The following is a 57,671-nucleotide window of genomic DNA, read 5'->3' as shown; positions in this document are numbered from 1 at the left end:
CGATCAAGGCGATCTGGTCGGCGATGGCCAACGGGTTCAGCATCGACACCGGCATCGCGGACATCGACCGGCTGCTCTCCCGCGGCGGGATGGACTCGATGCTGCTGACCATCTGGCTGATCCTGGGGGCGGTGACCTTCGGCGCGATGCTCGAGGAGTTCGGGCTGATCAACCGACTGGTCGACCCGATGATCGCCGCAGCGTCCAGCACCGGACGGCTCTACGTCACGGTGTTCGCCTGCGGCTTCGGGCTCAACGTGGTCGCCGGTGACCAGTACATCGCGCTCGTCCTGCCCAGCCGGATCTTCCGGGCCGAGTTCGCCCGCCGCGGCCTGGCGCCGACCAACCTGTCCCGGCTCGCCGCCGACTCCGGCACCGTGACCTCGCCGCTGGTGCCGTGGAACTCGTGCGGTGCCTTCATGGGCGCCACCCTCGGCGTCTCGACGCTGCTCTACCTGCCGTACGCCGTGTTCTGCTACGCCAGCCCGGCGCTGAGCGTGCTGTACGGCATCACCGGCTTCAAGATCGAGAAGGTCGAGCCCACTGCCTTGGACGAGCCCCCTGAAGGGCCTCAGCGGAACGCGGCGTGACCGGTCATCGCCTGCCCGATCACCAGCGTGTGCATCTCCACGGTTCCCTCGTAGGTGAGCACCGACTCCAGGTTGTTCATGTGCCGGATGACCGGGTACTCCAGCGAGATCCCGTTCGCCCCGAGGATGGTGCGGGCGGTCCGGCAGATCTCGATCGCCTCGCGGACGTTGTTGAGCTTGCCGAGGCTGACCTGGTCGGGGGTGATCAGCCCGGCGTCCTTGCGACGGCCCAGGTGCAGGGCGAGCAGCATGCCCTTGGTGTACTCGAGATTCATGTCCGCGAGCTTCTGCTGGGTCAGCTGGAAGGCAGCGATCGGCTTGCCGAACTGGGTCCGCTCCCCGGCGTACTCCAGGGCCGCGCGCAGGGAGGAGCGGGCGGCTCCCAGGGCACCCCAGACGATCCCGTACCGGGCCTCGGACAGGCAGCTGAGCGGTCCCTTGATGCCGAGGGCCTCCGGGAGCATCGCTGACTCGGGGAGCCTCACCCCGTCGAGCACCAGCTCGCTGGTGACCGAGGCGCGCAGGGAGAGCTTGTGCTTGATCTCCGGGGCGCTGAAGCCGGGGGTGTCGGTCGGGACCACGAACCCGCGGATGCCGTCCTCGGTCTGGGCCCACACCACCGCCACGTCGGCGATGGAACCGTTGCTGATCCACATCTTGCGGCCGTCGAGCACCCAGTCGGTGCCGTCCCGACGCGCTCGGGTGCGCATGTTCGCCGGGTCCGAGCCGACGTCGGGCTCGGTCAGCCCGAAGCAGCCGATCGCCTCGCCCTCCGCCATCCGCGCGAGCCACTCGTTCTTCTGCTCCTCGCTCCCCCACCGCCAGATCGCGAACATCGCCAGCGAGCCCTGCACGGAGACGAGCGAGCGGATCCCCGAGTCGCTGGCCTCCAGCTCCAGGCAGGCCAAGCCGTACTCGGTGGCCGACATCCCGGCACAGCCGTAGCCCTCGAGGTGCATCCCGAGCACCCCCACCGACCCCAGGCCGCGGGCCAGCTCGCGGAGGTCGTCGACCTCGCCGCGCTCGAACCAGTCGGCGACGTACGGGTCGATCCGCTCGTCGCAGAACCGACGGACCGAGGCCCGCACGGCCTTCTCGTCGGGGCTGAGCAGGTCGTCGATGCCGGCGAGGTCGAGCGGGTCGCGGTGCGTGGTGGTCATGCGGGGTTCTCCTCAGTGAGCCAGCGACGGACGTCGTCGTTGTGTTCGCCCAGGCGGGGCGGGGGCGCGTAGGACGTGATCGGGGTGCCGCTCAACCGGAGCGGGCTGCGGACCTGGCGCGGGACACCCGGTCCGACGTCGACGGTCGGGGCGAGTCCCAGGATGTCGGCGAGCTCGAACGCGTCGGCGATGCTGCCGACCGCGCCCGCGGGCACCCCGGCCGCAGTGAGCCGGTCGATCCAGCCGGCGACCGTGTCGGTGGCGAGCCGGCGCTCGAGCAGCTCGACGAGGTCGGTCCGGTGCGCGACCCGGGCGGCGTTGGTGGCGTAGCGCGGGTCGTTGGCCAGCTCGGCGACCTGGAGGACGGCGGCGAGCTCGCGGAACTGGCCGTCGTTGCCGCAGCAGACGGCCAGGTTCCCGTCCTTCGCGGCGAGGGTCTCGTAGGGCGCGATCGAGGGATGCCGGTTGCCCATCGCGACCGGGGCCTCGCCGGTGGCGAGGAAGGCCGAGGCCTGGTTGGCCAGCGATCCGAGCAGGCTGGACAGCAGGTTCACCTCGACCCGCTGTCCGCTCCCGGTCCGGTCGCGGGCGGTCAGCGCGGCGAGGATCCCGACCACGGCGTCCTTCGCGGTCAGTACGTCGACGAGCGCGACACCCACCTTCGTCGGCTGTCCGGGCTCCCCGGTGATGCTCATCAGCCCGCCGACCGCCTGGACCAGGAAGTCGTAGCCGGGGAGATCGCGCCCGCCGTGGCCACCGAAGCCGGTGATGGAGGCGTAGACGACACCGGGGTTGGTCGCCGCGACCTGGTCGTAGCCGAGGTCGTAGCGCTCCAGGGTGCCGGACTTGAAGTTCTCCAGCACCACGTCGGCCCGGCGGGCGAGCTCCACCGCGAGCCGGCGGTCCTCGAGGTCGGACAGGTCGAGCTCGACCGACTGCTTGGACCGGTTGGCGCACTCGAAGTAGCTGCTCGAGTTCTCGGTCCAGGGCGGGCCCCAGTGCCGGGTGTCGTCGCCGTGGCCGGGTCGTTCGACCTTGACCACGGTGGCGCCGAGGTCGGCCAGGGTGGCGGCGGCGAGCGGGCCGGCCAGCACCCGACTGAAGTCGGCCACCAGGATCCCGTCGAGGGCGCCGGTCATCGTCCGGGACCTTCGAGCACCCCGTCGATCCGGCGCGGGATCCGCCACGGGTTGTCGTGCTGCAACGCGGGCGGCAGCCAGGCGTCGGCGACGGACTGGTAGGTCACCGGCCGCAGGAACCGGTCCAGCGCCGCGGCGCCGACCGAGGTCGAGGACGGCACCGAGGTCGCGGGCCACGGCCCGCCGTGCTGCTGGGCCCAGGTGAAGGCGACCCCGGTCGGCCAGTCGTCGACCGCGACCCGACCGACCTTCGGCGCGAGCAGGTCGATCGCGGCCTTCGCGTCGGGGTCGGTGGCGTCCCCGCCGGTGATGACGCTGGCGGCGAGCGAGCCCTGCAGCGTCTCCACCGCGCGGTGGAGCTCGGCGGGGCCGTCGTACTCGACGACGAGGGCGACGGGTCCGAAGCACTCCTCGAGCAGGCCGCTGCCGGCCCGGATCGCCTCGATCGGTGCGGAGAGGACCGCGGCCGGCGCGGACCAGCCGGCGGCGGTGCCGGGCACCGTCGCAACGGTGGTGGCCCCGGCGGACTCGAGCCGGTCGATGCCGGCCCCGACCGCCGCGGCGATCGACCGGGTGAGGAGGGGGTGCGCCGGAGCCGCGGCCCGCAGAGCGTCGGCGACCGCCGCGGCGGCACCCGAGCCGGCCGGGGCGAACAGCAGCCCGGGCTTGGTGCAGAACTGTCCGGCGCCGAGGGTGAAGGAGCCGACGAACCCGGCGGCGACCTCGGCCATCCGGGCCGCTCCGGCCGGGGTGACGACGACCGGGTTGACCGTGCCCATCTCGGCGTAGACGGGGATCACCACGTCGCGCTCGTTCGCGGCCCGCCACAGCGCGAGCCCCCCGGCCTGCGAGCCGGTGAAGGCGACAGCGGTGACGCCGTCGGCGCGGACCAGGGCGAGCCCGGCGTCGTGCCCGGAGATCAGCTGGAGGGTCCCCGATGGTGCTCCGGCCGCGGTCAGGGCGGCCTCGGCGAGGGCGGCGAGACGGACGCTGAGCAGGGGGTGGGCCGGGTGCGCCTTGACCAGCACCGGGCAGCCGGCCGCGATCGCCGAGGCGGTGTCGTTGCCGAGCACGCTGAACCCGAACGGGAAGTTGCTGGCCCCGAAGACAGCGACCGGGCCGAGCGGCTGGTTGACCCGGGCCAACGCCGGCCGCGCGTCGAGGGCGGTGTCGAGCCGGGCCTGGAGGAAGGAGCCCTCGGCCGCGACGTCCCCGTAGAACCGGAGCTGCCCGGCGGCGCGGTGCACCTCACCGCTCAGTCGGGTGGAGCCGAGTCCGGTCTCGCGGTCGGCGAGGTCGACCAGGTCGTCGAGCTCGTTGACCAAGGCGTCGGCGACGGCGTACAGCCAGGTGCGGCGCACCGCGGGGGGCGTCGCAGCGATCGCGGGGCCGACGCGGGCCGCGGCTGCGACGGCGTCAACGACTGCAGCCGGTGTGGTGTCCTCGACGGTGCCGTTGACCTCGCCGGTGCGGGGGTTGAACGACCGGACCACGGTGGGCATTTTCCGACTTTATCCGGCCGCGCTCGGGCCGCCCCACACGGACCTCACGATGGGGACGCCGGGACGGTAGGCGAGGTGCACGTGGCTGGGTGCGTCGAGCAGGACCAGGTCCGCGCGGCGACCCGGCGCCACGACGCCGACGTCGTCGCGATCCAGCGCTGCGGCGCCCCCTGCCGTCGCCGCCCAGAGAGCCTCGGCCGGGGTCATCCCCATCTCCCGCACCGCGACGGCGATGCAGAACGGGACCGAGCTGGTGTAGCTGGATCCGGGGTTGCAGTCGCTCGCGAGCGCGACCGTCACGCCGGCGTCGAGCAGGCGTCGCGCCGACGGGTAGGGCTGCCGGGTGCTGAACTCGACGCCCGGGAGCAGGGTGGCGACGGTGCCCGCCTCGCGCAGGGCGTGCACGTCCTCGTCGGAGAGGTAGGTGCAGTGGTCGACGGCGGTCAGGCGCAGCTCGGCGGCGAGCTGCGCGCCGGGTCCGGGGCCGAGCTGGTTGGCGTGCAGCCGGCCTCGCAGTCCGGCGGCGGCGCCGGCTCGGAGGATGGTGCGGGCCTGGTCGGCGTCGAAGGCGCCGCGCTCGCAGAAGACGTCGATCCACCGGGCGTGCGGGGCGGCGGCGGCCAGCATCGGGCCGGTGACCAGGTCGACGTACCCGGCCGGGTCGTCGGCGTACTCGGGGCCGACGACGTGCGCACCGAGGAAGGTGGTCTCCTCGGTGAACCCCCGGGCGATGCGCAGGGAGCGGGCCTCGTCGTCGACGGTGAGTCCGTAGCCGGACTTGATCTCGACCGTGGTGGTGCCCTGGCGTCGCATCTCGGCGACGTGGCGGGCGACACCGCGGGTCAGCTCGTCGTCGCTGGCCGCGCGGGTGGCGGCCACGGTGGTGCGGATCCCGCCGGCGCCGTACGGCACCCCGGCCATCCGGGCGCTGAACTCCTCGGCCCGGTCGCCGGCGAAGACCAGGTGGCTGTGGCTGTCGACGAAGCCCGGGATCACCGCGCGACCCTCGACGTCGACCCGCTCGTCGGCCGCCGGCGCGGCCGTGGCGCTGCCGACCCAGGCGATCCGGCCGTCCTCCACGACCACGGCCGCGTCGCGCCGGATCCCCAACGGGTCCTCGGCAGCGGGGCCCGGCTCGTTGGTGACGAGCTCACCGATGTTCGTGATCAGCAGGCTCATGCCCACACCCTCTCGATCGCCCGATCGAGCTCGCGCCCGACGCGCCGGTGGTCCCCCTCGAAGACGACCCGTCCGTCGATGACGACCCGGGTGACGTCGGCGGCACCGGCGGCGAAGACGACGGTGTGCTCGTCGCGGCCCGTACCGGCCGTGCGAGGGGTCTCGAGGTCGAGGGTGACGAGGTCGGCGCGCTGCCCCACGGCGATCGCGCCGGCATCGTCGAAGCCCAGGCTGGCGTGGCCGTCGAGGGTCGCGGCGTGCAGCAGCTCGGCGGCGCTCCAGTGCCCACGCTCCTGGGAGGCGAGGCGTTCGTCGAGCTCGAGGGCACGCATCTCCTCGAACGGGTCGATCACGGCGTGGCTGTCGGAGCCGAGGGTCAGCCGCGCCCCTGCCTCGCGCAGCTGCCGGCTCGGCCCGATGCCGTCGCCCAGGTCGCGCTCAGTGGTCGGGCAGAACGAGGCGAAGGCCCGGGCCTCACCGAGGAGTCGGACGTCCTCGGCGCTGAGGTGGGTGGCGTGCACGACCGTCGTGGAGGCGCCCAGGACACCGTGGTCGGCCAGCAGCCCGGTCGGGCTCAGGCCGTACGTCGCCTGGCAGTCGTCGTTCTCCGCGACCTGCTCCGACAGGTGCACGTGCACCGGGATCCCTGCCGCGACGTGTGGCGCGAAGGCCCCGAGCGCGGCCGCCGGGACGGCGCGCACCGAGTGCGCGGCGACCCCGATCCTGGTCCGGTGGTCAGCCACGGACGAGAGCGCGTCCACCCGCTCGGCCCAGGCCTCGACGCTGCCGTCGTCGAACCGGCGCTGCACGCCGCGGGTCGGGGCACCGAAACCGCCGGCGAGGTAGAGCGTGTCGAGCAGGGTGATCCGGATCCCGGCCGCACGCGCGGCGGCCAGCAGCGCGAGGCCCATCACGTTCGGCTCGCCGTAGGGCGTCCCGTCGACGTCGTGGTGCAGGTAGTGGAACTCCCCGACGCTGGTGAACCCGGCCGCGACCATCTCGGCGAAGGTGGCGCGGGCCAGGTCGTAGTAGCGGTCGGGGTCGAGCCGTTCGGCGGCGGCGTACATCTGTTCCCGCCAGGTCCAGAAGGTGCCCCGGTCGGTCTGGGTGCGACCGCGCAGCGCGCGGTGGAAGGCGTGGCTGTGCGTGTTGGCCAAGCCGGGCAGGGTCAGGCCCGGCACCCGGCTCCCCGCGGTGGCCGCATCGGGTTCGACTCGGACGAAGCGGCCGTCCTCGATCTCGACCAGGACCGCGTCGCGCACCTGGCCGTCGACCCAGGCGCGTTCGAGCAGGTGGGTGCTCACGCGCTGACCAGGGCTGCGAGGGCGTGGGCGAGGGCATCGACGCCGACCAGGCAGTCGCCGGTCTCGGCCGCCTCGTCGGGTGAGTGCGAGATCCCGGTCGGGTTGCGGATGAAGAGCATCGCCGACCCGATCCCTCCGGCCTGGAGGATCCCGGCGTCGTGACCCGCCTGGGTCGGCAGCACCGGGAGGCCGCCGAGCCGGGCGGTGAGCACGTCGCGCAGCGCGAGGTCGAAGACGACCTCACCGGTCACCGACTCCGGCGTGACCGCCAGCGTGGTGCCGTCCCGCTCCGCCCGTTCCCCCGCGTGCCGGGCGATGGTCGCGACCAGCGTCTCGAGGGCGGCATCGGAGTCCGCGCGGGCGTCGAGCCAGGCGGTGACGTGCGACGGGACGGCGTTGGTGCCGTTGGGTCGGACGTCGATCCGCCCGAAGGTGGCCCGCTGCTCGGCGAGCCGGGCCTGCTTGTTGGCCGCCAGCGCGGTCATCGCGAAGGTCAGCATCGGGTCGGCACGATCGTCCATCCGGGTGGTGCCGGCGTGGTCGGCTCGGCCCGCGATGTCGTAGCGCCAGCGCCCGTGCGGCCAGATCGCGCTGCCGAGCCCGACGGCGGCACCGTGCTCGATCAGCCCGCGGCCCTGCTCGACGTGCAGCTCGAGGTAGGTCCCGACGCCGTCGAGCAGGTGCGAGGTACCGCCCTCGATCACGTCTCCCAGTCGTACGCCGTCCCGGTCGGTGAGCTCGCGGGCCTCGGCCCACGCCGCTCCGCCGCGGGTCGGGCCGAGGGCGAGTCGGGAGCCGAGGCAGGCGCGACCGAACCGGGAGCCCTCCTCCTCGACGAAGGCCGCCACCCCGAGCCGACGCGTCGGGGTCACCCCGCGCTCGCGGAGCAGGTCGATCGCGGCGAACGCCGAGACCACACCGAGCGGGCCGTCGTACGCACCGCCGTCGAGGACGGAGTCGAGGTGCGATCCGGTCAGCACCGCCGGCGCCGACGTGGCCGCACCCCACCAGGCGACCAGGTTGCCGAACGGGTCCTCGTCGACCTCGAGACCGCGGGCCGCGGCGGCCTCGCGGAACCAGGCCCGCAGCTCGAGCTCGGCGGCGAGCCAGGGCTGGCGGAAGTACCCGCCCGACGCGTCGGATCGACCGATCGGGGCCAGCGCGCTCCACATCGCCTCGAAGTCGTCGACGCCCACGGGGTCACGCCTCCTGCATCGGGATGCGTACGCCCCGCTCGGCGGCCACCTCGGCGGCGCGGTCGTAACCGGCGTCGACGTGCCGGATCACACCCATCCCGGGGTCGTTGGTCAGCACCCGCTCGATCTTCGCCGCCGCCAGGTCGGTGCCGTCGGCGACCGTGACCTGACCGGCGTGGATGGAGCGGCCCATCCCGACGCCGCCGCCGTGGTGGATGGAGACCCAGGTGGCACCCGAGGCGGTGTTGACCAGCGCGTTGAGCAGCGCCCAGTCGGCGATCGCGTCGGAGCCGTCGAGCATCGCCTCGGTCTCGCGGTAGGGCGAGGCCACCGAGCCGCAGTCGAGGTGGTCGCGGCCGATCACGATCGGTGCCGTGAGCTCGCCGGTGCGGACCATCTCGTTGAACTTCAGCCCGGCCAGATGGCGTTCGCCGTAGCCGAGCCAGCAGATCCGGGCCGGCAGGCCCTGGAAGTGGACGCGCTCCTGGGCCATCGTGATCCAGCGGTGCAGCCGCTCGTTGTCGGGGAAGAGCTCGAGGATCGCCTTGTCGGTGGCGGCGATGTCGGCCGGGTCACCCGAGAGCGCCGCCCAGCGGAACGGCCCCTTCCCCTCGCAGAAGAGCGGCCGGATGTAGGCCGGCACGAACCCGGGGAACTCGAACGCCCGGTCGTAGCCGCCCTTGCGGGCCTCGTCGCGGATGGAGTTGCCGTAGTCGAAGACCTCGGCGCCGGCGTCCTGGAACTCGACCATCGCGCGGACCTGGGCGGCCATCGAGGTCCGGGCCGCGTCGGTGAACCCGGCCGGGTCGCTCTCGGCCCGGGCCCGCCACTGGTCGAACGGGACCCCGATCGGCAGGTAGGCGAGCGGGTCGTGGGCCGAGGTCTGGTCGGTGACGATGTCGATCGGAGCACCGAGCAGCGCGGGGAAGATCTCGGCGGCGTTGCCGAGCAGCCCGATCGACAACGGGCGACGCTCGTCGCGCGCAGCCACCGCCAGGGAGAGCGCGTGGTCGAGGTCGTCGGCCTGGACGTCGAGGTAGCGGTGCTCGATCCGGCGGGTGATCCGGCTCTGGTCGACCTCGACGCAGATCGCGACGCCGTCGTTCATCGTGACCGCGAGCGGTTGCGCGCCGCCCATCCCGCCGAGTCCACCGGTCAGCGTGATGGTGCCGGCCAAGGTGCCACCGAACCTCTTGTCGGCCACGGCGGCGAAGGTCTCGAAGGTGCCCTGCAGGATGCCCTGGGTGCCGATGTAGATCCACGACCCGGCCGTCATCTGGCCGTACATGGTCAGGCCGAGCTCCTCGAGGCGACGGAACTCCTCCCAGTTGGCCCAGTCCCCCACCAGGTTGGAGTTGGCGATCAGCACCCGCGGCGCCCACTCATGGGTCCGCATCACGCCGACCGGCTTGCCCGACTGGACCAGCATCGTCTCGTCGGGTTCGAGGTCGCGCAGGGTGCGGACCAGGGCGTCGTACGCCTCCCAGCTGCGCGCCGCCTTGCCGGTGCCGCCGTAGACGACGAGCTCCTCGGGGCGTTCGGCGTTCTCCGGGTCGAGGTTGTTCATCAGCATCCGCAGCGGCGCCTCGGTCTGCCACGACTTCGCGGTCAGCTCGGTGCCGGTGGCCGCATGGATGGGCAGGCGCGGGTTGTGCGGGTCGTACGTCGTCATACGAGTGCTCCGATCACGGAAGCGACGGTGGCGCTGACCGAGCGGTCGGCCACGAGTCGATGGGCGGCTTCGATCTCGGGGGCAAGGAAACGGTCGGTGCCGGGGCCCCCGACCCCGGCCTCGCGCAGCAGCGTCACGACGGCGGCGGTCGCCGGGCTGGGCTCCAGCGGGGCCCGCAGCTCGAGTGCTCGGGCGGCCGTCATCAGCTCGATCGCCAGCACCCGGCCGAGACCGTCGACCGAGCGGCGCAGCTTCCGGGCCGCGGACCAGCCCATCGAGACGTGGTCCTCCTGCATCGCCGAGGACGGGATCGAGTCGACCGAGGCCGGGCTGGCGAGTCGCTTGAGCTCGGAGACGATCGCGGCCTGGGTGTACTGGGCGATCATCAGGCCCGAGTCCACCCCGGGGTCGTCGGCGAGGAACGGCGGCAGGCCGTGGTTGCGGGCCTTGTCCAGGAACCGGTCGGTGCGGCGCTCGGCGATCGAGGCGACGTCGGCGACGACGATGGCGAGGAAGTCCAGAACGTAGGCGACCGGGGCTCCGTGGAAATTGCCGTTGGACTCGAGCCGGTTCTCGGCGGGGAGGACCACCGGGTTGTCGACCGCGGCGGCGAGCTCGCGGGAGGCGACGGCCGCCGCGTGGGCGAGCGTGTCCCGGGCGGCGCCGTGGACCTGCGGGGAGCAGCGCAACGAGTAGGCGTCCTGCACCCGGTTGCAGTCCGGGCCACGATGCGAGGCCATCACCCCGGAGCCCTGCAGGATCGCGGTGAGGTTGGCCGCCGAGCGGGCCTGGCCGGGGTGCGGGCGCAGGGCCTGCAGCTCGGGGGCGAAGACCCGGTCGGTGCCGAGCTGGGCCTCGACCGACATCGCGGCGGCGATGTCGGCCACCCGGAGCAGGTCGGTGAGGTCGTGGATCGCGAGCACCAGCATGCCGAGCATGCCGTCGGTGCCGTTGATCAGCGCCAGGCCCTCCTTCTCCTGCGGCTCGACCGGCGCGAGCCCCGCGGCGGCGAGAGCCTCGGCGGCGTCGGTCAGCGTGCCGTCGGCGGTGTGCACCGGCCCCTCCCCCATCAGGGCGAGCGCGCAGTGCGCCAGGGGCGCCAGGTCGCCTGAGCAGCCGAGCGAGCCGTACTCGTGCACGACCGGGGTGATCTCCTCGGTGAGCAGCCCCGCCATCAGCTGGGCGGTCTCACGGCGGATCCCCGTGTGCCCGGTGGCCAGCGTCGACAGGCGCAGCAGCATCAGCGCCCGCACCACCTCGCGCTCGACCTCCGGCCCACTGCCCGCGGCGTGGGAGCGGACCAGAGAGCGTTGCAGCTGCTGGCGCAGCTCGGGCTGGATGTGCCGGGTGGCCAGGGCACCGAACCCGGTCGAGACCCCGTAGTGCGGAGTCTCCGACGCGGCGAGGTCCTCGATCACGGCCCGAGCGGCGTCGATCGCGGCGAGCGCGTCCGGGGCGAGCCTGACCCCGGCGCCGTAGCGGGCGACCGCCACCACGTCCTCGAACGAGAGAGCTGCACGGCCGACGTCGACGGGTTCCATGAGTTCATTAGACGTCCGCGCGGGGCGCGCGGGAATGCCCCGGAGGCTAGGTTGTGTCTCGGATCCGAGACTTTGGAGGAAGCCATGGCGCAGGTGCCCGCCGCCACCCGGACGCTGCGTGTGCTGCGCTACCTGGCGGCCCAGGCCGACCCCGTCTCACTGGAGGCGATCACCCGGGCCTGCGAGCTCCCGCGCAGCAGCGCCTACCACCTGATCAACGCCATGATCGAGGAGGGCTTCGTCACCCACCTCGCCGACGAGCACCGCTACGGGCTCGGCGTCGCGGCGTTCGAGGTCGGCAGCGGCTACGTCCGGCAGGAGCCGCTCCAGCGGATCGCCCGTCGACCGCTCGCCCACCTCGTCGACAGCACCGGACACAGCGCCCACCTGGCCGTCCTGCACGGCCGCGACGTGCTCTACGTCCTGGAGGAGCGGGCGCCGGGCCGGCCGCCGCTGGTCACCGACGTCGGCGTCCGGCTGCCCGCCCACCTGACCGCGTCGGGCCGGGCGATGCTCGCCCGGTTGCCGCTCGCCCAGGCTCGGGCGCTCTACCCCGATCGCGCCTCCTTCACCGACCGGACCGGCGTCGGACCGCAGTCACCGACCGCCCTGCAGGCGGTCCTGGCCGAGACCCGGCGGCGGGGTCATGCGGTCGAGGACGGCGAGGTGACGGCCGGTCTGGCCAGCGTCGCGGCCGCGGTGACCGACCACAACCACCATCCGGTCGCCGGGATCGCGCTCACCTATCCCGCCGGCGAGGCCGATCCGCAGGTGCTGGCCCGAGCCGTGGCACAGACCGCCGAGCAGGTCACCCGTCGGTTGCGGGGACGCTGATCGTCCGCGGCATCAGCAGACCCACGCCGAGCAGGCCCAGCGCGGTGATCGAGCAGGCCACGAAGACCGCGTGGATCGCGGGTTCGAGGACGTCGGCGGTCAGGTGCGTCAGGTCGGGCACGCCACCACCGAGGTGGGAGGCGACGACACCGTTGACGATCGCACCGAAGGCCGCGACCCCCACCGCGCTGCCGATCGAGCGGGAGAACATCGTCGACCCGGTCGCAACGCCGCGCTGCTCCCAGGAGACGGCCGACTGGGCCGCGATGATCGCCGGGCTGGCGACGAGCCCGAACCCGAGACCCATCGCGAAGCACGGCGCGGCGAGCACGATAAGCGGGCTCCCCGGGCCGACGAGGAGCAGCAGCGACGCCCCGGCGGCGGCGACCGCGCCGCCGATCAGCATCGTGGTGCGGAAGCCGAGCGTCAGGTAGAACCGGCCCGAGTTGGAGGCGGCGACCGGCCAGCCGACGGCGATCGCCGCCAGCGCGAGCCCGGAGGCGACCGCGCCGTGACCGAGCACGTTCTGGCCGTAGAGCGGTACGTACGTCGTCATCCCCATCATCAGCACGCCGACGAAGAGCGTGGTGATCATCGCCGCGACCACGACCCGGTGCCGGAACACCCACCCCGGCAGCACCGGTTCGGCCGCCCGTCGTTCGACGAGCGCGAAGACGACCAGCAGTACGACCGACGACACCAACAGCGTGATGCTGGTGCCCGACGTCCACGCCCAGCGCACGCCACCCTCGAGCAGGGCCAGCAGGAGCAGCAGGACACCGGCCGTCAGGAGGAGCGCCCCGGCGTAGTCGATCCGGTGCCGCTTGCGCTCGATGTTCTCGTGGAAGCCGCGCCAGAACATGACGGCCGCGGCCAGGCCGATCGGCAGGTTGACCAGGAACACCAGCCGCCAGGACAGGTAGTCGGCGAACAGGCCGCCCAGGGTCGGTCCGAGCACGGCGGAGATCGCCCACACGCTGGCGAGGTAGCCCTGCACCTTGGCCCGCTCGGGCACGGAGTAGAGGTCGCCGATGATGGTCTGGCCGATCGGCTGCACCGCGCCGGCACCGATCCCCTGGAGCGCCCGGAAGGCGATCAGCGAGGTCATCCCCCAGGCCAGCCCGCACATCAGCGAGCTGCCGACGAACAGGCCGATGCCGACCAGCATCACCGGCTTGCGGCCGTAGAGGTCGGCGAGCTTGGCGTAGATCGGCACCGTCACGGCCTGGGCCAGCAGGTAGACCGAGAACAGCCACGGGAACTGGGAGAACCCGCCCAGGTCCGCGACCACGGTCGGCACGGCGGTGGCGAGGATGGTCGAGTCGATCGCGACCAGGCACATGCTCAGCATCACCGCGAGCAGGACCGGCCCGCGTTCGCTGCGCAGCCCGACGCTGGCGCGGGTGATCTCGCCGCTCGCCGTCCCGCCGGCCGGTCGCGTCACCGGCGAGGCTCGGCGTACAGCGTGACCGCGTACCCCTCGGCGGGATCGAACTCGTGCCAGTCCCAGGTGCCGTAGCGCATCACGGCGTCGAGCCCGAGGACACCGAACGCGGCGTCGACGTCGGACAGGAGCGTGACCGGGCATCCGGCCGGCAGGTGCGCGGCGTCGGTGCCGAAGCCGCAGACCACCACGCCGCCGGGGACGAGGTGGTGGATCGCCTGCTCGACCGCGTGGGTCATCGTGCCCGGCTCGAGCAGGGGGATCGTGTTCCCCGCGAGCAGCACGACGTCGAACGTCTCGCCCAGGTCGAAGGTCGCGAGGTCGGCGAGCCGCCAGTCCAGGTCGGGGGCGTCGGCGCGGGCCTGGTCGAGCATGGTGGCGTCGACGTCGACCCCCACGACGTCGTACCCGAGCTCGGCGAGCCGGATCGCGACCCGGCCCGTGCCGCAGCCGGCGTCGAGCACCCGCGCGGGTGCGGGGTGCAGGTCGGCGATGAACGCCGCCTCGCCGTGGATGTCCTGACCCTGGGCCGCGAGGTCGCGGAAGCGGGCAGCGTAGACCGCCGCGTAGTCCTGGCCGGCTCCCTCACGGGCGATCCGCTCCCACCGTGTGCTCACGTCGCCCATCCTCCCAGCAGCGACCGGCGGGTTCACGCCGAGGCTCGGTCCCGGCGCGGATCCTTGAGGTCGACGGTCTGCAGCAACCAGAACAACGCGAACAGGCCGAGCAGACCGATCTCGGTGGCGAGCAGCGCGAACCGCCACTCCCGCAGCAGTGCGCCACTCACCCCGACCACCACCATCGCGAGCACGACACCCCAGTACGCCGCGTCGTACCGGGTCCGGCTCGCACTCGCCTCCCGGGCGATCACCCGGACGCCCCAGTCGGTGTTGAGCACCACGACCCCGGCGAACGGCAGGAAGACGAAAACCGCGGCGAGCGCGTGCGCGTTCGCCGCGAAGGAGTCGCGGTCGATCGTCAGCCAGGCCACCCCGACCGCCCAGGCGAGCGCGGTCGAGACCATCCCGATCAGCACCCAGGCACTCGGCCGTCCCGGGGTCCTCGCCAGGGCGACGACCACCACGACGAAGCCGACCGCCAGGACGGCGAGGTAGGTGAAGGAGTTGTTGGTGATCGCGTTGACGTCAGGGACGCGGCCCTCCTCCGGGGTCGGGACGAAGGCGACCATCGGCGCCGAGATCCCCGCCAGGTTGAGGCAGACGTCCTCGGCGTCGGTGAACCCGCGCAGGGCGACCAGGCAGACCCCGATCGCACAGAGCGCTCCGATGAAGATCGGGCCGGCGGCGGTGTAGTAGTACGAGCTGATCGAGGTCTGCCAGCCGTCGCGCAGGGTCTCGGCGGCGATGGAGATGGCCAGGGCGAGCAGCAGGGCGAGCAGCGCCGCTCGCACGTAGCGATACGTCGTGACTTCGGCCGTGACCGCGACCCGAGAGGCGGACATGGGACGAATCTAGTCCGCCGCACCGCCCTCGTCGCGGGTCAGGACAGCGCGTCGGGGCGTGCCTCGGCGAGGACCGCAGCCCGGTCGTCGGCCAGCACGAAGCCCGCGGCGATCGCCTGACGGGTCGCCACGGCGTAGGCACCGAGGTAGCCGTCGACCGAGCCGTAGTGCGCGAGCAGGTCGGCGCTCGGGATCGGCAGGCTGCGGCCGAACAGGGCACAGATGATGCTCACCCCGGGGGCGGCGATGCCGCTGAGCACCTGGACGGGCGCATCGACCGCTGGGGTGCGGACGCCGCCGAGCACGTTGCCCCAGGCGTCGGTGCGGAACCGGTGACCCTCGGCCTCGTCCGGCTCGGTCTCGAGCCGCGGCGCGGTGGGCGGTGCGACGCCGTCACGGCACCAGGCATCCAGCGCGCGCAGTCCCGCCCGCAGCACGAACGCCTGCTGACCACGGTTGACCGGGTCCGGGCAGCCCAGCAGCTCCTCGAACTCCCCGATCTGCCACCGGTCGGCGTGCGCGGTCCCGGCGATCTCCCAGAGCCGGACGTGCTCGGCATCGGGCTGCCGGGCGGGCAGGTAGTTCAGTCGGGTCGAGATGACGTCGGTCTCGGTCTGGACGATCAGGACGGGAACGTCGGTGCGGATCGGGACCGCCTCGCTCCTGCGTACGTCGTCGAGGTCGATGCCGCAGCCCGGCCGGCCGTGCCCCAGCGCAGCGCCCCCACGACTGTGGATCAGGAAGCCGTCGAAGAGCGCGACCTGCGGGTGCACGTCGTTGACGTAGGTGGTCAGCGCGAAGGCCGACTGGGACTCACCGACCGCGAGCAGCACCTCGATCGGCCAGTCGAGCAGCGGGCCGTCCGGGGCGGCCAGGGCCGCGCCGACGGCGGTGTAGATGCCGTAGCAGTAGGCGTCGCCGGGGTGGGAGAGCCGACCGAACCGCTCCGGCAGCCGGTGGCGCAGGCCGCTCTCGGACTGGCCCGGGAGGTCACCGACGACGGCCCTGCCACCCTCCACGCCGACGTACTGCGCCGAGACGCCGACCCAGGCATGACCGCGACGGACGACCTCCTCGCCCAGGTAGGTGTAGTCCGGCGCGGCATCGTCGCCGCTGCTGACGTTGAGCCACTCGACCAGCACCGTGCCGCTGAAGTCGGCGGGATCGGCGGGCCGGCGGACGACGACCCGGGTCGCGAAGGGCGCCGCAGCGGCGTCGGTGGAGGACTCGGCGGTGCCGGAGGCGACGTACTCGTGCTCCTCGTAGCCGCGTGCGGCCAGGTCCGGGCCGGGGGTGGCCGCGAGGAGCTGGCTCGGCGCGGCCGGGAGGGGGCCGAAGGTCAGTGGCTCACGCACAGTGCTCAAGGTACGTGGTGGCAGCGGACCACGACGCCCTCGATCTCGCGGCGCGGCGGAGCCTCGGAACGGCAGATCGCGGAGACGGCGTGACACCTCGAGGTGAACGCACATCCGGCGGGACGGTCCGAAGGGCTCGGGGGGTCCCCCTTGATCTCGATCACCTCGCGCGCGGCACCAGGGTCCCGTCGAGGGACCGAGGCGATCAAGAGCTGGGTGTACGGGTGCTGGGGGTCACCCACCACCTGCTCGGCCGGTCCCTCCTCGACGATCTGCCCGAGGTACATCACCCCGATCCGGTCCGCGACACTGCTGACCACTGCCAGGTCGTGCGCGATGAGGAGGTACGAGACCCCACGTTCCGCCTGCAGGTCGGCGAGCAGGTTGAGCACCTGCGCCTGCACCGAGACGTCGAGGGAGGCGACCGGTTCGTCGAGGACGAGGAGCTTCGGGTCGAGCGCAAGTGCGCGCGCGATCACCACTCGCTGCCGCTGGCCGCCGCTGAGCTGGGACGGGTACCGCGAGGCCATCGACGGGTCGAGCCCCACGGCTTGGAGCTGCGCATCGACATCCCCCGTCGGACGCCCCGCGATGCTGAAAGGCTCGGCCAATGTCTGGCCGATGGTGAGACGCGGAGAAAGCGCGGCGAGCGGGTCCTGGAAGACGAACTGGGTGTGATTCCGCCGCGGCCGGAGAGCCCTTCGGGCGAGTCCGGAGACCTGCTCACCGGACCAGGTCACGGTGCCCCGGTCGAGTGGTCCGAGCATCGATGCGATCCTCGCAAGGGTCGACTTGCCGCACCCGCTCTCCCCCACCAGGGCATAGGTCTCGCCCGCATCGATCCGCAGAGTCACGTCATCGAGGGCGACGAGTGGGCGGCTGCCGCGTCCCGCGGTCGCGAACCGGCGCGAGACACCGTCGAGCTCGAGGACCGCGCTCATGAGACACCTTCCCGGGCACTCGGCCCCACCTGTTCCTGCGACGACTCGCTGCCGATCTCTGGAAGGGGGTGCCAGCACCTCGACCATCCCCCGTCCGACTGCTCCGACCGCCCGATCGGCGGCGGCGGCTCGGCGCAGGCGGCGTCTGCGAGGTCGCACCGTGCGGCGAAGGCGCACCCCTGCGGCCAGGTCCCGGGCAACGGCGGTCGGCCCGCCATGGCACTGAGCCGGCGCCGGCCGGGTATGAGCACCGGTCGACTGGCCAGGAGCCCCCTGGTGTACGGGTGCCGCGGTGCGGAGAAGACCTCCTCGACGGTGCCGTGCTCGACAATCTGGCCGGCGTACATCACGGCCACCCGGTCGGCCACCTCCGCCACCAGACCGAGGTCGTGCGTGACGATGAGCGCCGCCCGGCCCTGCTCCCGGGTAGCCCGCCGGATCACCTGCAGGACCTGGGCCTGCACCGTGACATCGAGTGCGGTCGTGGGCTCGTCGGCGACCAGCAACGCCGGGTTGTTGGCCAGCGCCATCGCGATCGCGATCCGCTGGCGCATGCCACCCGAGAGCTCGTGCGGGTAGGCCCGGGCACGACGCGCCGGATCAGGAACGCCGACCTGGGTGAGCAGCTCGACGACCCGCTCCCGGTGCCTGCTCCTCCGGCCACCTCGGTGCAACTGGAGGGCTTCGGCGACCTGGTCACCGACGCGTTGGAGGGGGTTGAGGGCACTCAGCGGGTCCTGGAAGACGGTGCCGACGACACCGCCACGAACCCGCCGCAGGGTGGAATCGTCAGCCCCGACCAGCTCGGTCCCGTCGAGGGTGACCGATCCGCGGGCGATCCGGACTCCAGGGCCCGCAAGGCCGAAGGAGGCCATGCAGGTGACCGACTTCCCCGAGCCGGACTCCCCGACGAGGCCGACCACGGAACCGGCCTCGACCACGAGAGAGACACCCCGGACGAGGGTGACCGGCCGCAGCGGGTCGCCCGCCTCCAGCCACAGGTCGTCGATGGTGAGCAGTGCACTCATCAGGCGGACACCTCAGCGCGTTCGGACCGATCGTCGGGAGCCGGTTCGGGTTCACGACCCTCACCAGCGGCAGGCACGGCTCCGGTGTCGACGTGCCACAGCCGGCGGAGGCCGTTGCCGAGCCCGTTGGCGCAGACGACGGTCAGCACGATCATCAGGGAGGGCCAGGCGGCGATCCACCAGGCGGTCTCCAAGTAGACAGTGCCGTCGGACATGATGTTGCCCCAGGACGGGGTGGGGGGCCTGACGCCGAGTCCGAGGAACGAGAGCGCGCCTTCGATCACGACCAGGGCGCCGATGCTGAACGACCAGACGACGAGCACCACGGGGATCACCTGAGGCAGGACGTGACGCCGCATCAGGTAGCCCGGGCAAGCACCAGCGCCTGCAGCGGCCACGACGTAGTCCTCACTTCGCGCCCGTTGCGCGATGGTGCGTGCCACCCGGGTCGGCAGCACCCAGCCGCCGAGGATGAGCAGGCCGATCAGGACCGGCAGGTCCGAGCCGACGACCGCGACCGCAGCGAGGGCGAGAACCATGAAGGGGAATGCGAGCCAGATGTCGGCGAATGCCGTCACCATCCGGTCGAACCACCCGCCCCAGAAACCCGAGATGACACCGAGCGCGGTGCCGATGATGACAGCGCCCGTCGCCGCCAGCAGTCCGACCTCGAGGGAGACCCGGCCGCCTTCGAGCGTGCGCGAAAGCATGTCGCGACCGAAGGCGTCGGTGCCCAGCGGACTGCCCGGGAGCGATCCCTCCATCCAGAACGGCGGCTTGAGCCGCTGCGACAGGGCCTGCTCGCCGGCCTGGTCGTCCAGCAGCGCCGGCCCGAGGAAACACCCGAGCGTGAGCAGGACCAGAAATCCGAGTGACGTCCAGAGTGAGACCCGCTGCCAGCGCACGCTCATGGCGTCCGTCCTCTCGCCGTGCGCGGGTCGATCGCGCGCACCAGGACGTCGCCCAGCAGGTTCACCACGATGACGACCACACCGATCACGAGGACCGCGGCCTGCACGATGGGGTAGTCGCGAGCGAAGATCGCGTCCACGAGCCGCTTGCCGATGCCGTTGTATGCGAAGAGCACCTCGACCACGACAGCTCCCGAGATCAGGTAGGAGACCTCGACGACCAAGGCCGACGCGACGGCCGGAAGCGTGTTGGGCAGAGCATGCCGCCACAGGACCCGCCGCGTCGACGCGCCCTTGGCGTACGCAGTGCGGAGGTAGTCCTGCTCGCTCCCCTGCTCCAGCTCGGCAGCCACCATCCGAGCCGTCCTGGCCACCCCGAAGGCAGCCAGGGCGATCGTCGGCATCACCAGTGTCGCCGCGGAGCCGCTGCCGTAGGCGGGAAACCAGCCCAGGCGTACGGCGAGGACGTAGATCAGACCGACTCCGAGGACGAACGACGGGACCGCCTGGGCGAGCGTCATGGTGAGGCTGACCCCACCGCGGACCAGGGGCCGGCTCCGGTGGAGGAGCACACCGCACGGAATGCCGACGAGCACCGCCATCAGCATCGTCGAGGTGACGAGGACGAGGGTGGCCGGCAGCACCTCCAGCACCGCGCGGAGCGCGGGCTCGCCGGAGAAGACCGAGGTGCCGAAGTCGAGACGGAGGACGTCGCCCAGGAAGGTGGCGTACTGGGCCAGCAGGGGATCGTCCAGGCCGAGCTGGGCCCGAACAGTGGCGAGCTGCTCGGCGGTCGCGGTCGGGCCTGCCAGCACCGCGGCCGGGTCGCCGCTGAGGCGAACGAGGAAGAACAGCAGTGTGAGCAGGCCCAACAGAGTGAGGAGGAGTCGCGCGGTGGTGAGCGCGGCCGGCCGCCAGTCGAACCGGCGGCCGACCGCGGTGTCGTCGACCTCAGTCGCGGTCGACGACACCGTGGTCGTGTCAGTGCTCATTCGGTGACGGTGATTTCCTCAGCCCGCACGAGGCTGTCGCCGCCCAGCGGAAGGTCACCCACGCGCGGGGCCGACGAGTAGACGGTGTCCGGCCACGCCAGGAAGAGGACGCCGGCCTCGTCGTTGAGGATCTTCGCCATCTCCTGGATGTCCGACTCACGGGTCTTCGGGTCCATCTCACCGGCCTGCTTGGTGAAGAGCTCCTGATACTGGTTGACCGGGATGTGGGCCTGCTGGCCGGGCGCGGTCGGGCCGAACCGGCTGACCGAGCTGATGTCACGCAGGTCGTAGTAGTCGGTCTGCCAGTACAGCAGCGGGTACTCGCTCTTCATCAGGAGCGTCGGGATGAACGCCGACAGGTCCTGGAGCACGACCTCGCTCCGGAATCCGACCGCGTTGAGGTAGCCGGCGACCGCTTCGGCCTGAGCCTTGAAGAGCGCAGTCGTGGCGATCGGGAGCTTGAGCCCCTTCACGCCCGCCTCGTCGACCAGCTCCTTCGCACGGTTGAGGTCGTACTCGAAGGACGGGAGCGAGTCGTCGAAGCCGACGTAACCCTTCTGCAGCAGCTGGCTGCCGTTCGGCGTTCCGAAACCACCCAGGGCGGCCTCGACGAACTCGTCGCGGTTCACCGCCATGTTGATCGCCTCGCGCACCCGCGGGTCGGCGAGCTTCGGCTCAGCATCGGCGATGAGGCTGGTGATCGCGGCGGAACCGGCAGGCTGGGCGGTGGTGGTGAAGTCGTTGGCCTCGAGCTGGGTGACGACGTCTGCGGGAAGGCCGTAGGCGATGTCGACCGCACCCGTGCGCAGGGCGCTCGCCAGAGTGGTCGGGTTCGGGATCGCCTCGATGGTGAGGTCCTTGACCGACTCGCTCGCCCGCCACGACGTGTCGCTGCGGGTGAGCTCGATCTTCACGCCCTCCTGGTAGTCGACGACCTCGAACGGGCCCGATCCGGCCGGGCGATCCTTGCCGAAGGTAGCGGGGTCGACGATGTCGAAGAGGGTCATCCGGTTGAGCAGGATCGGGTCGGCCGACTTCGTCACCACGCGGAGTACGTCGGCCGAGACCGCGGTCGCGTCCTTGACCGTGGACAGTCGGCCCGCGACATTGGCGTAGGCGGGGTTGCCGGACAGGACGTTCTTGATGTTGGCCGCGACGGCTGCCGCATCGACCTTCGCTCCCGTGCTGAACGTCGCGTCGCCGCGGAGGGTGAACTCCATGGTGGTGTCGTCGACGCGCTTCCACGCAGTCGCGATGCTCGGCTGAATCTCGCCGTTGGCATCGAAGACGACCAGCTGGTCGAAGACCTGCTTGGCGTAGGTCCGGCCCACGGATGACAGGGCCGCGGTGGGGTCGAGGCTGTTGCTGATCGCCGTGCTCGCGATGGTGACGTGAGCGTCGTCGACTTCCTGGCCGGCGGAGCTGGAATCAGATCCGCCGCACGCGCTCAGGGCCAGTGCCAGGGAGGCGACGCCGAGCACCGCGAGTCGGGGCCGAAGGCCGTGGTGAGGGAGGTTCCAAGCAGAGCGCATCGAGAAGATATCCCTTCGACAGGGCCGAACTGCACCGGCCATATATTATATGGAATATAGATAGCGCTAATTCGGCTGCGATCGCGTCGAAATCCACCGGTGTCTCACCATGCAGGCACTCGCGGGCACAAATACCGTCCGAACATGCGAACACGCCCCAGGACCGAAGTCCTGAGGCGTGCTTCAGGCGCGCCGGACGTGTGCGACCCGGATCAGCGGCAGGCGTCGAGCCACGCGTTGATCGCGACCAACGCCTCGGGCTCGTCGAGCCACGGCGAGTGACCACGCCCGGGGACGACGGCCTCGATCAGGTCGGGACGGTGCGCCTTCATCCGGTCGGCGATCTCGTCGTTGACGACGTCGGAGTTCGCACCGCGGACCAGCGCGACCGGGAGGCCGTCGAGCGACTCGAACCACGTCCACAGGTCCCAGAGGGGGGCGGCACCCGGAGTCGTGGCCGCAGCGAACAACGCTTCGGCGGCACGCTTGAGGTTGATGTCGAAGGTGAGCGCCAGACCGTTCGGGGTCTGGTGGTAGAGGAACTGGATCTCGTCCTCCCAGCGACCCTCCGGCACGTCGGACCAGCCGGTGAGGTTACGCGCGCGGTCGGCGGCGCCCTGGGCGTAGGTCCGGGCCGGCGGGATCTGACCCAGAGCTGACTGCTGGTTCCCGGCACCGCGCGGGATCATCCCGGCACCGATGTCGTTGAGGCAGACCCCGATGACGCGGTCCTTGGCGAAGCTGCCGAGCTCCATCGCCAGCGCACCGCCGCGGGAGGTGCCGAGGAAGGCCGCCTTCTCGATGCCGAGGACGTCGAGCAGCTTCACGACGTCCTTGGCCTCCTGGTGGGTCAGGTAGGTCTCCCACGGGGCGTAGTCCGAGGCGCCGCGGCCACGCAGGTCGACCCGGATCTGACGAACACCCTGCAGGTGCGGCGCGAGGTACTTGTAGTCGATCCCGTTGCGGTTGATCCCACCGATCATGACCAGCGGCATCCCCTCACCCTCGTCGTCGCTGTAGGCGAGCTGGAGGCCGTCCTCCGAGGTGTAGTACTTCAGCGTGCTGGTGTAGTCCTCGATCATGCCCATCGGAGCATTCTTCCTTCCGTCGGTGGTGTGTGGGTGGTGCTGGGTCAGGCTTCGGTCTGGGTGACCTTGTTCAGTCCGCGCGGACTGTCGGGGTCGATGCCGCGCAGGTGCGCCAACGACTCGGTGACGAGCTGGCCGGGGATGGTCGCGACCAGCGGGCTGAGGGCCTCCGGCAGGGCAGGAAGCGCGATGTGGTGCTCCACGGCCCGGGCGAAGTCGGTGTCGCCGCCGATGCCGTGCACCCGGAGGCCCTGCGCCCGGAACCGTCGGGCCAGAGCGCTGAACTCACCGAGCAGCGGTCCCTCCGACGGCGCGATCACCACGACGTGGCCGCCGGGGCCCGTCGCCGCGATCGGGCCGTGCAGCAGGTCCGCGTACGACATCCCCGCGGCGTTGAGGTAGCACGCCTCCTTGAGCTTGAGCGCCATCTCGAGAGCGTTCCCCATCAGGTAGCCACGGCTGGTCACGACGAGTCCGGACTCCTCGCGCAGCTCCGCGGCCAGCTCGGCGGCCGCGTCGGCGACCGACAGCGTCTCGGCGATCGCGTCCGGGATCTGTTCGAGCTCCTCGAGCAGCGGGTCGGGCCCCGACAGGGACAGACCGAGCACGGCGAGTGCGGTCAGCTGAGCGGTGTAGGTCTTGGTCGCCGGGACGGCGAGCTCGGGTCCGGCCTGGGTGACCAGGGCGAGATCGGCCTCCTCGGCCAGGGTCGAGCCGGCCCCGTTGGTGACGGCGACGGTCGCCGCACCGCACGACTGCGCCCACCGCATCGTCTCCAGGATCTCGGCGGTCTCCCCGGACTGGGAGACAGCGACGGCGAGCACGTCGGAGAGGTCCAGTCGAGCGTCGTAGACGGTGGCCAACGACGGCGAGCCGAGGCTGGCGTGCCGTCCGGCACGGACCGAGCACAGGTACTGGCCGTACATCGCGGCGTTGTCGGAGGTGCCGCGCCCGAGGAACATCACCCGGCGGGTGCGGCGACCCAGGGCTTCGATCTCACCGGTCAGCGGCAGCAGCGCGTCGAGCGTGCCGGCCGCAGCGGCGGGCTGTTCGGCGATCTCCCGACGCATCGCCGTGGTGCGGGCTTCAGGTTCGGTGTGGTGGGCGGTCATGGGTTCTCCCTCGAGGTAGCAGGCAGTCCGACGCCCGGGTTGAGGATCCCGCTCGGATCCAGGGCGTCCTTGAGTCGGTGGTGGATGTCGGTCGAGACCGGACCGAGCTCGCGGTCGAGCCAGCCGGTCTTGAGCCGACCGACGCCGTGCTCCCCGGTGGCGGTGCCACCCAGGTCCAGGGCGGCGGCGATCACGGAGTCGAACGCGTCGCTCACCCGCGCTGCCGCGCTGTCGTCGGAGGGGTCGTAGATGATCGTCGGATGCAGGTTGCCGTCCCCGGCATGCCCGAAGACACCGATCGTGAGGCCGGTGCGCTGGCTGATCCGCTCGATCTCCTCGATCAGCTCGACCAGCCGCGACGGGGGTACGGCGACGTCGTCGAGGATCCAGCCACCGAGCCGTTCCAGCGCGGGCAGCGCTTGGCGGCGCGCCTCCATCAGCATCGCGCTCTCGGCTGGGTCCTCCGAGGACACGGCGTCGACCGCCCCGTGGGCCCGGCACAGCTCAGCGAAGCCTTCGACGTCGGCGGTGGCGGTGGCGGAGTCGCTCTGCAGCAGCAGCATCGCGGCCGCACCGTCGCTCACACCCATCCCGGTGAGGTCGTCGATCGCTGCCAGCGTGGTGCGGTCGAGGATCTCGACGGCGGACGGCGAGTGCCCGCCGGTGAGGACGGCGGCGACGGCCTCTCCGGCCGCGGCCAGGGTGGCGAAGGTCGCGACCACGGTCGCCGCGGGTGCGGGTCGGGGCACGAGTGACAGGGTGATCTCCGTGATCACGCCGAGCGTCCCCTCGGAACCGACGAAGAGCTGGGTCAGGTCGTAGCCGACGACACCCTTGATCGACCGGGTCCCGGTGCGCAGCACCCGACCATCGGCCAGCACGACCTCGAGCGCCCGGACGAAGTCGCCCGTGACGCCGTACTTCACGCAGCACATGCCGCCGGCGTTCGTGGCGACGTTCCCGCCGATGCTGCAGAACTCCACGCTGCCGGGGTCCGGCGGATAGAACAGTCCGGCATCGGCCACCGCGGCACGGAGGTCGGCGGTGATCGCGCCGGGCTGCACGACCGCCAGCCGGTCGAGCGGGTTGATCTCGAGGATGCTGGCCAGACGTCGGGTGGAGAGGATCAGACAGCCGTCGACCGCTGCCGCCCCGCCGGAGAGACCACTCCCGGCACCGCGGGTGATCACCGCGACGCCGTACTCCCCGGCGAGGCGCAACGTGCTGGCCACCTCGCCCGTCGACGCCGGACTCACCAGCGCCAACGGACGACCCGCGCCGGACCACGAGGATTGGTCGGTGCGGTAGGCCCCGAGGATGTCGGGGTCGGTGACCACCGTTCCCGCGGGCAGCTCGGCGTCGAGCGCCGCGAGGAGGTCGTCAGATCGGGTCATGAGCGGACGTCGTACCGGCGCAGCGCCGCACGGACCGAGTCGCCGTTGGACCGGAGGGCCTCTTCGGCCTGGCCGGCGTCGACGCCGGCCAGCAGCATCACGATCGCGATCTTGGGGCTGTTCCCGGAGGCACGCAGGGCCTCGTCGACGCTGCGCTCGTCGGCCTCCGTGGCCGCGACCACGATCCGCCGGGCCCGGTCGACGAGCTTCTCGTTCGTCGGCTGAACGTCGACCATCAGGTTCCGGTAGACCTTGCCGAGCTGCACCATCGAGACGGTCGAGAGCATGTTGCAGACCAGCTTCTGCGCCGTACCCGCCTTGAGTCGGGTGGAGCCGGTGAGCACCTCGGGGCCGGTGTCGACCTCGATCGCGACCTCGGCGTGCTGGCTGATCACGGCTCCGGGGTTGCACGCCACAGAGACCGTCCGAGCACCGATCGAGCGGGCGTGGTCGAGTCCGCCGATCACGTACGGCGTGCGACCGCTGGCCGCGAGACCGACCACGACGTCGCGCGCCGAGAGCCCGACGGCGTCGAGGTCGGCAGCGGCGGTGAGGTCGTCGTCCTCGGCACCCTCGACCGCCTGCAGGAACGCACCGGAGCCTCCGGCCATCACGGCGATGACGGTCGCCGGGTCGGTCCCGAACGTCGGCGGGCACTCGACGGCGTCGAGGAGCCCGAGCCGGCCGCTGGTGCCGGCGCCGAGGTAGATCAAGCGACCACCGGCGTCGAGGGCGTCGCTGATCAGTCCCACGGCGCGGGCGATCTCGGGGAGCGCCGTCGCGACCGCGGCCGGGACGCTCCGGTCGGCGTCGTTCAGGAGGGTCAGGGCGTCACCGATCGACAACATGTCGAGCTCTTCGGAAGCAGCTGAGGCTGTCTCGGTGCGGAGTCGGCCGATCTGCACGATGGTGTCCTTCTCTAGTGGTTCGGGGGTGTTCAGGGTGTGGTCGAGTACCCGGCGTCCTGGTGGGGAGACCGGTCGGTGTGGTGGGGAGGGTCAGTCGGCTGTCAGGCCGGGGCCGCCCTGCGTCGGAGGAGTGGTTCGTGCGGGAGCCCTCGGCCGGTGGCCAGCAGGAGGGCGCCCTCCAGGGCGTTCCCCTCGGGCTCCCTGATCGCCGCGAACGGTTCCGCCGCCGCGAGCGCCGTACCGAAGGACGCCCGGAACTCCGGATCGCCGAAGACGCCGCCCAGCAGGGCGAGGTCGACGGGGACCGCAGCACCGGGATCGCGACAGGTCTCGATCGCAGCCCGAGCGGTGGAGACGAGCTCCCCGACCGCCTGCTCCCGGATCCTGACCGCCGCCGGGTCGCCCACACGTGCGGCGCCGAGCACCTCCGTGGCGAAGGAGGCGATCACCGCAGGCGGGTTCGCGTGCCCGTGGACCCGACCGGGAAGCGCGTCGAGATCTCCGAAGTGCTCGCCGGCGGCCGCGGCCAGGACGGCCGAGCCCCCGCGTCCGTCGTGGTGGCGCAATGCGGCGTCGAGGCCGGCGCGACCCAGGGCGTATCCGCTGCCGTGATCGCCGAGCAGGTAACCCCAGCCGTCGATCACGTCGAACGCCCCGTCCGAGGCGATCGAGAGCGCGACGGTCCCGGTGCCGACCGCGAGCACGACACCGGACCGGCCACCCAGAGCGCCTGCGTGCGACATGGTCATGTCGCTGGCCACGGTCAGCTCGGCCCGGGGAAAGGTCCGCGCCAGCGCGTCGAGCAGGCCCTCGGCACGCTCTCCGGCCGGGCCGGCGTCGGGCGCCGTCCGCCCGAGTCCCGCGGCGCCGACCACCACGACGTCCACCGCACCCGGGTCGACCAGCTGACGCGCTGCGTCGTGGATGGTGTCGGAGGCGGCCGACAGTCCGGCCGGATCGGCCAGGCCACGAGCACCGTCGGCCTCACTGAGGGTGCGGCTCCCGTCGGGCCGCTGCAGCAGGGCGCGGCACCCGGTCTTGCCGAGGTCGATCGCGAGGATGCTCATGCTGTCGCCTCCTGGAGCACCAGCGGGACACCGCCGATGAGGACGTCCTGGACGCCGAAACGCTCGTCGAGGAGGACCAGGTCGGCGTGGCGCCCGACGGCGATGCGGCCGACGGTGTCGCTCAGGCCGAGGGCGTCCGCCGGCGCTGCCGTGGCAGCGCGGAGCGCGTCAGCCGGGTCGACTCCGGCCGCGATCGCGGTGGCGACCGCGCGATCCATCGTCAGCGTGCTCCCCGCGAGGGAGCCGCCGTCGCTCAGCCGGGCCTCGCCGTGGGTGACGACGACCTGCTGGCCGCCGAGCAGGTAGGTGCCGTCGGCGTCACCCGCGGCCGCCATCGCATCGGAGATGAGGGCGACCCGGTCAGCTCCTGCGACGGCGAAGGCGTGCCGGAGGACCGCCGGATGCAGGTGGACACCGTCGGCGATCAGCTCCACGGTGACGTCAGCGTGTCCCAGTAGCGCGGCGACCGGACCGGGCTCCCGGTGGTGCAGGGGCGGCATCGCGTTGAACAGGTGGGTGGCCACGGTGGCGCCGGAGCCGATCGCACCGTCGACCTGGTCGTAACTGGCGTCGGTGTGGCCGATCGCCACCCGCACGCCGGCGCCGACGAAACGCTCGATCGCCTCGGCGGCGCCGGGCAGCTCCGGGGCGATCGTGATCATCACCAGGCCGCCGGCTCCCGCTTCCAGGAGCCTGTCCACGTCCGTCGGGGTCGGGGCGACCAGCAGCGCCGGATCGTGGGCGCCGCACCGACCGCTGGCCAGGAACGGGCCCTCGAGGTGGAGGCCCAGCAGACTCCGCCCGTCGACGTACGGCGACAGCGCAGTGAGGGCCGCCACGAGTCCGTCCACGGAGTCAGTCACCAGGCTGGCGACCATGGACGTGGTGCCGTGCCGTCGGTGAGTGGCCAGCACCGCGCCGATCGCCTCGGGGGTCGCCGTCTGGAAGTCGGCGCCTCCCCCGCCGTGGGCGTGGATGTCGACGAAGCCGGGGCTGATCACCGGCACGGTGCGGGCTCCGGCCGGCGCCGGCCCCTGCTCCACGCGGGTGATCAGCCCGTCAACGATCTCGATGAATCCTGGAACGAGGTCGCCGCCGAGCAGCAGCCGACCGCCGAGAACGGCGTCGACTCCCGAGATGCTGGTCGCGGTAACGGTCATGACTGCTGCTCGTCCTCGGCTGTTCCTGGAGTGGGGACCACCGGCACGGGGAGCAGCGGGTTCTCCGCCGTCACCGGGAACAGGCAGGCCGCCTGGTGCAGGCCGTCGCTGAACGCATCCAGCTCCGGTCGGGTCTCAGCGCACTCCGCCTGCGCCCGCGGGCAGCGGGTGCGGAAGGTGCAGCCCGACGGCGGGTTGGCCGGCGACGGCACGTCGCCGGTGAGCACGATCTGCTGCCGGGAGGCGGCAAGGTCGGGGTCCGGCAGGGGGATCGCGGAGAGCAGCGCCGTGGTGTACGGGTGCGTCGGGTCGTCGAAGACCTGCGCCCGCGTGCCCGTCTCGGCCACCCGACCGAGGTACATCACCGAGACCCGGTCGGAGATCTGCTTGACCACCGACAGGTCGTGCGCGATGAAGATGTAGGTCAGACCGAGGTCGCGCTGCAGGTCGCTGAGCAGGTTGATGATCTGTGCCTGGACGGAGACGTCGAGGGCGCTGACCGCCTCGTCGCAGATGATCAGCTTCGGCTTCAGGGCCAGGGCGCGGGCGATGCCGATCCGCTGACGCTGGCCGCCGGAGAACTCGTGCGGGTGCCGGTCGATGTGGTCGGCGTTGAGGCCCACCATCTCGAGCAGCTCGATCACCTGCGGGCGGTGCGGTCCCTTGATCCCGTGCGCCTTGAGCGGCTCGGCGACGATCTCGCCGACCGTCATCCGCGGGTTGAGCGAGGCCTGCGGGTCCTGGAAGACGATCTGCATCTGGCGACGGATCGCCAGCATCTCCTTGCGGGACAGACCGAGGATGTCCTGGCCCTCGAACAGCACCTGGCCACTGGTCGGCTCGACCAGGCGCATCAGCATCCGGGCCAGGGTGCTCTTGCCACAGCCGGACTCGCCGACCAGACCCAGGGTCTCCCCCGGGTAGAGGTCGAACGAGACACCGTCGACGGCCTTCACGTGACCGGTGACCTTGCGCAGCACCCCCGAGTGGATCGGGAAGTGCATCTTGAGGTCGCGGACCGACAGCAACGGGGTCTGCTCCACCCCGGACTGAGCGGCCGAGGTCAGCTGCGTGGTGCTCATCGCTGGTTCCCTTCCGTGACGCGCTGCTCCCGGAGGGCCCGGACCTCGGGCACCGACAGCAGGCAGGCCGAGGCGTGGCCCGGCTCCTTGATCTCCAACGTAGGACGGGTCTCGTGACAGGCGTCGTGCACGAACGGGCACCGGGCCGCGAAGCTGCACCCGGGGGGCAGGTTCAAGGGTGACGGCGGCTGACCGGGGATGTCGATCAGACGTCCCTCCCCGGCGGTGTCCAGGCGCGGCACCGACTGCAGCAGCGAGACCGTGTACGGCATCTGCGGGTCGTAGAAGAGGTCCCGGGTCGGGGCGTGCTCAACGATCCGCCCGGCGTACATCACAGCGACGGAGTCGGCCATGCTGGCCACCACACCGAGATCGTGGGTGATCATGATGATCGCGGTGCCGAACTTGCGCTGCAGGTCGCGCATCAGCTCCAGGATCTGGGCCTGGATGGTGACGTCGAGCGCCGTGGTGGGCTCGTCGGCGATCAGCACCTTGGGATTGCAGGCCAGGCCGATCGCGATCATCACGCGCTGCCGCATGCCGCCGGAGAACTCGTGCGGGAACTGCTCGGCCCGCCGCTCGGGGTTGGCGATGCCGACGTTGCGCAGCACCTCGACGGTACGGCGACGGGCCTCCGTCTTCGTCATTCCCTGGTGGATCCGGAGGGTCTCGGCGATCTGCTCGCCGACCTTGACCACCGGATTCAGGCTGGTCATCGGGTCCTGGAAGATCATCGCGACGTCGTTGCCGCGGATCCGCTGGAGCTCCTTGTCCTTCATCGCGAGCAGGTTCTTGCCGTCCAGCCGGACCTCTCCGCCGACGTACTCGCACGGGGGCTGGGGGTTGAGCTGCATGATGCTCAGTCCGGTGACGGACTTGCCGCTGCCGGACTCACCGGCCAGGGCGAGGGTCTCGCCCTCGTCGACGGAGAACGTGACGCCGTCGACGGCCTTGAGCACGCCGGCGCGGGTCCGGAAGTGGGCTTGGAGGTTCTCGACTTCGAGGAGTGCCATGTCAGTGCTCGATCCTGGTCACGGGATGTAGGTCTTGGGGTCGGACACATCGCGCAGGAGGTCCCCGATGATGTTGATCGAGATCGTGGTCAGCATGATCGCGATGCCCGGGAAGACGGCGATCCACCAGGCGCTGCCGAGGAAGCCCTGACCCTCGCTGAGCATGCCGCCCCAGGTCGGGATGGTCGGCGGGACCCCGAGGCCGAGATAGCTGAGCGATGCTTCGGCGATGATCACGGCCGCGACCTGGAGGGTGGCGATCGTCGCGATCGAGGCCATCACGTTGGGGAGCAGGTGACGCACGGCGATCCGGGTCTGGGTCACCCCGATCGCGTTGGCGGCCAGGACGAACTCACGCTCGCGCAGGCTGAGCACCTCCGAGCGAACGATCCGTGCGTAGCCGACCCAGCCGGTCACACCGAGGATGATGATGACCCGCCAGAAGCCGGAGCCGAAGGCCGCGATCACGGCCAGGGCGAGCAGCAGGGACGGGATCCCGAGCTGGACGTCGGCGAGCCGCATGATGACGGAACCGACCCGACCGCCTCGCTGACCGGCGATCAGTCCGGCGGTGGTGCCGATCACGCCGGAGAGGATGGTCGCAGCGACGCCGACGAGGAGGGACACCCGAGCGCCGTAGATGAGCCGGCTGAGCACGTCACGGCCCAGCTCGTCGGTCCCGAGCGGCATGCCGGGGACCGCGCCGTCCAACCAGAACGGCGGCCGCAGGCGCAGCGTCAGGTCCTGGGTGGACGGATCGTGGGGCGCGACGATCGGGGCGAACAGCGCCACGATCACGATCAGGGCGAGGACGAGGATCGCGCCCATGATGACGACGTTGCCGGAGATGGAGGCGCGGGTGCGCTGCCAGGTCTGATTGCTCATGGAAGTGGCCTCTCAGTCCAGCCGGATGCGGGGGTCGAGGAATGTGTAGGAGATGTCCACCAACAGGTTCACGAAGACGAAGATGATGGCGAGGATCAGGACGATGCCTTGGACCAGGGCGTAGTCGCGGTGGTCGATCGCATCGACCATCAGCGTTCCCACGCCGGGCCAGGCGAAGACCTTCTCCGTCAGCACCGCGCCGCCGAAGAGCGAGCCGATCTCGAGGCCGATCACCGTCACCGTGGGAAGCAGGGCGTTCCGCATCGCGTGCCGGGTCACGACGCGGGAGCGGGCGACGCCCTTGGCCCGCGCCGTCCGGACGTAGTCCTCGTTGAGCACGCCGAGCATCGAGGAGCGGAGCAGTCGCGCCACCATCGCCATCAGGTAGAAGCCCATCGTGATGGCCGGGAGGACGACCGAGGTCGGACCCTCCATGCCGCCGGTGGGGAACCAACCGAGCTCCACGGCGAAGACCAGCACCAGCAGGATGCCGACCCAGAACGCGGGCGTCGACTGGCCGATCAGGACGATCAGGGTGACGACACCTTCGATGAAGCTGCCGCGCTTGACCGCGGCGATGATGCCGGCCGGGATCGCGATCAGCATGGCGAAGACGAATGCGACACCGCTGAGCAGCATGGTGGCTGGGAGTCGGTCGGCGATCAGCTCGCTGACCGGCGCGTGGTAGTAGTTCGAGGTGCCGAGGTCGAGGTGGAGCACGTCGCCCAGGTAGCGGAAGTACTGCACGATCAGCGGCTGGTCGATGCCGAGATGGCGCCGCATCTCCTCGATCGCCTCCGCGCTGGCGTTCGGGTTGTACTTCAGACTCATCGGGTCACCCGAGAGTCGGGTCAGGATGAACACCAAGGTGGCGACGCCGAACACGACGAGGAGCGCGTGTCCGGCACGGCGGAGCAGATACGACAGCATGAGGTGGCCTCCTGTTCCAGGCTGTGCGTTCGCGGGGGGGTGGGCCCGGGACCGGTGTCCCGGGCCCACCGCGGGCGGATCAGAAGTGCGCGTTCTCCATGGTCAGCAGACCGATGAGGTTCGGCGTCCAGTCCAGGTCCTTGTTCACCGCGTACATGTTGTTGATCTGGTACATCGAGCCGAAGTAGGCGTTGTCCTTGAGCAGGTTCTGGATCTCGAAGGAGTCCTTCTCCTGCGCGACCGGGTCGCCGTTGACGGTGAGGTCGGCCATCGCCGCGTCGACCTTGGCGTCGGTGAACCGGGACATGGTGCCGTCACTGCCGACGAAACCGAAGAACGAGCTCCAGGCGTTGAGCGCCCACGGCGTGTTCGCCAGGACGAACATCGGCGCCAGCTTGCCCGCACGAGGGCTGCTGAGCTCCTTCTCGAAGGTGCCCGGGTCCAACGTGTCCAGGGTGACGTCGATGCCGACCTTGGCCAGGTCGGAAACGATCGCCTGGGAGATGGTCGCGTCGGCGGCCGTGGTGCTGAGCTTGGTCTTGAAGCCGTCAGCGAAGCCGGCCTCGGCCAGGAGGCTCTTGGCCTTCTCCGGGTCGTACTCGTACGGCGTCACCGAGGCGTCGAACGCCTGGCTCTGGCTCGGCATCGTGGTGGCGGTGCGCTCGGCGTAGCCACCCTTGAGGGTCGCAACGATGGTGTCCATGTCGACGGCGTGGTTGATCGCCTGGCGAACCTTGACGTTCTCCAACGGCCCGCCCTGGTCGGCGTCCAGGGAGAGCATGAAGGTCCGCACACCCGGGACGGCGCGCACGTCGATCTTGGAGTCACCCTTGAACTCGGCGGCGGTGTCGGCGTCGATGTTGCTGTTGACGTCGATCTCACCGGCGCGCAGGGCGGCGGCCGCATCGGCAGCGTTCGGGATGTTGCGGAAGACCAGGTTGTCGATCTTCGGGACCTCACCCCAGTAGGTGTCGTTCGCCTTGAGCGTGACGCGGTCGCCGCGCTTCCAGCTGACGAACGAGAACGGGCCGGTGCCGACCGGGTTCTCGGCGAAGTACTCGGCGCCCTTCTCCGTCACGTACTTCGGCGGGATGATCGCGCCGATGAACAGCGACAGCTGCGACGGGAGGTAGGGGTCGGGGTAGGCCAGCGAGAACTCGACGGTGTCGTCGTCGACGACCTTGACGCCGGTCATCAGACCACCGGCCGAGAGCGGCGAGTGGGTCTCCGGGTCGTTGAGCCGGTCGAAGGTGAACTTCACTGCCTCGGCGTTGAACGGCTCACCGTTCTGGAACGTGACGTCGTGGCGCAGGTCGAACTGCCACTTCGAACCGTCCCCGACCGGCTTCCAGCTGGTGGCGAGCTCGGGCTGGACCTGACCGTCGTCGTCGACCTTGGTGAGGAAGTCGAAGATGTTGGACAGGACACTCATGTCCGTCATCGTCCCGGTGCCCATCTGCGGGTCCAGGGTGCTGACGTCCACACCCTGGGACACCGTGACGGTGTCCTTGGCGGAGCCGCTGGCGGTGTCACCGCTGCCGCAGGCGCTGGTGACGAGGGCCGCCACGGCGAGCATGGCTACTCCCGTCATGCGGGCGCGACGGGGTAGGGAAAGCCTGTTCATGGCGTGCCTTTCGACTGGTGGTGCTGGATAAGGGTGAGGGGTGGGTGAGGTTCAGCGAGCGAGGTCGATGACACGACCGCCGTCTCGCGCGGAGACGAGCATCGCCTCCTGGCATGCGACCGCGAGGGTGCTGTCGGTCGCCGCCGTGGAGGGCTGGACACCGGCGAGCAGGGAGTCGCGGAAGTGGTGGCACGAGTCGGTGAAGCCACCGACCAGCTTGCCGTTCATCTCGGTCGCGGTGGCGATGCTGGAGAACTCGATCGTGCGTGCGCCGACGCCGTTGTGGAGCTCCAGCCTGCGGTGACGGCTGTGGTACTCGATGACACCTTCGGTGCCGACGATCTCGAGCTTGTCCTCGGCGACCATCGGGTACGTCGTCGGGTGGATCCAGGCCGTGGAGAAGGAGGCCGAGAGGCCGCCGTCGAAGCGCACCAGCGCCTGGAGGGAGTCGTGGGCGTCGACGCCCTTGCTCTCCAGCACACCGCGGGTCTCGTGGGCCACGACGGTGGCCGGCTCCTGGCCGGTGAACCAGCGGATCAGGTCCAGGTCGTGGCTGGTCATGAAGAACGCCGGGGAGGTCGAGGCCGCCCACGGGATCATGCCGGTCGGCACGAAGATGGTGTCGCGCTTGGTCGAGACGACGAACTGCGGGGTGCCGATCTCGCCGGCCTCGATCGCCTTCTTGATGTAGGCGTAGTCGGGCAGCCAGCGCTGGCTGAAGTTGACCTGGACGGTCTTGCCGTTGCGCTCGGCGGCTTCGATGATCGCGGCCGCGTCCTCGGTGGTCGTCGCGAGCGGCTTCTCCACGAAGACGTGCTTGCCGGCGTCGAGCGCGGCCACGGCGATGTCGCGGTGCAGGTGGTCGGGCGAGGCCAGCGAGACGGCGGTGACCGTCGGGTCAGCCAGCGCGTCGGCCAGCTCGGTGGACCACTGCGCCCCACGCGACTCGGCTGCGGTCTTCGCCCGCTCCTCGTTGAGGTCGATCACCCAACGGAGGCTGGCGCCGTCGACCTCGTTCCACACCCGGGCGTGACGCTGCCCGAGAATGCCTGCTCCGACGACCGCAATGCCAAGTTCGCTTTCCATGTCGAGGAAGGTAATCTGGCTCACAACGTGATGTCAATAACCTTCACAAAGTTGTAACTGAGGAAAAATTCCTTCACCAGGAGGCATGATGAGCTCGACAGCAACAGACGGCGTTCAGCCCGAGATCAACCACGATCCGGACGCACTTGCGGCCCGCATTCGCGCTCAGCTCCCCTCGCTCCCGCCGGCCTCGGCGAAGGTCGCGCAGTACATCCTCGACGACCCGGACGGTGTCGCTCGCTCGACGATCCAGGAGCTCGTCACGGTGGTCGGGACCAGTGAGGCGTCGATCGTTCGAGCCGCCCGCGCCCTGGGGTTCAAGGGGTTCCCCGACCTGCGCTACGCCCTCGCCGCGGCCTCCGGCCAGCGGCGCGTGGAGCACAACATCACCGGCGACATCGACGCCTCCGACTCCATCCGCGACGTGATCGAGAAGATCTCCAGTGCCGAGCAGCAGGCCATCCGCGAGACCGCCGCCCACATCGACGGCGCCTCGATCGAGGCGATCGCGGACGCAATCGTTACCGCACGGAAGATCGTCATCTACGGCGCCGGTGCCTCGGGCCTGGTCGCGGCCGACCTGCAGCACAAGCTGCTCCGGATCGGCATGATCTGCCACTCCACCGCCGACAACCACATCGCTGTCACCGAGGCGGCACTGCTGCGCGAGGACGACGTCGCCATCGCCGTCTCCCACTCCGGAGAGACCAACGAGGCGATCGCGTTCCTGCGCGCGGCCGAGGGCACCGGGGCCACCACGGTCGCACTGGTCGGCGCCGAGAGCACCGGGGTCACGCAGCACGCCGCCCACGTGCTCTACGCCGCCGGGCGCGACAGTGTCTTTCGACCCGCGGCACTCTCGTCCCGAATCAGTCACCTGATGGCCGTCGACTGCCTCTTCGTCGCGGTCGCCCAGCGGACCTATGAGACCACCACGGCTGCCGTGGCCACCACGCGTGAGGTTCTCTCGCTCCACCGCCGCTGAGGCATGGGAAAAGCCAGGGCCGTGACACGGAACCCGTGTCACGGCCCTGGCGACCAACTGCTGATCCCGCCTGACTACTTCTTGACGACGATCGACTTTCCGACCGACGTCGCGGCGAGGTAGTGCGCGTCCCCGGCGAAGGCGGTCGTCACCTTCCAGGTGCCCTTGGGCAGCTTCGGCAGGGCGACGGTGGCGGCGCCGTTGCTCAGCGTGCCGACGACGACCTTCTTGGCGCTCCCCTTCGTCAGGGTGACGGTGACCTTTCCGGTCGCCTTGGCCAACCCGGCCGGCGCGGTGACGACGGCGCGGTAGGAGCCGGCCTTCTTCGACGTCGGCGCCTTGACCAGGGATCCGGCCGCAACGGCCTTCGCCTTGGCCACGGTCAGCGTGCCGGTCTTGGTGAAGCCGACGATCTGGTCGTCACCGGTGTAGCTGATCGTGAACGGGTAAGAGCCCGGAGCCAGCTTGGCGGTGGTGAAGGCGGCCGCGTTCTGGGCCACCGCCTTCGAGTACGACGCCCCGGCGACGGTCAGGGTGGCCGTGCCGGCCGGGATCCGGCCGTACTTGTTGGCGATCGCCAGCGCCACGGTCGACGCCGTGCCGTAGGTGACGGCGGGTGCCGTCACGGTCTGGGTGGAGACGACCGCGCCGGGGAGGCCGGCGAAGAAGTCGTCCAGCTGGGCCAGACCCTCCTGGGCGAAGTCGACCTGGGCCTGAGCCTGGTCCAGCTGCGCCTGCGTCGGAGCCGGCGACTGGGCGAGACCGAGCTGCTCGGACGGGTGGGTGTACCACCACTCGGTCATGTACTCCTTGAAGGTCGGCAGTCCGTTGGCGCCGACGTTCTGCTGGATCCACTGCCGCTTCACCGCGGTGGACGGCACCGAAGCCCCGTTGCCGCGCTGGTAGTTGAGCACGAACGGCACCTGGAGCTTGCGCACCACGTCGAGGTCCGCGGTGGTGTCACCGCCGGGGTAGTACGAGACGCGGGTGCCGGTGTTGGGGTCGTACTCGGTGACCAGGTTCTTGAAGTTCGTCCGGACCACGTCGCCGTAGAGGTACGACGGCCGGGCGTTGCGCACCGACGTGCCGCGCGCCACGCCGTACTGGGCGGCGAGGGCGTTGTTGCTGGCGTTGTCCGTGGCGCCGACCGCGATCGTCGCGTTGTCCCGGACGTGGATCGGGTTGCCGCCACCGTTGGTGCCGTTGGTGGTGCCGCCGTCGAGGACGAGGTCGAAGTTGTAGACGGTGGTGACGTCGTTCTCCTGGGCCTCCTCGTTGACGTGCTTGATCACGGCGCGGGTGTTGTGGCACCAGGTCCCGCCGAAGAGGATCACGAAGTTCTTGTTCGCGTCGTCCTTGAGCGCGAGCAGGTGGAGCAGCTCGGGGTAGGTGATCTGCTTGACCCGGAACCGGTCCGTGTTGTCGGCGTCGTCGAGGATGTCGCCGCCGTACTGCTTGTCGTCGGCGTAGGACAGGTTGTGCTTCTTGTTGGCCGAGTCCTTCCACCAGGCGAACTGGTCCTGCTGGTCGATCCCGGCCGCCTCGGCCGGCGTGCCCAGGGCCGTGGTGACCGCGGCACCGACCGCCGTGGCGTCGGTCGTGCTGAGGTTCACCCAGCTGCGGATCTTGTCGGCCTTGCCCCCGGTCCCGAGGCGGTCCTTGTCGTAGACGAAGAACAGGTCGTCGCCGGCGCCGGCAGGGGCGGCGGCCGGGGTGGTCCGGTAGTCCCACAGCGGGTTGTCGACGTCGTTGACGACGGTGTCGTCGGTGCTGATCGTGACCGAGGTCGCGGTCGCGTTCGGCACGGACTTGATCCCGTTGCCGAGGTACTGGCCGAGGACGTTGCGCCAGGTGTTGCCGTAGATCGTCTGCGATCCGGCGGCCAGGTTGATCCCGGCCGGCTTGCGGGTGTCGAGGTTCTTGGTGCCCGTCTGGCCGGAGAGGTTCGGGTCGTACCAGTAGACCTTGGTGGTGCCGGCGGCCTTGGCGGCCTTCTCGGCCTTGACCACCTTGGCGGGGAAGTCGGTGTCACCGGCCGAGCCGATCACGAACGCGTACTGACCCGACTGCTGCAGCAGCCACTGGAACCGGTCGTAGGTGACGGTCTCCAGGACGGTCTCCGCGGACAGGCCCGGGAAGGTGTCCGACAGGTAGGTGGTGTCGACCGCGGTGGACGCGCTCCGGGCCGGGGCGGCGTTGCCGAGGGAGCCGACGGCTCCGACGGCCAACGGGGCGGCAACGACCAGGCCGACCGCAGCGGCGACCAGGCGCCGTTTGGTGAACGTGCTCATGACAGGGGTTTCCTTCTCTCGGGGTTGTTTCAGGCGTTGCGCACCCACCCGGGAGGGCAGCGCCCTCCGGGTCGTTCGGAGTTGCGGGGGTTCCCGCTGGTGGTGGATCAGCCGCGTGGTCGCGGCACGGTCACGCCGACGTCGCCTTGCGCGAGCGTCGACCGAGGGCCGCGCGGCCCGCGAAGGCGACCAGGCCGACACCGGCGAGTCCGCCGAGGATCAGCAGTCCGGCCGAACCGGAGCCGCCCGAGGAGCTGGCGTCAGCGGCGTCGGCGGTGCTGGGCGCACCGGCGGCCAGGGTGACCTCGTCGACCTCGCCGGCCTCAGCACCTGCCGACGTCGTCGGGGTGGGAGTGCCGCTCGCCGGGTCGGCGATCACGGAGGCGTCGTCGGTGGCGCCGTCGATCGCCTGGGTCTCGCCGGCCGACGGGGAAGCGGTCGCACTGGCGCTCGTGCTGGGCTGCGCCGTCGTCGACTTCTTCGAGCCGGCGGCCTTGGTGGCGGCGGTGGACTTCTTCGTCGTGGTCGAGGCCGACTTCGACGAGCTCGCCTTGCCCGGCTTGGGCGTGCTGGCCGTGCTCGGCTTGGCGGAAGCCGCCGCCTTCTTGGCCTTCCACGCCTCGTAGCCGGTCGCCCGGTCCCACTCGGTCCACGGGATCGACTGCCCGTCGGCGTACCGCACCCGGTTGTTGTCGAAGTCGAAGTAGGCACCGGGGATGTAGGTGCACTCCTCGTCGTCGTACCCGGGCAGGGTGTCCTCGCCGTCGGTGTAGGTCTTGCCGTCGTCGCCCTTGACCGTGATCGGGTGCGGGTTGTCGGCGGGGTTGGTGATCGCCTGGGCGATCGGTGCCAGGACGAGGGTGGTCAGCACCAGGGTTCCGGTGGCGATCACTGTGGCGAGGGCGCGCTTCATCGTTCTTCTCCTGAATCGGTGGTGCGGGTCAGACGAGCGTGGTGCTGGGCTCGGGCTGGGTGAGCGAGGACAGGTCGGTGGCGGGGTCGTCAGCGGTGTCGTCGGCGGCGTCGACGAAGGCCACGCGGCCCTCGAAGATGTCGTCGTCGAGCAGGTCGGTCTGGCGGGCGACCACGGTCGCGCTGACCGCGGCGGCGGTGACGTTGGTGACCGTGCGGGCCATGTCGGCGATCGTGCTGATCGGGAGCGTGACCGCGATGAAGTCCAGCGGCAGTCCGGCTGCGGCGAAGACGGTGGCCGCGGCGACGGTCGCGGTCCCGGGGACTCCGGCGGTGCCGATCGAGACCAGGGTGCCGAGGATGACCAGCACGATGTAGTCCTGGGTGGAGTAGTCGATGCCGTAGGCGTTGATCCCCCAGACCGCGATCAGCATCGGCCAGATCCCAGCGCAGCCGGGCATCCCGATCGTCGTGCCCAGCGGGGCGGTGAAGTGGGCGACCTCGGGGTGCACGCCGACGCGGCGGGTCAGCACGTCGGTCGTGACCGGCAGGGTGCCGACGCTGCTCTGGGTGGAGAAGGCGGTGACCTGGGCGGGGAAGATCTTGGCGAAGAAGCGGGTCGGGGACACGTCGGCCGCGGTCCGCAGGATCACGCCGTTGACCAGGAAGGTGTGGACGAAGCAGGTCCCCCAGGCCAGCCCGAGCAGACCGAGCAGGGACCAGAACTTGTCGCCGAGGTTGGCCGTGTTGGCGACCACGGTCGCCGTCAGCGCCACGATCGCGTACGGCGTCAGGCCGATGACGAACCCGACCGCCTTGAAGATGACCAGCTTCAGCGCGACGACGAGGTCGGCGAACGGCTTGACCGTCACCGCGTCCCGCTCGACCAGGGCCAGGTAGGCGACCGCGATCGTCACCGAGATCAGGATGATCGGGATGATGTGGTTGGCGCCGAAGTCACCGACCACGTTGTTCGGGAAGAACCCGATCACGACGTCGCGGAAGTTCTGGACCGAGTTCTCCAGGACGTTGAGCTGCTGGCCGCCGACGGTCTCGTTGAGGCCGCTGCCCGTGCCGGAGGCGAGTCCCACCCCGAGCGCCAGCACGACGGCGATGGCGTTGCTGAGCAGGAGCCAGCCGGTGGAGCGCAGCCCGATCGTGCGGAGCTTCTCCAGGCTGCCGAGGGAGACGATGCTCGAGATCAGCGCCACCGCGATGAGCGGGCCCACGACGGCGAGCAGGATGTTGATGTAGATCCGCCCGATCGGCTCGATGTACTCGGCGTGACCGCGGCCGACCAGGCCGATCGGGATGCCGATCGCGAGGGCGAGCAGCGTCAGCAGACTGAAGTTGACCCGTCGGCGTCGGAGCAGGTGCAGGCCGACGTACGCGACCACCAGCAGAGCGAGCACGGCGAGGTCCAGCCAGTTCACGGGTCATTCCTTCGTTCGGGGACCCGACGTTGAGTCCGCTCTTGCCCCCTGCAGGTCGCAGCAGGGCCACGTCTTCACCCGGGGCACCCCACCGCGGAGGAGGGTTGCCGACTGGCCAGCCGGGGCTTTGCACCAGTACTCGTGACGAGTCAGAACATTAACACAACAAAGTTAGTAGTCAATAACGACTACAGCGGGGCGTACTGTGGAGGCTGTCGGCGGTCAGGTCTCCACCCGGAGGCCCCAGGTCGGCCGAGAGGCGGACCGCATGACGACGTCGCACAGTTCCGAGCTGGCCGGCGCGGCCGCGGCGGAGTCGGCCAGACTGCGGATGGAGCTGCCAGGCCTGCTGGCGAGAGTCGCCGAGGCCCGCGACCTCGAGCACGAGCTGGCCCAGGGACTCCCGCGTTGGAGCGAGCGCCCCGCGCTCGCCGATGCCCGGCTGGCGACGCTCGACGCGCTCCAGGACTACGCCGCCGGGATCGAGGCGCTGTCGTGGCCCGTGCCGCGCAGCATCGTCCTGGAGATCCGGATGCATCAGATCCTGTGCGGGCCCACGCGGATGTAGGACATCGCGGGGCATGATCGCCCCGCGATGTCCGCACCGCAGTCGCGAGCTCAGCCGCGGTGGGTGATCGCTCCGTCCACCATGGTCAGCCGGATCGGCGCCTGACCGACCTCGTCGGCCGACGCGAGCACCGGGTCGACGGAGAACGCGGTCAGATCCGCGCGACGTCCGACGGCGATCCGTCCGGCGAGCTGGGACTCGCCCGCGACCAGCGCGGCATGAGTGGTCATTCCCTGCAACGCCTCGAGCCCGCTGAGGCCCTGTTCGGGCAGCACCGGCGCGGCGTCGCTGCCGGCGATCCGACGCTGGCGCGCGAAGGCGAGCACGCCCCGAGCGTCGTAGTCGGCGACCGGCCAGTCCGAGCCGAGCACCACCGTCGCGCCGGCATCGCGGAAGTCGCGGCAGCACCACGCCCGGTCGGCCCGGTCGGTGCCCAGCCGACGCGACCACTCGTCGGAGTGATCGGCCTTCGTGTACTGCGCGTGGGAGGGCTGCATCGAGGCGACCAGGCCGATCCGGGCCAGGCGACGCACTTGGTCCAGGGGCAGGGTCTCGATGTGCTCGACCCGGTGCAGGACACCCTGGGTGTCGAGCTCCTCGAACGTGTCCAGCACGTGCCGGACCCCGGCGTCACCGATCGCGTGGGTCGCGGTCTGCACGCCGACGGCGGCGAGGTGGTGCACCGCCTTCGTGTACTCGGCGGGGTCGAGCCAGAACGCGTCGGTGCTCTGACCGTGGCAGTCCGGACGCTCCAGCCACGCGGTCCCACCCTCGACGGTGCCGTCGATGAAGAACTTCACCGCCCGCACCGCCCAGCGGCGTCCGGCCCGGCCCTGCAGCGCGACCAGCTCGTCGAGGTCGGCGCCCGGCATGCACCACGGCGCGAGTCGCAGCCGGAGCGGGAGGTCGCCGTCCGACTCGAGCGAGTCGAGCAGCTCGAGGGTCGACGACGACCCGTCCATGACGTGGCCGCCGGTGAGCCCGGAGGCGGCCATCCCGGCGAGCACCTCGCGGGCCCGGTCACGCCGCGCAGCCAGCGGCATCGGCGGGATCACGTCGGCGACGAGGTCCATCGCGGCGTGCTCGAGCAGGTGGCCCGTCGGCCGGCCGTCCGGATCGCAGACCACCTGCGAGCGCTGGCCGAAGGTCTCCGTGCCACGCACCCCGGCGAGGCGCAGCGCGGCGCTGCTCACCAGGGCCGAGTGACCGTCGTAGAGCCGGAGGAAGACCGGCACGTCCCCGACGGCCTCGTCGATCGCGGCGCTGCTGATCGGCTGGCCGCCGAAGCAGTTGTGGTCGAGCCCGAACCCCTGGATCCAGCCACCGCGCGGCAGGTTCCGCGTCACTGCGGCGAGCGCTGCCCGCAGCTCGGCCAGGTCGCGACACCCCGAGAGGTCGATCCCGGCGAACATCTCGATGCCGAGGATCGGATGCATGTGTCCGTCGACCAACCCCGGGGTCAGGGTGGCGCCCGCGAGGTCGATCACCGCGGTCTCCGGCCCCCGCAGGGCGAGGGCGTCGCCGTCGAGTGCGGCGACGATGCCATCGACGACGGCCACCGCTGCGGCGGCCGGACGGTCGGGGTCGAGGGTGCGGACGGTCGCCCCGACGAGGAGTGAGTCAGCGTGCGGCGACATCGGCGGGCACCCCTTCCGTCGGCTCCGTCTCGATGCTGCTGGGCTGGTCGGCTGCGAGGCCGGCGTACACCTCCGGGCGCGCCTTCCGGAGCCACAGCGCCCACGCGACGCCGGCGACGAGCACGACCGGGACGGTCAGGATCAGGACCAGGTTCACCGACTCCGCGGCGCCGGTGAGGAGCGAGATGTTGGCGATCATCAGGTACAGCGCGGCGAGCATCCCGACCGCGGAGACCACCGGGGCGACCAGCGTGCGCCACGGGCCTTCGTCGTTGGGAACACGGCGGAAGAAGACCGGGACGGCGATCGAGACCGCGACCTGGAGCAGCACGATGCCGAGCAGACCGGGGGTGTTCACCCAGATCAGCAGCTGGAGGTAGGGGTCGGCGCCGGCGAGGGCGAAGAGCGCGACGACCACCGCGGCGAGCACGGTCTGCACGATCCCGGCGACGTACGGCGAGCGGGTCCTCGGGTGGACGCGACCGAGCACCGGCGGCAGCAGTCCCTCGTCGGTGATCGCCTTGGTGTAGCGGGTGATCGCGTTGTGGAAGGCGAGCAACGAGGCCAGCACGCTGGAGACGATCAGGAGGTGCATGGTGGTCGAGGCCCAGCCGCCGAGGTACTGGTCGGCCGCGGTGAAGAAGAGCCCGACCGGGTCCTGCGCGGCCGCGGCGATCACGTTCCCGGCGCCGTAGGCCTGGATGATCGCCCACACGACGAAGGCGTAGAAGATCGCGAGGAACCCGACGGCGATGTACGTCGCCCGCGGGATGGTCCGCCGCGGGTCGCGCGCCTCGGCGCGGTAGATGGCCGTCGACTCGAAGCCGATGAACGCGGCGAAGGCGATCGCCAGGACCGAGCCGTTGCCGCTGGTGAAGACGTTGCTCGGCGCGAACGAGTCCAGACCGAGGCCCGAGTCGCCGCCCTGGACGACGATCGCCACGGCGAGCACCAGCAGGATCCCGCTCTCGGCGACCAGGAGCACGCCGAGCACCTTGGCGCCGAAGTCGACGCTGCGGAAGCCGGCGTACCAGACCACGACCACGCCGACGAGGGCGATCAGCGGCCACGGGATGTCGAGCCCCCACAGCGCTTCGGCGGTGTCGTGCGCCGTGACACCGAGCAGTCCGTACATCCCGATCTGGAGGGCGTTGTAGGAGACCAGCGCGAGCAGGGCCGCGGTGACGCCGGCGGGGCGGCCGAGTCCCTGGGTGATGTAGGCGTAGAAGGCTCCGCCGTTGGTGACGTAGCGCGCCATCGTGGTGAAGCCGACCGCGAAGATCGCCAGCACGGCGCCGGCGAACAGGTAGGCCGCGGGCACGCCGATGCCACCGGTCAGCAGGGCGAACGGCGCGACGCCGGCCATGATCATCAGCGGCGCGGCAGCCGAGACGACGAAGAAGACGATGTCTCCGGTGCCGAGTGCGTTGCGGCGCAGGGTGGGGGCGGCTGACTCAGCCATGAGCGGTCCTTTCAAGGCCAGGAACATGCTAGATCCGTCGGGTGACACTTAATCTAAATCGATTAGATATCGGTTGCGGTACTGTAACCGCGCTCACACCCGAAGGGAAGAGGCGAGATGACGGAGACCGAGCAGCGCCGGGCCGGGCGACCGCGACGGGCCGTGCTCACGCTGTCCCGGATCGGCGACGCCGCCCTCGAGGTGGTCGACGAGACCGGCGACTTCACGCTGCCCGAGGTCGCGCGGCGTCTCGGCGTCCAGACCGCGTCGCTCTACCACCACGTCGAGGGTCGAGCCGGGGTCGTCGAGCTGCTCCGGACCCAGCTGGCCGAGTCCATGGCGGCCCAACCGCTCGAGGACGGGACGTGGGACGAGGCCCTGCGGAACTACTTCCGCTCCTACCGCGCCGTCTTCGCCGCCCACCCGCGGGTCGTCCCGCTGCTGACCACGACGACGGTCCGCTCCCCTCAGGTCGTCCGGGCCTACGACCTGGTCGTCGGACGACTCAGCGAGGCGGGCGTCCCCGACGGTGAGCTGATGGCGATCCTCACCGCGCTGGAGAACTTCGTGATCGGTTCCGCGCTCGACCTCGCCGCCCCCGAAGTGATGTGGGAGGTCGACGACGACGTCGAGGCTCCCCGGCTCGCGGCCGCCCTGGACGCCCAGGCGGAGTCCGGGAACCGGGCGGACGTGGCCTTCGAGTTCGGTCTCGACACGTTGCTCGCCGGGATCGCGCAGCGGGCGGCTCAGCCTCTCGGCGGGTAGGCCATCAGCCCCATCGGATTGCTGGAGTCGCCCACCGAGACATTCAGCGGCTGCATGGTTGTGGCTCCCATCGCCAGTCGTGGCACCCGGAGCACCACTGCCGTGTTGTAACGCACGCCTGTCGTGTTGACGACCAATCGCGCTAGCCCGGGCTCGTCACACAGCGCCACCCCTTCCACAGACGCGACGTCGTCGACTCCCCACAGGATGAGAATGCTGTGCTTACGGGAACTCGTCGCCCGGATTTCCGCAGCGACGGCTGGGTCATTGAGGTACGCGGCCGCCTTCTCGATCTCGTTCGCCGTCCGCGCGAGAACGACCCGGCGTCCATGATTCATGCGGTCCTCGTGGGCAGCGACGGGCGCCTTCGTGGCAAGGATCTCGGCGGTCACCTCTTGGATCGGCGGCGCTTGCGAGTCAAAGAACTCATCAGGCGTTCCCAGCAAGGCGATCCGCCTGGCAACGTCAGCAATTCGGTCCTGGTCCCTGGCCTGATTCACATCGCCAGGCGACGGCAGGGCGAAGGACGTCGTGATCACCAGGCAGTTGAAGCGGTAGAAACGGCGATCGTGACGGACGCTCCCGCGCCCGTAGTTGCACCGGTCCAGATAGACCCGCTCTGCCGCCAGCGCACTGTCACACAAAACGGCGTTGACGGGCGCGAACCCTGACGTCCCGGGCGGGTACCAGTGACCATGCGCGAGTACTTCCGAGGCCGCGACCCCAAACATCGCCCGGACGTTCAGGTCCGGCGCACTGAGAGCGATCGGCAACCCAGCGGCATCGAGACGGACTCGCAACTCCTCGATCCGGGGATCTTCGGCCAGCGCCTCAGCGAGGAGGCGTGAGGCTGGCCGGTCCCGCCGAGCATTCACATCTGAGGCGGTGAAACCCCATGGCGCCTCGGCGACCTGCGGAATACGGTCGATCAGATTCTGCTCCAACTCCACGAGCCACCGCTCGATCTCCAACGGCATGCCCGCCTCGGAGGTGGATTGGTAGCGGTAGAACTGAATCTGCTTCACGCCTTCGGCTGCGGTCGGGTCAAACGGCAGCGGAGCGAATCGGTAGACCGGCGGTGGCGGCTCGTCGTACCCAGCGACGCCGTGATTCTCCGCCCACAGGCGGGCGCCGAAGCTGTCCGGTTCGTCCACGAGAGCGTGCCACTCCCCGCTCCCTGCCTCCGACGGTCCGCCAAGGGCCAGATGAACGAGCACGTCGATGTCGAGCTTCGATACGAAGATGTTGCTCACCGGCACATCGTGTCCGAAAGGCCCTACTCGCGGGGCCGGATCTGCGAGGCGCAGGGACTAACGGCCTCACCTGAACGAACCGGCTAACGGAGGGGTCAATCTCAGCGAACTCGGCGCTGCTGCCTGGGTGTTGCCGAGAACCCTGGGCGACCCTCAGGCCGTTTCCCGTTCGCTGAGGCGCTGGGTGCCCTAACCTCGGGGCACCCGGGTTCCACATTCACTCGGCGACCTCTCGACCGACATGGGGCCGATCCGCAGGGGACCTGCACATGACCTCGTTCCAGCACGCCCTCCACGCGAAGGCGGCCCGTTCGGTCGCGCTCACCTGCGCGTCCGCACTCGCGCTCGGCGCGATCGCCGCGACGGCCACCGTCACGCCGGCGCACGCCGCGACCGTCGGGGCCTGGCCCTACACGCCGGGCGAGGTCACGGTCGAGCCGGGCGACAACAGCTCGACCTGCTACGACGAGTACGTCGTGCCGCCGGGTGTCAGCCAGCTGGGCGTCCAGGCGATCGGTGCGAGTGGCGCGGCCGGCAACAACAACGTGATCAATGGGACCGGTTCACCGGGGCGTGACGGTGACGGTGTCCTGGCCGGCAACGCGGGCAACGGGCAGGCCGGCGGCTTCGGAGGCTTCGCCTCCGAGATCAACACGATCATCGACGTGACGCCCGGGCAGACGCTGTACGTCGGTGCGGCCAGTGACGCGTTCCCGGGTGGTGCCGGCGGCGCCGCCGGGATGGGCCTCGGCCTCCTGCCCGCGACCGGCGCCGGCCTGCGGGCGGTACCCGGAACCGGTGGCAGCGGCGGGAACGCGTCGTTCGTCTCGCTGTCACGACCCGGCTCGGGCTGCACGTTCTCGACCGCCCAGCTCGCCGACGACGTGCTCGTGGTCGCGGCCGGTGGCGGCGGTGGCGGCGGCGCCGGCTCCGGGCAGGACGCGGTCCACGCCAACGGCATCATCGCCCGCGCCGGCGGGGGCGACGGCGGCTCGGAGTCGGGCAGCGGCCCGTTCCCCGAACGCGGCGAGAGCTTCCCGTGGGACATCGCGCTCGACGAACCCCAGGTCCCGGGACAGTCGCTCTCGCAGCGCGACGCCGGCAGCCCCGGAACGAACGCGACCGGCACAGCGGGCGGCCGCCTCGGTGCTGGCGGCTTCTCGGTCAGCACCATCCCGGACTGGAAGAACCACACGATCTACGGCGGCACCCAGCTGGCCGCGCTCAGCTGCATCCCCGGCCAGGACGGCGGCACCGGACAGGCCACCGGCGGTGGCTCCGGCGGCTCGGCCGCGCAGGCGCTCACGGCCCGCGACGTCGACGTCAACGACGTGATCTCCTCGACCGGGACGGCGAACGTCGTCTCCAAGATCTCGCAGTCGCTGCGCTCGAACGTCACCAAGATCTCGCGGATGTCGGCCGGACTGCCGAAGGAGAGCTTCTTCGAGTCCGAGGGCGGCATCATGCTGATGCTGCAGACCTTCTACGCGTTGATGGACCACATCGTGTCGACGCTGACGGGCGCGGTGCCGGCACCGTCGGTCTTCCTCACCGGCTGCGGTGGCCTGATCACCGACCCGAACCCCGGCTACTACGCCCCGCAGTTCCTGGCCGGGCTCACCACCGGTGGTGGCGGCGGCGGTGGCGGCGGCATCTTCGGCGGCGGTGGTGGCGGCGGCGCCGACGACTTCTACCTCAGCGGCGGAGGTGGCGGAGGGGGCGCGGGCGCGAGCTACGTCCGCGGTCAGTCCTACGCCGAGACGCTCGGCTCTCTCACCCGGGGACTCACCGGCGCCCGAGTCCGGCTGACCCCGATCAGGACCGCGCCGGCCGTCACGGTGCCGAGCCCGTCGGTGACCTGCGTGATCCACACCCCGTGCTCGCTCCCCGTCGACATCGACGGGTACCCCGTCGGCCGGCTGGGCTACCTCCCCGGCACCAGCGCGAACCTGCCGAGCGGCCTCACCTTCCAGCAGCCCACGATCCACCACAGCGCCGTCGGCGACGAGCTCGCCTACGACGCCTGGTCCGCGTCGGCGGCGATCGGCGGGACCGCCCAGCTCTGCTTCAACACCGGCGTCCAGACGTACTCCGGCGCCTTCGGGATCAGCAACAGCGAGGGCACGGCGACGCTGCCGCCGATCACGCTCGACGTGCGCCCGGGAACGCTGACCTCGACGTCCATCGCGGCGTCCTACGGCGACGACCTCTCGAACCTGTACGCCGGCGGCCGCCGCGTCCACCTCGACGCCCTGGCGCGCTACAGCAGCACCTGCTCCTACGACGTCACGACGAGCCCGACGGGCACCTGGTCGGTGACCGACGAACGCAACAAGGCGGGCGACACGGTCGCAGCGGGCAGCGTCCTCACCGCCGCCCCGACCGGTGACGGCGACGAGGGCCTGACCCCGATCGGCCCCGGCACGGCTGTGGTCCGGTTCAGCTACACCGACGACTGGGGTCAGACAAAGGCCACCCAGACCACCGTCACGGTGGCCCACGGGGCACCGCTCTCGATCAGCTTCGACGCCTCCAGCACCACCCTGGAGCCGGGCGGCCACACCACACCGACGGTGCGCGCCGACTACGGCCTCGGCGACATCGAGGACGTCACCGACCAGGTCACGTACTCGGGGGTGCCCTCGGCCCTGAACGAGGCAGGGCTCTCGATCACGGGCGACACCCTCGTCGCGGGAACGCCACTCCAGGTCGGCACGCCGACCGTCACCGACGCGGTCACGGCGAACCTGGCGGGGCGGAGCGCCACGCTGCCCGTCACGATCGACTTCCGGAACCCGACCACGATCTCCCTCCAGGGCAACCCCGCCACCCGCACCCCGCTGGCACCCGACAGTGACGACGCCCGCTTCACCGCGAACGCCACCTACGCGGCGGGCGGGCAGGCCGACATCACCCGGCTCGCCACCTGGAGCAGCAACCACCCGACGATCGCCGACGTGGACGACGACGGCACCGTCGCCGTCCCCTTCCGCACCGTCGGCGGACCCGTGACGATCGCCGCGGCCCTCGGATCGGCCAGCGGCAGCTCGCTGGTCAACGTCGGCCTCGGCGCCCCCGACTCGATCGCCGTCGACGACGGCAACGGGCACACCGGAACCGCATCCATCGGCCTCGGCAAGGTCCTCCAGCTGCACGCCACCGGAACCGTCGGACCCGACACGACCGACCTCACCGCCGACACCGTCTGGGCCTCCTCGAAGCCCTCGGTCGCCACCGTCACCAGCAGCGGCGTCGTCAAGGTCGTCGGCGCGGGTACGGCCGACATCACCGCCACCCGCAGCGGCGTCCAGGGACTTCTGCGCCTCACCGCCGACCTGAGCACACCGTCCTCGATCACGATCACCCCGACCGCGACGACGATCCCGCTCGGCGGCGCCCAGCGGTTCTCCGCGACCGGCAGCTATCCGGGCGGCACCACCGCCGACATCAGCGACCTGGTGGTCTGGGGCGCACCGAGCGCCCTCGGCAGCTTCACCGGCACCCTCTTCTCCGCCGACTCCACGCACGCCACCCCGCTCACCGGCTCCGTCACGGCCCAGCTCGGTGCGGCAACGGCGTCGGTCAGCGTGACGAAGCTCGGCGCGGCCCCCACCTCGATCACCGTCTCCGGGCCGAGCGGCACGGTGCGTCTCGGGGAGAGCCAGCAGCTCACGGTGACGGCCCACTTCTTCGACGGCTCGACGGCCGACGTCACCCGCCAGGTCACCTGGTCCACGCAGGATGCCGGACTGTTCTCGGTCGACACCCGGGGTGTCGTCACCGCGATCGCCGGCTCCGTCTCCGGGGCCGGCAGCAGCACGAACGTCTGGGCCACCTACGCCTACACCGACACGGACGGCTCGGCCCGCAGCTACACCGCTGCCGACCACCTCGCCGTCGACCTGACCCACCCCGGCTCGATCGCGATCGCGCCGATCACCGACTCGGCCCTCGCCAACGGCACCGCCCACGACCTGACGGCCACCGGCACCTACGCGAACGGCTACACCGCCGACCTCAGCTACCTCGTCGGCTGGCAGACCTCGAACACCGGCGACACCTCCATCACCGGGACCTACCAGCGCCGACTCAACGTCCTCGCCCCGCCGACCCCGGCGTCCACGACCGTGACGGCGTCCTACGGCGGTGTGTCCACGACCATCGAGCTGGCCCTGCCCGGGGCCTTCGGCTCGATCAGCGGGCCCAGCACGGGAGTGGCCACGATCGGTACCCCGGTCTCCCTCGACTTCAGCATCAGCGGCGGCGCGGCGCCGTACACCTGGTCGGTGCCGAGCTCGACCCGCGCGAGCGACTTCACGTTCTCCTCCACCCATGGGGCGAGCACGACGCTGACCTTCAAGCCGGTTGCGGCCGACTGGAACGCGACGTCGGGCGGGGCGTACACCCTCGTGGCGCTGGTCACCGACTCCCTCGGGCACCAATCCAGCCAGTCGGTCGCCGTCACCCTGAAGCGCCGTACCCAGACCCTGGACTGGGTGCAGAACCTCGCCGACACGGCCGCGTCCTCCGAGATCTGGTTCGTCAGCGCCTCGAGCTCGGCCGGTCTCGCGACGACGATCTCGATCCCGTCGGGCGTCGCGAGCAACGGCTGCCGGTACGTCGGCAACGCGATCCGGTTCGACACCGGACTCGGCGGGACGTGCACGTTCGAGGCCGCGCAGGCGGGCGACGACACCTACGCGCCGGCGATCATCCGCAAGACGGTCGCCATCATCGCGAGCCCGGAGTTCGGCTTCTACGCCCCCGGCACCAGCTTCCCCGCCGGGAACGCGGTCGGCGCCGCGAACGGCATCGTCGCCGTGACCAAGGCGCCGGGCGACCCCGCCGACATCGTGATCTCGACCGCCGGCACGACGAACGACGCCTGCTCGCTGACCACCGCGAGCAGCAACGCGAGCGGCACGAGCGTCTACGTGCACTGGGACCACATCGGCACCTGCGTGATCAGCGCCTCGATCCCCGCCGCGGTCAACACCACCACCGGCTACGCCTATCCGGCGGCCACGACGTCCGGGGTCCTGACCTCGACGGTCTCGGGTTGGAGCTCGGGCATCGCGTGGATCGACCGCTACACGGCGTTCAACAGCGGTGTCCTCGCCACCGCGAACCTCAAGGTGGGCGGCACGTACCAACCCGTCTACACCACCGCGACCGGGGTGAGTGACTTCTTCCGGCAGACCAGCGGGCACCCGCAGAACCCGGGCAGGGTCACCATCGCCGTGGTGCCCGCGCAGAGCTCGCCCGCCGACGCCTGCAGCGTCGACACCACGAAGAGCAGCGGGATCGTGACCGGGCAGCTGACGTTCGCGCACGCCGGCACCTGCGCCGTGGTCGCGACCCAGACCGCGACCGACCCCTACCTCCCGGCGACCACGTCGGTGAAGCTGCTCACCGTCGCCCCGGCGGCGCAGACGATCACCAATCTGCGCACCACCTCGACCGGCACCGCCCTGATCCCGGGCAACACGGTGACGCTCGCGGCGACCACGTCCTCGGGTCTGACGCCGACGTACAGCGTCGACCCCGCCACGACCACCGGGGCCTGCTCCGTCGACGGGAGCTCCGTCGCCCTGCTCCACGCCGGCCGATGCGTGCTCGCGGCGACCCAGTCCGGCAGCGCCGACTACGCCGCCGCTGCACCCGTGAAGCTGACCCTCACCGTCACGCAGCCACACCTGGTGCTGCGCTCGGCCACGTCCTGCACCGCGCTGCAGCTCGGCCGTGCCCTGTGCACGAAGTCCACGCTGCCTCCGCTCAGCGGGCCGGTCGGCGCCGACCCGTCGATCCCCGTCCGCGTCGCGCTCGTCGACGCGGACGGCAACGCGGTGAACGCACCGAGCGACCTCACCGTCAGCCTGTCGAGCGATCTCGCCGGTGAGGGCAGTGACCCGAGGTTCCAGGACCTGCTGCACCGCGACGTCACCTCCGCGGTGATCGCCTCGGGGACCAGCGGCGTCACGGTCCTGTACGGCGACTCCGTGCTCGGCGCCCGCACCCTGCACGCCTCAGGCGCGCTGGCGAACCCTGACCTCGACAGCGTCACCTCCTCCCCGACGCCCCTGTCCGTGCTGGCCGCGCCCGCCGCGACGATCGGCTGGGTGGGAACGCCGTCGGACGGTGTCGCCGGCACCCCGCTGCCACGCTTCGGCGTGGCGCTCTACGACGACCTGGGCAACCCCGCGCAGGGGTCCGTGGTCACGGTGACCGCGACCGACGTCGACAGCGGCTCGTCGGTCGCCCTGAGCGCCGGAGCGTCGGCCGCCGTGGCGAGCCACCCCGAGCTCGGTGACACTGCGGTCTTCGATGCAGCCGTCATCGACGAGCCCGGCACCTACACCGTGTCCGTCACGGCCGAGGGGCTCTCGCTCACCTCCGACCCGTTCCGCGTCGCGGGGTCGCCCAGCGCACCGACGGATCTCGTCGCGACCTGGCACTCGAGCTCCGAGGTCGGACTGGCCTGGACGGCTCCCGACGACGGTGGCAGCGCGATCACCTCCTACGAGGTCGCCGTCGACGGTGGTCCCTCGACGACCGTCTGGGACACGAACGCCGTGGTCGGAGATCTCTCCCCCGGCGGACACCTCCTCGAGGTGCGCGCCGTCAACGGTGTCGGCACCAGCTCGGCAGCGAGCATCTCGGTGACGACGCCGACGGTCGCCGGTCCGCCGACCGCCGTCAGCGCGACCTGGGCCGCCGGCACCGGCGTGACCGTCTCGTGGACCGGCCCGACGGACACCGGCGGCGCTCCGATCACGGGCTTCAACGTGTACGTCGACGACGCCCTGGTCACGACGGTCACCGACCCGAGCGCCGTGCTCGGCACGCTGACTGCCGGCTCGCACACCGTCGCCGTCACCGCGGTCAACGCGGCCGGAGAGAGCGAGCGCGCAGCGGCCACGGTCGAGGTGCCCGTCGTCCGGGTCGACACCGCACCCGGCGCCCCGACCCGGCTGACCGTGAGCAGGAAGGCGGCCAACGGCGCCGTCGTCTCCTGGTCGGCCCCGAGCACGGACGGAGGGGCCGCCATCACGACCTACCGGGTGTACGTCGACGGGCGCCTGCGGGCGACCACGGCCGCCCGGACCGCGACCCTGACCGGCCTGGCCGTCGGGGTCCGGACGATCACCGTCACCGCGGCCAACGCGGTCGGGGAGGGCGAGGGCGCCCAGGCGCTGCTCACCATCCCGGCTCCGGTGAAGGCTCCCGGCGCTCCCACGATCGGCAAGCCCAAGCCGGGCGCGAAGCGCGGGCCGCTGACCGCGATCGCCGCCTGGTCCGCCCCGCGGGTCAGTGGTGGCGCGCCGATCCTCGGCTACGAGATCGTCGCGACCCGGGTCGGCAAACCCGCGAAGACCGTCCGCAAGCCCGGCACGGCCCGCGCCACGCGGTTGGAGTTGAAGCTCGCCGCCGGCACCTGGGTGTTCAAGGTGCGCGCCCGCAACAGTGCGGGCTGGGGCGCCTGGAGTGCGGCCTCGGCGAAGGTCAAGGCCCGCTGAGGGCGCGCGCCCGGAGGTCAGCGAGTGCCTCGTCGAGGTCGGGGTGCACGAACGTGAAACCGGCCTCGAGGAGTCGCGCGGGCACCGCCCGCCGACCGGTCAGAGCGAGCGCGGGGTCGGTGCGCAGCAGGACCGCTCCGAGGTGCACGAGGAACACGGGGGTCGGTGGGGCCGCCGGGCGGTGAAGACTGCGGCGCAGGGCCGCCATCAGGTCGACGTTGCGCGCCGGTTCGGGGCCGGTAGCGTGCAGCACGCCCTCCAGGGTCGAGGTCGGCGCGAGGACGGTCCGCACGATGGCGAGCCAGTCGTCGATGTGCGTCCAGCTGACCCACTGGGTGCCGGGTCCCACTCGTCCACCGAGACCCCAGCGGGCGAGTGACCACAGTCGGTCGAGGGCCGGGGTGTCGTTGTCGAGCACGATGCCGGTGCGCAGCACGACGAGGCGTTCGGTGTGGGCGCCCTCGGCCGCGGCCTCCCAGGCGCGAGCGACCCCGGCCATCTGCGGCGGCCCGTCAGCAGCCGGTGAGGACTCGTCCAGCACGACGTCGCCGGCGTCGCCGTAGATCGCGAGCGTGCTGGCCTGCACCCAGACGGTCACGGGTGAGTCGAGTGTCCGGCTCGCCTCGACGAGCGCCCGGGTCGGGTCGACGCGCGAACTGGTGAGCAGCGCGATGTTGGCCGCAGTCGGTCGGCGGTCCACCAGCTCGCCGGCGAGGTTGATCACGGCGCTGCCCTCAAGCTCCTCACGCCACGGCCCGACGGTGCGGCCGTCCCACTCGACCTGGCGGTACGGCCCCGGTCGACGCCGTCGCGTCAGGACGACGGCCTCATGCCCCGCCGCGTCGAGGTCGGCGCACAGCCGCCGACCGAGTGCGCCCGAACCGCCTGCCACCACGACCTTCACGCGGCTGAATGTACGGGGCCGCGACCTGTGCGTTGTCGGCCAGGCCTCGTTCGACGCTAGCGGAAATGAACGTCCCCACAGCCGTCACACTCGAACCGCCGCGCCTGAAGCCCATCAATGAACTCGACGTCGCGGAGACGCCAGTCGTGACCGTGGTCCGGAAGTGGTCGCCCGGGCGGAACAAGCGCGCCCGGGGCGACCACGTCACGGATCGGCATGTTCGCCTACCAGCCGATCAGGCCGAGCGCGAACCGCGACGGCCACCGAAGAGCGAGACGCCACCAGGGCCGACGAGGAGCCCGACCACGATGAGCAGGATGCCGAACAGGATCGAGCCCTGCAGCAGAGTGATGACACCGGCGACGACGAGAACCACGGCGAGGATCCACAGCAGACTGGGCATGGGGTGCTCCTTCTTCAAGGCCAGGCTCTGGTGGCCTGGCTGGAAAGGGAGTACCCGCACCCATCCGATTTCCAAACAAAGTCACGCGGCCGGTCGTGGTGATGGCGCGTGGCGAGCTGTCAGTAGTACCAGGGGAAGCGTGCAACGCTTGCTCGGCCAGCGACGGGATGCATTGACGGGAGCCGAATAGCGCCTCCGACCTGCCCTAACGTGTCGCCGGTAGGCAACGGGTTTGTTGGATGCGACCGGTCGGAATCTGACGTCTTGCGGACTTTTTGCGGACCGGGCGGGAGGCTCGACGGTGTCAAGCGCCACCATAAGCTTCCTGGGCGTCGTTAGCAGGGGTCGGGTTTCGTTGGACCTTTTTCGGACTTTTTTGCGGACAGGCGCCCCTTCCGACGGCGCCCGCCACCGGTGCGGCCGACGGGTCGGCGACCAGGTCGAGCCTCGGCCCGAACCCAGGGCCTTAGAGCGCTACCGGTAGAACGTCTGCTCCGACCTCCCAGCCGGCTTGCGGACCTGCGGGATCGTCGCGCCCCGGCCTGCAGGTTCTCCGCGGCCCGCAACTTCGCCACATCTGCTCAGGCGTCAACGTTTTAGCGGCAGCCATCGCTCACGCCGGTCCTCACCCGTGGATGGATTCTCACAAGTTCTGACCAGAAATCGGGGGCGGACAAGGTGAGCGTCGCAAGTAGTCCGACCGCCCGGCGAACCGGTACGGCACTTTGTGTCACAGTCAGACTCGCAATGTCACAGTGCGACATTTTACTTTCAAAAGCCTTGCGCCGAAGTGATTCACGTCACTACGGTCGTCCCAGTGTTCGTGTCTCACTATGACACGAACGGTTCAAGCGACACCCGTCGCCCGAGCTAAGGGAGCGCTTCATGCGTGAAACTTCGACACCGCCGGCCCGGTTTCGGCCGCAGATATCTACTCGACTGACCCGCCTGGGAGGTCTCGCATCATGACTGTTCACGAACCACTTGACGCTCCGAAAAGCGTCACTGACGGGTCGGGGTGGTCGCCTCGCTTCGTCGCCTTGCTCGTTCTCCTCATTCTGCCGAGCGAGCTCACCTACATCACGTTCGCGTACCCGCTCAACGCCTCAGTCCAGATCGCGACGGAGTTCCAAACGACTCAGATCGCGTGGCTCCAGACCGGGTTTGCACTGATGGCTGCGGTGACGGCGACCTTGACCGGCAAGCTTGCCGACATCTTCGGCAAGCGGCGTCTCCTGGTCGCCACCATGGGTGTGGTCGTGCTCGGCTCCCTCATCGCCGCGTTCGCCCCGAACTTCGGGGTTCTCATGGTGGGCCGCATGCTGCAAGGACCAGCGCTGTCGATTCCCTTCCTCATCCCGGCGCTGATCCGGGACACGTTCCCCAGGCGCACGGTTCCCCTTGCGGTATCGATGACGGCATGCGGGGCGGGCATCCTCTCCATCGCGGCTGCCCTAATGGTGGGGCGCGTCATCGACGGTCTCGGCTGGCGAGCGACGTTCTGGCTGCCGGCACTCGTCGGCGTGATCTTGATGGTCGTGGTCCGGCTCGCCGTTCCGGAGGGCATCGTCCGCGCAGGCGCCGGACGATCCCTTGACCTGATGGGTGCTGCTCTCCTCGGTGGCGGCGTCGGCGGTGTGCTGCTCGCGATCAGCATGGGCGGAACTTGGGGCTGGACCTCGGGTCGCATCCTCGGTCTCGGAGTGATCAGCGTGGTGCTCTTGGTGGTGTGGTGGATGCGCTCGCTGCGCATCGCTGAACCGCTCCTGGACCTGCGTGAACTCAGGTCGCGTCCGCTGCTGCTGACCCTGGGCTTGGCGGGCATCACGACGGCTGCGGCGACCTGGTTCTACGTGCTGATGCCTATGATTGCGCTCACGCCTGGCCCGGACTGGGGTCTGGGTCTGACATCGGACGGTCAGTCGGTGCTGGCGTCGGCCATCTCGGCCGGCCAGTTCATCGCTGGCATCGCGGTGGGTCGGGCGCTTGCGAAGCGCGCGGCGCCCACGGTCGCGATTGCGACGGTGGCAACGGTCACGGTTGGGTTCGTTATCGCCGCACTGAGCCTTCAGGCTCCGGTCGCGTTCGGTGTGGCTGCCTTCCTGAGTGGTGCGATGGGTGGCGCTGGGTACGCGGTCGCGTACTACCTGGTGCTGGTTCTGACCGCTCCCGAGCGGCAGGCGACCATGTCGGCGGTTGCGACGCTGTCGGGCAACCTGTTCGCGGCGATTCTTCCGGTGGTCCTGTTCGCGGTGATGAACTCCATGGCGACGACAGCACCGGATGGGGTCACTCACATCTACCCGCTCAATGCCATGTACTTCGCGCTGCTGGTTCCGGCTGCGCTAGGCCTGGTCGGCATTGGGCTCGCGGTCGCGCTGCGGGGGACGCGCCAACTGGCTTCGCCGAC

Annotated in this window: 44 protein-coding genes and 1 riboswitch (2 of these 45 cut by a window edge); of the genes, 7 read left to right on the top strand and 37 right to left on the bottom strand. The window is 70.8% G+C overall.

The features are described 5' to 3' along the window. Window positions 1–590, top strand: the end of a protein-coding gene (nhaC, locus tag ACZ5J1_RS18740) for a Na+/H+ antiporter NhaC (RefSeq protein WP_464561283.1). 907 nt of this gene lie to the left of the window's left edge; only the last 590 of its 1,497 coding nucleotides appear in the window; its start codon lies beyond the left edge, outside the window; its stop codon occupies window positions 588–590. Here the strand turns inward: nhaC and ACZ5J1_RS18735 are convergent. From ACZ5J1_RS18735 to hutH, 8 genes are read right to left on the bottom strand one after another with little or no spacing between them, the layout of a single operon-like run. Continuing rightward, on the bottom strand, window positions 572–1,750 hold the full coding sequence (locus tag ACZ5J1_RS18735) for an acyl-CoA dehydrogenase family protein (protein WP_464561281.1): 1,179 nt from the start codon (window positions 1,748–1,750) through the stop codon (window positions 572–574). The genes nhaC and ACZ5J1_RS18735 overlap by 19 nt on opposite strands. Beyond that, window positions 1,747–2,889, bottom strand: coding sequence for a CaiB/BaiF CoA transferase family protein (locus tag ACZ5J1_RS18730; protein ID WP_464561279.1), 1,143 nt, complete (start codon window positions 2,887–2,889; stop codon window positions 1,747–1,749). Before ACZ5J1_RS18730 ends, ACZ5J1_RS18735 begins: the two co-directional genes overlap by 4 nt. After that, window positions 2,886–4,391, bottom strand: a complete 1,506-nt coding sequence (locus ACZ5J1_RS18725; protein ID WP_464561277.1) for an aldehyde dehydrogenase family protein — start codon at window positions 4,389–4,391, stop codon at window positions 2,886–2,888. Before ACZ5J1_RS18725 ends, ACZ5J1_RS18730 begins: the two co-directional genes overlap by 4 nt. Window positions 4,392–4,400: 9 nt before the next feature. Next, window positions 4,401–5,570, bottom strand: coding sequence for an imidazolonepropionase (gene hutI / locus ACZ5J1_RS18720; protein ID WP_464561275.1), 1,170 nt, complete (start codon window positions 5,568–5,570; stop codon window positions 4,401–4,403). After that, complete coding sequence (locus ACZ5J1_RS18715) at window positions 5,567–6,874, bottom strand: formimidoylglutamate deiminase (protein ID WP_464561273.1); 1,308 nt, start codon at window positions 6,872–6,874, stop codon at window positions 5,567–5,569. The genes hutI and ACZ5J1_RS18715 overlap by 4 nt, the downstream gene beginning before the upstream one ends. Further along, window positions 6,871–8,070 carry an allantoate amidohydrolase gene (locus ACZ5J1_RS18710; RefSeq protein ID WP_464561271.1) on the bottom strand — a complete coding sequence of 400 codons (1,200 nt, stop codon included), beginning with the start codon at window positions 8,068–8,070 and terminating at the stop codon, window positions 6,871–6,873. Before ACZ5J1_RS18710 ends, ACZ5J1_RS18715 begins: the two co-directional genes overlap by 4 nt. Before the next feature lie 4 nt (window positions 8,071–8,074). After that, a complete protein-coding gene (gene hutU / locus ACZ5J1_RS18705; RefSeq protein ID WP_464561269.1) occupies window positions 8,075–9,742 on the bottom strand; it encodes a urocanate hydratase in 1,668 nt (555 codons plus the stop codon). After that, window positions 9,739–11,283 (bottom strand): histidine ammonia-lyase, encoded by a 1,545-nt coding sequence (gene hutH, locus ACZ5J1_RS18700; RefSeq protein WP_464561267.1) that lies wholly within the window; start codon window positions 11,281–11,283, stop codon window positions 9,739–9,741. The genes hutU and hutH overlap by 4 nt, the downstream gene beginning before the upstream one ends. A gap of 84 nt (window positions 11,284–11,367) precedes the next feature. Here hutH and ACZ5J1_RS18695 point away from each other — a divergent pair, with 84 nt between their 5' ends. Further along, window positions 11,368–12,117, top strand: coding sequence for an IclR family transcriptional regulator (locus tag ACZ5J1_RS18695; RefSeq protein ID WP_464561265.1), 750 nt, complete (start codon window positions 11,368–11,370; stop codon window positions 12,115–12,117). On the opposite strand, the gene ACZ5J1_RS18690 is transcribed toward ACZ5J1_RS18695, so the two are convergent. From ACZ5J1_RS18690 to ACZ5J1_RS18590, 21 genes are all read right to left on the bottom strand, one after another. Further along, a complete protein-coding gene (locus ACZ5J1_RS18690) occupies window positions 12,092–13,561 on the bottom strand; it encodes an MDR family MFS transporter (protein WP_464561263.1) in 1,470 nt (489 codons plus the stop codon). The two genes, ACZ5J1_RS18695 and ACZ5J1_RS18690, sit on opposite strands and share 26 nt — an antisense overlap. Then, window positions 13,558–14,178, bottom strand: a complete 621-nt coding sequence (locus tag ACZ5J1_RS18685; RefSeq protein ID WP_464561261.1) for a class I SAM-dependent methyltransferase — start codon at window positions 14,176–14,178, stop codon at window positions 13,558–13,560. The genes ACZ5J1_RS18690 and ACZ5J1_RS18685 overlap by 4 nt, the downstream gene beginning before the upstream one ends. Before the next feature lie 32 nt (window positions 14,179–14,210). Further along, window positions 14,211–15,023, bottom strand: a complete 813-nt coding sequence (locus ACZ5J1_RS18680; protein WP_464561259.1) for a hypothetical protein — start codon at window positions 15,021–15,023, stop codon at window positions 14,211–14,213. A gap of 38 nt (window positions 15,024–15,061) precedes the next feature. After that, window positions 15,062–16,378, bottom strand: coding sequence for an alpha/beta hydrolase domain-containing protein (locus ACZ5J1_RS18675; protein ID WP_464561257.1), 1,317 nt, complete (start codon window positions 16,376–16,378; stop codon window positions 15,062–15,064). A gap of 5 nt (window positions 16,379–16,383) precedes the next feature. Continuing rightward, window positions 16,384–17,319 carry an oligopeptide/dipeptide ABC transporter ATP-binding protein gene (locus ACZ5J1_RS18670; protein ID WP_464561255.1) on the bottom strand — a complete coding sequence of 312 codons (936 nt, stop codon included), beginning with the start codon at window positions 17,317–17,319 and terminating at the stop codon, window positions 16,384–16,386. Beyond that, on the bottom strand, window positions 17,316–18,347 hold the full coding sequence (locus tag ACZ5J1_RS18665) for an ABC transporter ATP-binding protein (protein WP_464561253.1): 1,032 nt from the start codon (window positions 18,345–18,347) through the stop codon (window positions 17,316–17,318). Before ACZ5J1_RS18665 ends, ACZ5J1_RS18670 begins: the two co-directional genes overlap by 4 nt. Beyond that, window positions 18,347–19,258, bottom strand: a complete 912-nt coding sequence (locus ACZ5J1_RS18660) for an ABC transporter permease (protein WP_464561251.1) — start codon at window positions 19,256–19,258, stop codon at window positions 18,347–18,349. Before ACZ5J1_RS18660 ends, ACZ5J1_RS18665 begins: the two co-directional genes overlap by 1 nt. Continuing rightward, a complete protein-coding gene (locus ACZ5J1_RS18655) occupies window positions 19,255–20,250 on the bottom strand; it encodes an ABC transporter permease (protein ID WP_464561249.1) in 996 nt (331 codons plus the stop codon). Before ACZ5J1_RS18655 ends, ACZ5J1_RS18660 begins: the two co-directional genes overlap by 4 nt. Next, window positions 20,247–21,782: an ABC transporter substrate-binding protein gene (locus tag ACZ5J1_RS18650; RefSeq protein ID WP_464561247.1), complete on the bottom strand. Its 1,536-nt coding sequence runs from the start codon at window positions 21,780–21,782 to the stop codon at window positions 20,247–20,249. The genes ACZ5J1_RS18655 and ACZ5J1_RS18650 overlap by 4 nt, the downstream gene beginning before the upstream one ends. Window positions 21,783–21,994: 212 nt before the next feature. Then, the gene (locus ACZ5J1_RS18645; protein ID WP_464561245.1) at window positions 21,995–22,870 is read right to left on the bottom strand and encodes an alpha/beta fold hydrolase; all 876 of its coding nucleotides are present in this window, start codon (window positions 22,868–22,870) and stop codon (window positions 21,995–21,997) included. Window positions 22,871–22,914: 44 nt separating this feature from the next. After that, window positions 22,915–23,982 (bottom strand): SIS domain-containing protein, encoded by a 1,068-nt coding sequence (locus ACZ5J1_RS18640; RefSeq protein WP_464561243.1) that lies wholly within the window; start codon window positions 23,980–23,982, stop codon window positions 22,915–22,917. Next, a complete protein-coding gene (locus tag ACZ5J1_RS18635; protein ID WP_464561241.1) occupies window positions 23,979–25,376 on the bottom strand; it encodes an FAD-binding oxidoreductase in 1,398 nt (465 codons plus the stop codon). Before ACZ5J1_RS18635 ends, ACZ5J1_RS18640 begins: the two co-directional genes overlap by 4 nt. Beyond that, entirely contained in the window at window positions 25,373–26,284 is a 912-nt protein-coding gene (gene murQ, locus ACZ5J1_RS18630; RefSeq protein WP_464564818.1) for an N-acetylmuramic acid 6-phosphate etherase, read from the bottom strand. Before murQ ends, ACZ5J1_RS18635 begins: the two co-directional genes overlap by 4 nt. A gap of 101 nt (window positions 26,285–26,385) precedes the next feature. Next, the gene (locus tag ACZ5J1_RS18625; RefSeq protein ID WP_464561239.1) at window positions 26,386–27,351 is read right to left on the bottom strand and encodes an N-acetylglucosamine kinase; all 966 of its coding nucleotides are present in this window, start codon (window positions 27,349–27,351) and stop codon (window positions 26,386–26,388) included. Then, window positions 27,348–28,511: an N-acetylglucosamine-6-phosphate deacetylase gene (nagA, locus tag ACZ5J1_RS18620; RefSeq protein WP_464561237.1), complete on the bottom strand. Its 1,164-nt coding sequence runs from the start codon at window positions 28,509–28,511 to the stop codon at window positions 27,348–27,350. Before nagA ends, ACZ5J1_RS18625 begins: the two co-directional genes overlap by 4 nt. Further along, entirely contained in the window at window positions 28,508–29,593 is a 1,086-nt protein-coding gene (locus tag ACZ5J1_RS18615) for an ABC transporter ATP-binding protein (protein WP_464561235.1), read from the bottom strand. Before ACZ5J1_RS18615 ends, nagA begins: the two co-directional genes overlap by 4 nt. Continuing rightward, window positions 29,590–30,606, bottom strand: a complete 1,017-nt coding sequence (locus ACZ5J1_RS18610) for an ABC transporter ATP-binding protein (RefSeq protein ID WP_464561233.1) — start codon at window positions 30,604–30,606, stop codon at window positions 29,590–29,592. Before ACZ5J1_RS18610 ends, ACZ5J1_RS18615 begins: the two co-directional genes overlap by 4 nt. 18 nt (window positions 30,607–30,624) lie before the next feature. After that, entirely contained in the window at window positions 30,625–31,491 is an 867-nt protein-coding gene (locus ACZ5J1_RS18605; RefSeq protein WP_464561231.1) for an ABC transporter permease, read from the bottom strand. Between the two features lie 12 nt (window positions 31,492–31,503). Beyond that, window positions 31,504–32,421 carry an ABC transporter permease gene (locus tag ACZ5J1_RS18600; protein WP_464561230.1) on the bottom strand — a complete coding sequence of 306 codons (918 nt, stop codon included), beginning with the start codon at window positions 32,419–32,421 and terminating at the stop codon, window positions 31,504–31,506. 79 nt (window positions 32,422–32,500) lie between these two features. Then, complete coding sequence (locus ACZ5J1_RS18595) at window positions 32,501–33,997, bottom strand: ABC transporter substrate-binding protein (RefSeq protein ID WP_464561228.1); 1,497 nt, start codon at window positions 33,995–33,997, stop codon at window positions 32,501–32,503. A 99-nt stretch (window positions 33,998–34,096) separates the two neighbouring features. After that, window positions 34,097–35,131 (bottom strand): Gfo/Idh/MocA family protein, encoded by a 1,035-nt coding sequence (locus ACZ5J1_RS18590; RefSeq protein WP_464561226.1) that lies wholly within the window; start codon window positions 35,129–35,131, stop codon window positions 34,097–34,099. Window positions 35,132–35,219: 88 nt separating this feature from the next. On the opposite strand from ACZ5J1_RS18590, the gene ACZ5J1_RS18585 reads away from it, so the two are divergent. Then, on the top strand, window positions 35,220–36,116 hold the full coding sequence (locus ACZ5J1_RS18585) for a MurR/RpiR family transcriptional regulator (protein ID WP_464561224.1): 897 nt from the start codon (window positions 35,220–35,222) through the stop codon (window positions 36,114–36,116). 74 nt (window positions 36,117–36,190) lie between these two features. Here ACZ5J1_RS18585 and ACZ5J1_RS18580 read toward each other — a convergent pair whose 3' ends face one another. From ACZ5J1_RS18580 to ACZ5J1_RS18570, 3 genes are all read right to left on the bottom strand, one after another. Then, complete coding sequence (locus tag ACZ5J1_RS18580) at window positions 36,191–38,407, bottom strand: Ig-like domain-containing protein (RefSeq protein ID WP_464561222.1); 2,217 nt, start codon at window positions 38,405–38,407, stop codon at window positions 36,191–36,193. A 130-nt stretch (window positions 38,408–38,537) separates the two neighbouring features. Further along, window positions 38,538–39,320: a hypothetical protein gene (locus ACZ5J1_RS18575; protein WP_464561220.1), complete on the bottom strand. Its 783-nt coding sequence runs from the start codon at window positions 39,318–39,320 to the stop codon at window positions 38,538–38,540. Window positions 39,321–39,348: 28 nt separating this feature from the next. Further along, entirely contained in the window at window positions 39,349–40,752 is a 1,404-nt protein-coding gene (locus tag ACZ5J1_RS18570) for a dicarboxylate/amino acid:cation symporter (protein ID WP_464561219.1), read from the bottom strand. Window positions 40,753–40,784: 32 nt separating this feature from the next. Beyond that, window positions 40,785–40,899: riboswitch (SAM riboswitch) on the bottom strand. 121 nt (window positions 40,900–41,020) lie between these two features. On the opposite strand from ACZ5J1_RS18570, the gene ACZ5J1_RS18565 reads away from it, so the two are divergent. Then, window positions 41,021–41,320, top strand: a complete 300-nt coding sequence (locus tag ACZ5J1_RS18565; protein ID WP_464561217.1) for a hypothetical protein — start codon at window positions 41,021–41,023, stop codon at window positions 41,318–41,320. A gap of 50 nt (window positions 41,321–41,370) precedes the next feature. Here the strand turns inward: ACZ5J1_RS18565 and ACZ5J1_RS18560 are convergent, their stop codons facing one another. Together ACZ5J1_RS18560 and ACZ5J1_RS18555 are read right to left on the bottom strand one after the other, a co-directional pair. Beyond that, window positions 41,371–42,957, bottom strand: coding sequence for an amidohydrolase (locus ACZ5J1_RS18560; protein ID WP_464561215.1), 1,587 nt, complete (start codon window positions 42,955–42,957; stop codon window positions 41,371–41,373). Next, on the bottom strand, window positions 42,941–44,419 hold the full coding sequence (locus ACZ5J1_RS18555; protein ID WP_464561213.1) for an APC family permease: 1,479 nt from the start codon (window positions 44,417–44,419) through the stop codon (window positions 42,941–42,943). The genes ACZ5J1_RS18560 and ACZ5J1_RS18555 overlap by 17 nt, the downstream gene beginning before the upstream one ends. Before the next feature lie 117 nt (window positions 44,420–44,536). On the opposite strand from ACZ5J1_RS18555, the gene ACZ5J1_RS18550 reads away from it, so the two are divergent. Continuing rightward, window positions 44,537–45,184 (top strand): TetR/AcrR family transcriptional regulator, encoded by a 648-nt coding sequence (locus ACZ5J1_RS18550; protein WP_464561212.1) that lies wholly within the window; start codon window positions 44,537–44,539, stop codon window positions 45,182–45,184. Here the strand turns inward: ACZ5J1_RS18550 and ACZ5J1_RS18545 are convergent. Then, entirely contained in the window at window positions 45,166–46,437 is a 1,272-nt protein-coding gene (locus ACZ5J1_RS18545) for a hypothetical protein (RefSeq protein WP_464561210.1), read from the bottom strand. The two genes, ACZ5J1_RS18550 and ACZ5J1_RS18545, sit on opposite strands and share 19 nt — an antisense overlap. Before the next feature lie 269 nt (window positions 46,438–46,706). Between ACZ5J1_RS18545 and ACZ5J1_RS18540 the strand changes: the two genes are divergently transcribed. After that, window positions 46,707–53,954 (top strand): fibronectin type III domain-containing protein, encoded by a 7,248-nt coding sequence (locus ACZ5J1_RS18540; protein WP_464561209.1) that lies wholly within the window; start codon window positions 46,707–46,709, stop codon window positions 53,952–53,954. On the opposite strand, the gene ACZ5J1_RS18535 is transcribed toward ACZ5J1_RS18540, so the two are convergent. Beyond that, the gene (locus ACZ5J1_RS18535) at window positions 53,941–54,858 is read right to left on the bottom strand and encodes a TIGR01777 family oxidoreductase (RefSeq protein ID WP_464561207.1); all 918 of its coding nucleotides are present in this window, start codon (window positions 54,856–54,858) and stop codon (window positions 53,941–53,943) included. The two genes, ACZ5J1_RS18540 and ACZ5J1_RS18535, sit on opposite strands and share 14 nt — an antisense overlap. Window positions 54,859–55,093: 235 nt before the next feature. Continuing rightward, window positions 55,094–55,261, bottom strand: a complete 168-nt coding sequence (locus tag ACZ5J1_RS18530; RefSeq protein ID WP_464561206.1) for a GPGG-motif small membrane protein — start codon at window positions 55,259–55,261, stop codon at window positions 55,094–55,096. 965 nt (window positions 55,262–56,226) lie between these two features. Between ACZ5J1_RS18530 and ACZ5J1_RS18525 the strand changes: the two genes are divergently transcribed. Further along, on the top strand, window positions 56,227–57,671 hold the 5' portion of the coding sequence (locus ACZ5J1_RS18525; RefSeq protein ID WP_464561204.1) for an MFS transporter. Its footprint extends 31 nt past the window's final position; only the first 1,445 of its 1,476 coding nucleotides appear in the window; its start codon is at window positions 56,227–56,229; the stop codon falls past the right edge of the window.

This window comes from Nocardioides sp. JCM 18999, from assembly GCF_055391175.1.
The sequence above is the reverse complement of the archived record's forward strand: the minus strand, read 5'-3'. Positions and strand labels throughout refer to the sequence as shown.

Excerpts from the sequence above, each read along its gene's own strand:
- ACZ5J1_RS18670 (WP_464561255.1), bottom strand. The coding sequence starts at position 17,319 with ATGAGCGCGGTCCTCGAGCTCGACGGTGTCTCGCGCCGGTTCGCGACC.
- ACZ5J1_RS18605 (WP_464561231.1), bottom strand. The coding sequence starts at position 31,491 with ATGAGCAATCAGACCTGGCAGCGCACCCGCGCCTCCATCTCCGGCAAC.
- ACZ5J1_RS18600 (WP_464561230.1), bottom strand. The coding sequence starts at position 32,421 with ATGCTGTCGTATCTGCTCCGCCGTGCCGGACACGCGCTCCTCGTCGTG.
- ACZ5J1_RS18595 (WP_464561228.1), bottom strand. The coding sequence starts at position 33,997 with ATGCTCGCCGTGGCGGCCCTCGTCACCAGCGCCTGCGGCAGCGGTGAC.
- ACZ5J1_RS18580 (WP_464561222.1), bottom strand. The coding sequence starts at position 38,407 with ATGAGCACGTTCACCAAACGGCGCCTGGTCGCCGCTGCGGTCGGCCTG.
- ACZ5J1_RS18530 (WP_464561206.1), bottom strand. The coding sequence starts at position 55,261 with ATGCCCAGTCTGCTGTGGATCCTCGCCGTGGTTCTCGTCGTCGCCGGT.
- nagA (WP_464561237.1), bottom strand. The coding sequence starts at position 28,511 with ATGACCGTTACCGCGACCAGCATCTCGGGAGTCGACGCCGTTCTCGGC.
- ACZ5J1_RS18645 (WP_464561245.1), bottom strand. The coding sequence starts at position 22,870 with ATGGGCATGATCGAGGACTACACCAGCACGCTGAAGTACTACACCTCG.
- ACZ5J1_RS18550 (WP_464561212.1), top strand. The coding sequence starts at position 44,537 with ATGACGGAGACCGAGCAGCGCCGGGCCGGGCGACCGCGACGGGCCGTG.
- ACZ5J1_RS18575 (WP_464561220.1), bottom strand. The coding sequence starts at position 39,320 with ATGAAGCGCGCCCTCGCCACAGTGATCGCCACCGGAACCCTGGTGCTG.
- ACZ5J1_RS18660 (WP_464561251.1), bottom strand. The coding sequence starts at position 19,258 with ATGAGCGTGCGCTGGCAGCGGGTCTCACTCTGGACGTCACTCGGATTT.
- ACZ5J1_RS18560 (WP_464561215.1), bottom strand. The coding sequence starts at position 42,957 with ATGTCGCCGCACGCTGACTCACTCCTCGTCGGGGCGACCGTCCGCACC.
- ACZ5J1_RS18615 (WP_464561235.1), bottom strand. The coding sequence starts at position 29,593 with ATGAGCACCACGCAGCTGACCTCGGCCGCTCAGTCCGGGGTGGAGCAG.
- ACZ5J1_RS18555 (WP_464561213.1), bottom strand. The coding sequence starts at position 44,419 with ATGGCTGAGTCAGCCGCCCCCACCCTGCGCCGCAACGCACTCGGCACC.
- ACZ5J1_RS18610 (WP_464561233.1), bottom strand. The coding sequence starts at position 30,606 with ATGGCACTCCTCGAAGTCGAGAACCTCCAAGCCCACTTCCGGACCCGC.
- ACZ5J1_RS18730 (WP_464561279.1), bottom strand. The coding sequence starts at position 2,889 with ATGACCGGCGCCCTCGACGGGATCCTGGTGGCCGACTTCAGTCGGGTG.
- ACZ5J1_RS18540 (WP_464561209.1), top strand. The coding sequence starts at position 46,707 with ATGACCTCGTTCCAGCACGCCCTCCACGCGAAGGCGGCCCGTTCGGTC.
- ACZ5J1_RS18655 (WP_464561249.1), bottom strand. The coding sequence starts at position 20,250 with ATGAGCACTGACACGACCACGGTGTCGTCGACCGCGACTGAGGTCGAC.
- ACZ5J1_RS18590 (WP_464561226.1), bottom strand. The coding sequence starts at position 35,131 with ATGGAAAGCGAACTTGGCATTGCGGTCGTCGGAGCAGGCATTCTCGGG.
- ACZ5J1_RS18695 (WP_464561265.1), top strand. The coding sequence starts at position 11,368 with ATGGCGCAGGTGCCCGCCGCCACCCGGACGCTGCGTGTGCTGCGCTAC.
- ACZ5J1_RS18735 (WP_464561281.1), bottom strand. The coding sequence starts at position 1,750 with ATGACCACCACGCACCGCGACCCGCTCGACCTCGCCGGCATCGACGAC.
- ACZ5J1_RS18725 (WP_464561277.1), bottom strand. The coding sequence starts at position 4,391 with ATGCCCACCGTGGTCCGGTCGTTCAACCCCCGCACCGGCGAGGTCAAC.
- ACZ5J1_RS18635 (WP_464561241.1), bottom strand. The coding sequence starts at position 25,376 with ATGACCCGATCTGACGACCTCCTCGCGGCGCTCGACGCCGAGCTGCCC.
- ACZ5J1_RS18680 (WP_464561259.1), bottom strand. The coding sequence starts at position 15,023 with ATGTCCGCCTCTCGGGTCGCGGTCACGGCCGAAGTCACGACGTATCGC.
- ACZ5J1_RS18650 (WP_464561247.1), bottom strand. The coding sequence starts at position 21,782 with ATGCGCTCTGCTTGGAACCTCCCTCACCACGGCCTTCGGCCCCGACTC.
- ACZ5J1_RS18565 (WP_464561217.1), top strand. The coding sequence starts at position 41,021 with ATGACGACGTCGCACAGTTCCGAGCTGGCCGGCGCGGCCGCGGCGGAG.
- hutH (WP_464561267.1), bottom strand. The coding sequence starts at position 11,283 with ATGGAACCCGTCGACGTCGGCCGTGCAGCTCTCTCGTTCGAGGACGTG.
- ACZ5J1_RS18625 (WP_464561239.1), bottom strand. The coding sequence starts at position 27,351 with ATGAGCATCCTCGCGATCGACCTCGGCAAGACCGGGTGCCGCGCCCTG.
- ACZ5J1_RS18640 (WP_464561243.1), bottom strand. The coding sequence starts at position 23,982 with ATGACCGCCCACCACACCGAACCTGAAGCCCGCACCACGGCGATGCGT.
- ACZ5J1_RS18585 (WP_464561224.1), top strand. The coding sequence starts at position 35,220 with ATGAGCTCGACAGCAACAGACGGCGTTCAGCCCGAGATCAACCACGAT.
- hutI (WP_464561275.1), bottom strand. The coding sequence starts at position 5,570 with ATGAGCCTGCTGATCACGAACATCGGTGAGCTCGTCACCAACGAGCCG.
- ACZ5J1_RS18665 (WP_464561253.1), bottom strand. The coding sequence starts at position 18,347 with ATGAGTGCACTGCTCACCATCGACGACCTGTGGCTGGAGGCGGGCGAC.
- hutU (WP_464561269.1), bottom strand. The coding sequence starts at position 9,742 with ATGACGACGTACGACCCGCACAACCCGCGCCTGCCCATCCATGCGGCC.